Origin of the sequence: Streptomyces radiopugnans (assembly GCF_900110735.1) — a bacterium.
Taxonomy (GTDB): Bacteria; Actinomycetota; Actinomycetes; order Streptomycetales; family Streptomycetaceae; genus Streptomyces; species Streptomyces radiopugnans.
The window spans coordinates 115,344-169,390 of the sequence record NZ_FOET01000004.1 but is presented as its reverse complement, the minus strand read 5'-3'; the positions used below and the strand labels follow the sequence as shown (position 1 = coordinate 169,390).

Here is a 54,047-nt window from a genome sequence, read left to right as displayed (position 1 = left end):
GCCCCTGGCAGGGGCTGGACGCGGCGACGGGGGAGCGGCTGCGCCGGCTGCTCACCCCTGTGGCCCGCGCCGCCGCCGCGGCGCTGCGGTTCCCCAACCCGATGGGGCTGCCGGCGCCGGCAGGGCGGAAATGAGAGGCGCCGCCGACCCCGAAGCGCCTCGAAGCATCAAGAAGTACTCCGAAATACCCTGAAGCGCCCGAAAACGGTCAGAACGCGTAGCGCACGCGCAGCCAGGGCGCGTGCGCCGCGATCAGCTCGCGCAGGCGGTCCACGGCCGCCCCCTTGGCGCCGCTGCGGTAGCGGACGTTCCGGCTGCCGCCCTCCGAGACCTTGGTCTCCTGGAGTTCCGGCCGCCACAGCACCTCCTCGGCCCGCGGGTGCCAGCCCAGGTTCACCTCGTGCAGACCCCGGTTGTGGGTCAGCATGATCACCTCGGCCGCGGCCTGTGCCTTGACCGCCGGCGGCAGGACGTCGTCGAGCTCCCGCAGCAGACCGGCCCACGCCTCCTCCCAGCCCGGGCGTACGACGACCGGCGAGAGGTTGAAGTGCACCTCGTATCCCGCCTCCAGGAAGTCGCCCGCGGCGGAGATCCGCTCGGCGACCGGGCTGGTGCGGATGTCCAGCAGCCGCGAGTCCTCGGTCGGCATCAGGGAGAGGCGGATCCTGGTGCGGCCGCGCGGGTCGTACGCGAGCAGGTCCGGGTTGACGAACTTGGTCGCGAAGGAGGCCTTGGCCGTCGGCCACCGCCGGAAGGCGGCGACCAGGTCGGCTGTGCTGTCGCAGACCAGCGCGTCCACCGAGCAGTCGCCGTTCTCGCCGATGTCGTACACCCACGCGTCGGGGTCGCACTGGTTGGGGGCGGGTTTGCGGCCCTGGGCGGCGACGTGCCGGCCGAGCCGGTCGATGATCCGGTCGGTGTTGGTGAAGACCGTGATCGGGTTGGCGTAGCCCTTGCGGCGGGGGACGTAGCAGTACGCGCAGGCCATGGCGCAGCCGTTGGAGGGCCCCGGGGCGATCCAGTCGGCCGACCGGCCGTTGGGGCGCACGGTGAAGGTCTTGCGGACCCCCAGGACCAGCGTCTCGGTCTTCACCCGCACCCACCGGGCCGCGCTGCCCCGGTCGCCGTGCAGCCCGGGGATACGCCAGTGCGAGGGGACCTCGACCACCCGGGCGCGGGGGAAGCGGGCGATGATCTCCCGCCCCCGGGCCGACGCGGCGGCCTCCGGCTCCGCGTGGATCTCCCGTACGTCGAGCATACGGGCGGCCGCCGGGGAGTCCCGGAACGAGGCGGTGTCCGCCGAGAGGCGGTCCGTCTCCGGTGGCAGCAGGTCCTCCAGGGGGAACAGGCCGTCCGGCCGGCCGGGATGGTGCTGCACGGGGGGCTCCGGATGGTTCGCGGTGGCACGGATGACGCACCGCCGATCCTAGGGGAGGGCACCGACAACGGGCCGTCGCCCGGTACGCCCCGCGGCCGCCGGCGCTCCGGGACGGCCACGCATGGAACCGGCCCGGTGAAGCATCCGTACGGCATGGAGTGCGTGGTTTACCGGGAAGAGGACGGAACGGCCCGGCGGGTCGGCCGCGAGCGGCCCGAGGAGGCGGGGCGGACGGTGCTCAAGCACCTGCGGGAGCTGGGCGAGGGGGAGTTCGGCTGGGTGCGCCTGGACTCTCCCGCCGAGCGCGAGGTGGCCGACCTGACGGCCGGGCTGGGACTGCACCCGCTGGCGGTGGAGGACGCCGTCCACGCGCGCCAGCGTCCCAAGCGCGAGCGGTACGGCGACGTGCTGGCGGTGGCGCTGAGGACGCTGTGGTACGTCGAGGAGGACTCGGAGGTGGAGACGGGGGAGGTGATGGTCTTCCTCGGGCCCCGCTTCGTGATGACCGTCCGGCACGGGCCGGCCGACCCGGCCGCCGAGGCCGCCCGCCGGCTGGCCGCCGATCCGGCGACGCTGCGCTTCGGCCCGGTCTCGGTCCTGCACGCCGTCCTGGACGTGGTGGTGGACGCCTACAGCGACGCCGCGGGCAAGGTGCGCGCCGATCTGACCCGGCTGGAGCGCTGCGTCTTCTCCCCCTCCCGCGACGACCTCACCGAGGAGATCTACTCGCTCAAGCGGGAGGTCCTGGAGTTCCGCGACGCCGTCGGGCCCCTGGTCCCGGTGGTGCGGGAGTTCGCCGCCGGGCCGCGGTCGCAGTGGCCGCAGGGGGTGCTTCCGTACTTCCGCGACGTGGCCGACCACCTGCACCGCACCGACACCGAGGTCCGGTCCCTGGACGAGTTGCTCAACTCCGCGCTCGACGCCCATCTGGCCAGGGTGGGCACCTGGCAGAACGACGACATGCGCCGCATATCGGCATGGGCGGCGATCCTCGCGATCCCCACCATGGTCGCCGGCCTGTACGGCATGAACTTCGAGCACATGCCGGAACTGGGCTGGGAGTTCGGCTATCCGCTGGCCGTGGGCGTGATGGCCGCCGCCGCGGGACTGCTGTACCGGGCCTTCCGCCGCAACGGATGGCTGTGACGGCGGGCGGCGGATCACCCGAACACCCCGAAGGGGGCGTTTCGGGGGTTTCCGCCCGGTGAGGGAGGCAACGCGGAACAGAGGCAAGTCCTTCCCCCTCAAAGGAGTTCCCGTGGCTGTCACAGCCTTCGTCATACCCCCTCTGCTGCTGTGCGTGATGCTCGCCCTCGGGCGGTACGAGGAACGCATGCTGGGCGAGGCCGACCCGGAGCCCGCGGCCGAACCGGCCCGCGAACGCCATCTGCGGGCCGTACCGGACCTCCCGGCGCACAAGCCGGAGCGCTCCACCGCCCCGCGGGAGGACCGGCACGCAGCATGAGATCCGGCCACCGCAGGAGCGGAGCCCCGCCGGGCCCGCCCCGCGTCCCGGTACGAGCCGGCCGGCCCGACCGCCGGACGATCCGTGCCGGAACAAGGCCGCCGCTTCCCGCGAAGCGGCGGCCTTGTTCCGTGCCGCGGCCAGGGTTCCGGGCGAGCCGGACGCACGGGCACGAAGGTGCCTCCGGGAGGACCCCGGACGTTTGCGGGCGCATGCGACGATTCACCCCGGGCACGCGATCCGTCATGGGAACACTGAGCCGATGGGAACGCAAGGTCGAGAGCTGGGAGCACTCGCTGCTGGCGAGGATGCTCCGCAGGGAACCGGTCGAGATCCTCGACGCCCTGCGGAGCGAGTGCGACGCGCACACCGTCGTGTGCAGCCACAGCCGTGTGGTGGTCCCCAACGCCTACGAGGTCGAACTCTCCACCGCCGTGTACGAGAAGCTGGCGCGGCGCGGCGGGCAGATAGGCCAGCTGCTGGCGGACAGCCTGGCGCGCCACGGGGAGAAGAAGGGGTACGAGTGGGCCGGCCCGCTCACCGTCCGCGTCACCGTCTCCGACGACGTGCCCAACGGCCGCTACCGGGTGACCGGCAGCCCCACCCCCAACGTCCGCGCCGACGCGTTCACCGGCCACGGGGACCCGGTCACCGCCCCGGTGCGGTGACCGCTCACGGAGCGCCGGGTGTGACCAGCAGGAAGGGGGTACGGCGGGCCCCCCAGTACAGCAGCGCCTCCCAGCCGCACCCGGCCAGGTGCTCCGCGCACGTCCTCAGTTCCCGTTCGGCGCGCTCGCGGCCGGCGGAGGCGGCGGGGCCCCGCCACTCCACGCGGACCGCGCCCGGCTCGCCGGAGCCGAGGACGCGGTACCCCGCCCGGGTGCGGCGCCCGCCCTCGTCGACCGCCGACGGCGGTACGCCCGCGGCCTCCAGGGCCAGGGAGACCGCCCAGACCATCCGCGTCCGTTCCCAGGGCGCCGGGACGCCCGGACCGGGCCCGGCGGAACCGTCGGTGACGCGGCGTATCTCCAGCACACCGGCCCAGGCGCGGGCCACGGCGGCGGCGCGCCGCCCGGGGTCCTCCACTGCCGGCGGCCCGTCCCCGGTCGCCGCGGCGAACGCCCCGGAACCGGCCGGCCCGGCGGCTCCGGTCCGCCCGGCCCGATCGGGCGCCGGCTCCGGCTCCGGCACGCCGGGATCCGGCCCCCCGCGCGGCTCCTCGCGCAACCCCTCGCGCACCGCCCGCCCCGCCTCGGTCAGGTAGTACCTGCCCGCCCGGCCGTACGCCACCGCCAGGCCCCTGTCCCGCAGGGCGGCACCCGTCGCCGGACTCCCCGTCAGCTCTCCCGTCGCGGGATCGGACGTCATGACCGCCCGCCGCTGCGCGGGGGTGAGGGACTTCGCCGTCGCACGCCGTGACACCGCACCACCTCCTGGCCGACGGCTCCTCCCGCCCGGTGCGGGAGGAGCCGTACGGACCAGTATCCGGGCGGACGCCGCGGCACCCCCGCCGGCCGCGCGGCCGGTCCGCCGGGGTCAGCAGCAGCGGCTCTGCGGGTGCTCCTCCCGGTGCCGGGCGCGCTGCCGTTCGTAGTCGCGCCAGGAGGGGACCGGCTCACCCGGGTGCTCGCGCAGGTGCCTGAGGCGGAAGCGCTCGTAGTCCGCCTCACCGGAGAACTCGCGCAGGTACCAGCGCACCCCCCGCAGCAGCCGGGCCGCCCTGTCGAGCAGTGCGCCCGTCATCGCTCGCCCGCTCCCACCGGCTCCTTCTCCCCCTCCTTCGCCCTGCCCGGCGACCACGAGGCCGGGACCTCGATCCGGGACTCGACGTAGGGCGCCTCGGTGGTCGGCAGCGGCTCCGCGGACCGCACGGCGCGTACGCACACCACGGCCGCGTTGACGATCACCGTGGCGACCAGCACCAGGAACAGGGCCATGATCACGCCGTCGACGGTCTGGTTGAGCACCACCGTGTGCATCTCGTCCATGTTCTTGGCCGGAGCCAGCACCTGGCCGGCGTCGATGGCCTCGGAGAAGCGCTCGCGGTTGGCGAAGAAGCCCACCTTCGGGTCGTCGGAGAAGATCTTCTGCCAGCCCGCGGTGAAGGTGACCGCCACGTCCCACGCCAGCGGCAAGCCGGTCACCCAGGCCCAGCGCAGTTTCCCGGCCTTGATCAGCAAGGTGGTGGCGAGGGTGAGGGCGATCGCGGCGAGCAGCTGGTTGGCGATGCCGAACAGCGGGAAGAGCTGGTTGATCCCGCCGAGCGGGTCGGTGACACCGACGTAGAGGAAGTAGCCCCAGGCGCCGACGACGAGGGCGCTGGTGATCCAGATGCCCGGCTTCCAGGTGACCCGGCCGATGGGCTTCCAGACGTTGCCCAGCATGTCCTGGAGCATGAAGCGGCCGACCCGGGTGCCCGCGTCCACCGTGGTGAGGATGAACAGCGCCTCGAACATGATCGCGAAGTGGTACCAGAACGCCTTCATCCCGGCGCCGCCGAACACCTGGGAGAAGATCTCCGCCATACCGACGGCCAGGGTGGGCGCGCCGCCGGTGCGCGCGATCAGGGTCTCCTCCTCGACGGCCTTGGCCGCCGCGGCCAGCTGGTCGGGGGTGATGCTGAAGCCCAGGTTCGCCACCGCCTGGGAGGCGCTCTCCACGGTGGTGCCCAGCATCCCCGCCGGGGCGTTCATCGCGTAGTACAGGCCCGGGTCGATGACGCAGGCGGCGACCAGCGCCATGACGGCCACGAAGGACTCCATCAGCATGGAGCCGTAGCCGATCATCCGGACCTGCGACTCCTTCTGGATCAGCTTCGGCGTGGTGCCGGAGGCCACCAGGGCGTGGAAGCCGGAGAGGGCGCCGCAGGCGATGGTGATGAACAGGAAGGGGAACAGCGACCCGGCGAAGACCGGGCCGTCGCCCGAGGAGGCGAAGGGGGTCACCGCGTCGGTCTTCAGCGTCGGCGCGGCGACCAGCACGCCGACCGCCAGCAGCACGATGGTGCCCACCTTCATGAAGGTGGACAGGTAGTCACGGGGCGCCAGCAGCATCCACACCGGCAGCACCGAGGCGACGAAACCGTAGGCGACCAGGCAGAACACCAGGGTCGTGGGGCTCCAGGTGAAGGTGTCGGCCAGCGACGAGTCCTGGATCCAGCCGCCGCCGAGGATCGCCAGCAGCAGCAGGGCCACCCCGATGGCACTGGTCTCCACGACCCGGCCCGGCCGCAGGTAGCGCAGGTAGAAGCCCATGAACAGGGCGATGGGGACGGTCATGGCGACCGAGAAGGTGCCCCACGGGGAGTGGGCCAGGGCGTTGACCACGACCAGCGCGAGCACGCTCAGCAGGATGATCATGATGGCGAAGACGCCTATGAGCGCCGCGGCGCCGCCCACCCTGCCGATCTCGTCGCGCGCCATCTGGCCCAGGCTCTTGCCGTCCCGGCGCATGGAGAGGAACAGCACCACCATGTCCTGGACCGCCCCGGCGAAGATCACGCCGACGACGATCCAGATGGTGCTCGGCAGATAACCCATCTGGGCCGCCAGCACCGGGCCGACCAGCGGTCCGGCCCCCGCGATGGCGGCGAAGTGGTGGCCGAACAGCACACGGCGGTCGGTGGGGTGGTAGTCGACGCCGTCCTCGAGCCGCTCGGCCGGGGTGGCACGGCTGTCGTCGGGCTGGAGGACGCGCCGGGCGATGAAGCGGGAGTAGAAGCGGTAGGCGATGGCGTACGAGCCCAGGGCGGCGACCACCAGCCAGATCGCGGAGATCTCCTCGCCCCGGGCCAGGGCCATCATGCCCCAGCCGACCGCGCCGAGGAGGGCGACGGCGGTCCACAGCAGGATCGATCTCGGCCCGGTCCTCGGCCCGGTCCTTGGTTCGGTCGGCACGGCGGGTGATGGCATGGCGGCTCCTTGCCTGACTGGTCGCCCCGGTGGACAGCGGTACGAGGCCACGGGCCGCGGGGTCGGCCGGCTCCTGTGGTCTGTGCAAGAGTTGCCGGTCACCGCGATCGGGTTGACAACGGGTTTACGGCGGATTTCCCTGGTCTCCCTGTCGATGGAAGACACGTGCCGGGCAACCGGTGAGCGAGGGACCCGCGCACCCCAAGGACGGTGATCGATGGCCGATGGCGCCATGGCCACGGCGTTCCTCGCCGTCATCGGCGGAGCGTCGCTCCTGGCGGCCACCGCCCGCCGTCTCCACGCCGACGACCGCCTGCCGTCGCTGGAGGGCTGGGCACTGGCGGACCGGAGCCTGGACACCGTGTGGACCTGGCTGCTGCTGGGCGGCACGGTCTTCACCGCCTACACCTTCACCGCCGTCCCCGCACTGGCCTACGGCAACGGGGCCACCGCCTTCTTCGCGCTCCCCTACACCGTGATCGTCTGCCCGCTGGCGTTCGTCCTGCTGCCCCGGCTGTGGTCCGTGGCCCGCCGCCACGGTTACGTCACCGTCGCCGACTTCGTCCGCGGGCGCTACGGTTCGCCGCCGCTGGCCCTGGCGGTCGCCCTCACCGGCATCCTTGCGACCATGCCCTACCTCGCCCTCCAACTGCTGGGGATCCGCGCGGTGCTCACCGCGGGCGGCCTGTACCCGGACGCGGTCACCGGGGACCTGGCGATGGCCGCGCTGTTCGCGGGGCTGGCGGTGGCCACCTACCGGCACGGCCTGAGAGCGCCCACCGTCATATCCGCCCTCAAGGGCGTGGCCGTCTTCGGCTCGGTCCTGGCCACCTTCTGGCTGGTCCTGGACCACCTGGGCGGCCCCGGTGCCATGTTCGACGCGGCCGGACGCACCCTCACCGAGCGGGGCGCGGAGGGCGCCCCGCTCGTCCTCGCCCCCGGGCAGCAGTCGGCCTTCGCCACTCTCGCGCTGGGCTCGGCACTGGCCCTGCTGATGTACCCGCACGTGCTCACCGCGGGCTTCGCGGCCTCCGGCACCGGCGTGCTGCGCCGGGTCTCCTCCGCCCTGCCGCTGTGGACGGCGGTGCTCGGCCTGTTCGGGCTGCTGGGCATCGCCGCCCTGGCCTACGGGGTGCGCACCCCGCGCGGGGGCGCGGAGGCCGCGGTCCCCATGCTGGTCGACCGGCTGATGCCGGGACCGCTGGCCGGACTGGTCTTCGGGGCGCTGGTGGTGGGGGCGATGGTGCCCGCCGCCGTGATGTCGATCGCGGCCGCGACCTCCTTCGTGCGCAACGTGTACGTCGAGTACTTCCACCCCACGGCCACCCCCAAGCACCAGGTCAGAGTCGCCAGGGTGGTCTCGCTCACCGCCAAGGCCGGGGCGGTCGCCTTCGTGCTCGGCCTGCGCGACCAGGACGCGGTGAACCTGCAACTGCTCGGCGGCGTGTGGATCCTGCAGATCTTCCCCGCGGTGGTGGCCGGACTCTTCACCCGCCGCCTGCACCACCGTGCGCTGCTCGCGGGCTGGGCCACCGGGATGGCGGCCGGCACCTTCATGGTCGTACGGGAGGGCTTCTCCCCGGTGGCGCCCTTCGGGCCGGCCGGCCTGGAGGTCTACGCAGGACTCGCCGCCCTGCTGCCGAACCTGGCCGTCGCGGTGGCCGCCACCCTCGTCCTGGACCGTGCCGGGGTCCCCCGCGGCCCGGACACCACCACACTCCCGCCCCGCATGGCCCTCAGACACCGTCCCGAGACGGGAGCGAGCACCTCATGAGACCCATCCGCGACCGGTTCGGCCGGGACGCCCGCGCCGCCGTTCTGCCGCCCGCCCCGGTGGTCCCCCCGCCGCGAGCGGCCGCCGAGGGGCTGGAGCCGGAGCGCGAGGCGGAGGTGGCCCGCCTCTTCAGCCTGCACTACACGCCGATGCTGCGGCTGGCCACGCTGCTGGGCGCCGACGACCCCGAGAACATCGTGGCCGAGGCCTACTACCAGATCTACCGGAAGTGGAGGAAGCTCCGCGAGCCCGGTTCCGCGGAGGCCTACCTGCGGTCGGTGGTCTGCAATCTGACCCGGATGCGCATACGCCACCTCCAGGTGGCCCGCAGGCACATGGAGCCGCCGCCGTCCGAGCCGGTCGCCTCCGCGGAGAACTCGGCGCTCCTCCGCGACGACCAGCGGGTGCTGATCGACGCGCTCCAGCGGCTTCCCGCCCGGCAGCGCGAGGCCCTCGTCCTGCGCCACTGGCTGGGACTGAAGGAGAGCGAGATCGCCGCGGCCATGGGGATCTCGGCCGGTTCGGTCAAGACCCACACCTCGCGCGGCATCGCGGCCCTGACCCAGGCGATGGAGGCCCGCAGATGAACGCACCCCGCACACCCGGCACCCCGGGCGCCCCCGGCACGGAGGAAAGGCTTCGGGAGGCGCTGGAGACCCTGGCGGGCGGCGTCCACGCGGCCCCCGACGCCTACCGCGCCGCCCGCGGCGGCTGGCTCCGCAGGGAGCGCAGGCGCCGGCTGGTCCTGGCGGCCCTGGTGACCGTCGTCTTCGTGCTGGCCGTCCTGGCCGGCCTGTGGGTCCTCAACCAGGCCCCCACCGAACGCGGGGCGGTCTTCGACGACGTCCACGGCGGGGGACGGCCGGCGGCCGCCGGGCCCGTGACCGCCGAGACGTGACCGCCGGCCCCGTGCCGGCGGTCACGGTCCGGGTGGACGCCGAAGTCGGCGGCGATCTGTTCCAGCGTGACGCCGGGCTCGCGGTTGCGCGCGACCCGCACGACGTCCTCGCGGAACTCCTTCGGATACGGCTTGGGCACTGCAACATCCTTCCAGGCCGCTTCTCAGCAAGCCAGGTCAGGTGTCACCTGTTCGTGCAGCAGTCCCGGCCAGGGAGTGGGCGACCAGCAGGGCGGCGAACTCGCCCAGCGCACCGGCCCGGTCGGCCTCGGCGTTGCGCATCGTGCGGAAGAGGTCCTCCATCCTGCGGTGGTCGCGCAGGATCAGTTCGACGACGTCGGAGGTTGCGGGCGGCATACGGGCTCCTCGAAGGACACGGAACGGACAGGACGTGAAAAGTGGTCGACCGGTCCGCCGGATACCCCGTCGCCTGCGGCGGACACCCCGGCGGGCGCCCCTGTGATCTTCCGCGTTCCCCCGGCCGCGGCCGGGGGCGGCGGCCGCAGTGGTGGGCGTGGTACTGCCGTCGGGCCGGGGGAGATACGGTGGGGGCCTCGAACAGGCTTGTGCGGACGCGGCGATCAGACGGCCCGGGAGCGGAGCGGATGTCCTTGACGGGTGTCGGCCCGAAGCCGTCCCCCGAGTGGGAGCGGCACGTGTGCTGCGCCTACGCGGGGGAGAGGCAGTGGGCGCGCAGCGCGGCGGAGTTCGTCCGCGAGGGCCTGGCCGCCGGGCGGCGGGTGGTGTACTTCGCCGACACCGCGGCACCGGCGGCCGTGGTGGAACGGCTCGGTCGCAACGGCGTCGACGCGGTGGCGGCGGTCGAACGCGGCGGGCTCGTCGTCCGCCGGGCCGAGGACTCCTACCTGCGGCGGCCGCCGTTCGACCCGGACCGCATGGCGCGGGCCTGGGAGCAGGAGTGCGCCACCGCGATCCGGGAGGGGTACGCGGGCCTGTACGCGGTCGGCGAGATGGCCTGGTGCGCGCGGGGCGTGCCGGGGGCGGACCGTCTGCTGGAGTACGAACTGCGGCTGAACCGCGAGGTGTTCGCGCGGCTGCCGCTGACCGCGCTGTGCCTGTACGACCGTGCCGTGGTGCCCGAGGGCACCACGGCACTGCTGACCGCCGCCCACATCCGGCGGCTCTTCCCCGTCGGCCGCTCCGGGGCCCGCACCGAGCCGCCGCTGGGCGTCACACCCCTGGCCGACCGGACGGGTTTCGGGCTGCGCGGTGGAGCCGACGCCGACACCCGGGCCGTCCTGGAGACGGCGCTGGCGGCCCTGGCGCGTCTGCCCGGGCCGATGGTGCACCTGGACCTGTCCGGCGCCGACTTCCTGGACACCGCGGCCGTCGCGGCGCTGGCCGCGGCCGCCGGCGCCGAGCGCGGGCGGGGCCGGCGGCTGGTCCTGCACCGCCCGCCGCACTCCCTGCGGCGCGTGGCCGCGATGTTCCCCGAGGAGTGCGGCGGGCTGGAGATCGCCCCCTGACGGCCGCCGCCCCGGCCAGCCCTCCCCTCCCCGGTCCTTCCGCACCGGGCCGTTCGCCCACCCGGCCCCGTCACGGCGGGGACGGACCGGTACGCGGCGGAGGCGGCTCGCCCGCCGGCCTCCGCCGCGTTCCTCACCGCCCCCGGTCGGCCCGCAACGGGCGGCGGCACCGGGCCGTCACGCCCCGGCGGCGCGGGCCGGCCCGTCTCCGGGGACGGTGCATTCGAAGGCGTGCAGATACGGGTTGACCGGGCGGACGGAACCGATGGCCAGACCGGCCCCGGTCAGCCGCTCGGCCATGCTGCGCCCGGTGTGCTTGGCGCCTCCGACGTTGAGGAGGAGCAGCAGGTCCATCGCGGTGGTGAACCGCATCGAGGGGGTGTCGTCGACGAGGTTCTCGATGACCACGACCCGGGCTCCGGGCCGCGCCGCGGCGATGATGTTCCGCAGTGTCCTGCGGGTGCTGTCGTCGTCCCACTCCAGGATGTTCTTGACGATGTACACATCCGCGCCGGCCGGGACGGCGGTGCGGCAGTCGCCGGGCACGATGCGCACCCGGTCCGCGAGCGCCCCGCCCTCCCGCAGCCGCGGGTCGGCGTTGGCCACCACCGGCGGCAGGTCGAGCAGGGCGCCCCGCATCCCGGGGTAGCGTTCCAGCAGGCTCGCCAGCACATGCCCCTGGCCGCCCCCGACGTCGACGACGGACTCCGCCTCCGACAGGTCGAGGAAGGCCGCGACGTCCCGGGCGGACTGCTCGCTGGAACGCGTCATGGCCCGGTTGAAGACATGGGCGGACTCGGGCGCGTCCTGGTGCAGATAGGCGAAGAAGTCCTTGCCGTACAGATCCGGGACGACGCTGCGGCCGGAGCGCACCGCCTCGTCGAGCAGCGGCCACGCGTCCCAGGTCCAGGGCTCGGTGCACCACAGCACCACGTCCCGCATGCTGTTCGGGTCGTCCTCGCGCAGCAGCCGCGACACGCCGGTGTGCGCGAACCTCCCGTCCCCGTCCTCGGCGAAGACGCCGTGGCAGGACAGGGCGCGCAGCAGCCGCCGCAGGGGGCGCGGCTCCGCCTTCACCTCCTTCGCCAACTCCTCGGCGCTCATGGGGTCCTCCCCCAGCGCGTCGGCCACGCCCAGCCGGGCGGCCGCGCGTACGGCGGCTGCGCACGCCGCCCCGAACGCGAGCTCCCGCAGCCGCATGGGCGGCGGGGGAGCGGTTCCAACGGTTGTCACGGTTGTCATGCACCGCCTCGATTCTTGTGGTGGGGAGGGCCCGTCAGCGCGGCGGCAGGGGTGCGCCCTCGCGCTCCCAGCGGTAGAAGCACCGCGCCATGGCGTCCTTCGGACCGCGCCAGGTCCGAGGGTCGTACGGCCGGACGTACGCCGTCAGCCGTTCGCTGACGGCGCGGAACTCCGGGTGGTCCACGGCCCGGGCGATGGCCGGTCCGGGATCCCGCTCGCTCTCGATGAGGTGCATGTACACGTCGCCGAACTGGAAGAGGCTGCGCCGGGCGACGCCGACCAGGTGCGGCAGCTCGCCGCGGTCGGACTCGGCGAACACCTTCGCGATGTCCGGCGCCGCCCCCGGTTCCATCCGGGCGACGATCAGGGTGTGGTGCACGGAGAGGTCCCTTCTCAGTCGGCCATCGCCGCAGGCGCGCCGGCCTGCCGGGCGCGCTGCTCGATCCGGTCCCGGATGAGCGCCATCTGGACGCGGGAGTTGCGGTTGATGTTCCGCGTCATCCACGTGTCGTCGACCGGGGCGTCGGGCTTCATCGCGAAGTCCTGCGTCCAGCGCATCCGCACGCCCTCGGGGAGCTGCGCGTACTCCCAGCGGATGTCCATGTACTGGAAGGGGCCCGTCTCCACGCGGCGGGCCCGCACGGTGAGGGCGTCGCGGTCGGCGGTCCGCTCCGACACCCAGCTCCACACCGTGCCGTTCTCGTCCGGGTGCATGGTCAGGCGGAAGGTGGTGGTGTCGCCGTCGCGCGAGAGGATCTCGACGGAGGCGTACTCGCTGAACAGCCGCGGCCAGTTCTCGATGTCGTTGGTCATGTCCCAGACCAGGTCCAGGGGCGCGGCGATGACGATCTCGTTCTCGGTGTGCCCGGCCATCTCACGCCTCCGCCGTCAGGACGCCGTTGACGAAGTCGAGGAACTCGCGGGGAGTCCTGCACTGCTCGGCCCGCTCCGGCATGTCCCTGCCGTAGCGCTTCTCCAGCTCGCCCACGACGCCCAGCAGCCCGAGCGAGTCGAGGCCGAAGGCGTCGAAACCGGAACCGGCCCGCTGCCGCAGGTCGTCGGGGTCCACGGCGACGCCCGCCGTCTGCTTCATCAGCGCGGCCAGTTCCTCGACGGTCACCTGGCCCGTCATCTGGTCGGTCATGCGGATGCACTCCTTCGGTCGGTGGGGTGTCCGGCGCCGCGCCGCAGCACGAGCGCCGCGTTCGAGCCCATCAGGCCCCGGCTGAGGACCAGGGCGGTGCGCAGCTCCGCGGAGCGCGCCCGCCCGGTCACCAGGTCCAGGTCGTGGCAGACGTCGAAGACGTTGGGGGTGGGGGGCACCAGGCCGTGCTCCATGGCGAGCACGGCCGCCGCGGCGTCCAGCACAGGAGCCCCGCAGTAGGCGCGGCCGGTGCCCGCCTTCGGCGCGGTGACGGGTACGCGCCGGCCGTGCGGGCCCAGGGCGTCGGTGATCGCCAGGGCCTCGGCCCGGTCCGCCTCGGGCGTGCCGAGGGCGTCGGCGAACACGACGTCCACCTCCCCGGGCGCGCAGCCGGCCTCGGCCAGCGCGGCGCCGATCGCCCGGGCCAGCCCCTCGCGGGACTCCTCCCGGCGGGACGCCCCGGTGAAGGTGGCCGCGTGGCCGGCCACCGTCGCCCGGGGCTCGGCCCCGCGGTCGAGGGCCGCGCACTCCTCCTCCAGCACGAGCATCGCCCCGCCCTCGGCGGGCACGAAGCCGCGGGCGCCGGCGGTGAAGGGGCGGTAGGCGCGCTCGGGGTCGCCTTCGGTGCTGAGCTCGGGGTAGCCCAGCTGGCAGACCATCGAGTACGGGGCAAGCGGCGCCTCGGCCGCACCGGCGACGACGGTGCCGGTGCCGCGCGCCACGGCGCGGGCGGCGTGCGCCAGGGCGTCCAGACCGCCCGGTTCGTCGGCGGCCACCACGCCGCAGGGCCCCTTGAAGCCGCCGCGGATGGAGATCTGGCCGGTGCTGGCCGCGTAGAACCAGGCGATGGACTGGTACGGGCCGACGTGGCGGGATCCCCGCCCCCACAGCTTCTGCAGCTCGCGCTGGCCGAACTCGCCGCCGCCGGAACCGGCGGCGGTGACCACGCCGACCGAGTACGGTGAGCCGACGTCGGCGCGGCCGAGCCGGGCGTCCTCCAGGGCGAGCGAGGCGGCGGCCATCGCGAAGTGGGTGAACCGGTCGGTCTGGACGAGGTGGTTGCCCTCGATCAATGCGGCCGGATCGAAGCCGCGGACCTCGCCCGCGACCTTCAGCGGCAGATGACCGCAGCCCTCCCGGGTGACGCGGTCCAGGAGGGTGTGGCCCTCGGCGGCCGACTTCCAGAAGGCCTCCGCGCCGATCCCGCCCGGCGCCACGACTCCGATGCCGGTGACGACCGCGCGCCGGGTGCCTGGCGGGTTCATGGTGTCCTCCCGCCCGGCCCGCTCAGCACCACCGCGGACTGGAAGCCGCCGAAGCCGCTGCCCACCGACAGCACGTTCCGCAGCCTCCGCTCACGTGCCGCGCGCGGCACGTAGTCCAGGTCGCACTCGGGGTCCGGGGTCTCGTAGTTCGCGGTGGGCGGCACCACCTGGCGGTCCAGGGCCAGGACGCAGGCGGCGACCTCGATGGAGCCGATGGCGCCGAGGGAGTGGCCCACCATGGACTTGATCGAGCTCATGGGCGTGCCGTAGGCGTGGGAGCCCAGGGACCGTTTGACCGCCGCGGTCTCGTGGCGGTCGTTCTGCCGGGTGCCCGAGCCGTGCGCGTTGACGTAGTCGACGTCCGTGCCGTCCAGGCGGGCGTGGTCCAGGGCGGTGTCGATGGCCCGCGCCATCTCCAGGCCCTCACCGGTCAGCCCGGTCATGTGGTAGGCGTTGCCGTAGGTGGCGTAGCCGGTGACCTCGCAGTACACGCGCGCGCCGCGGGCCCGGGCGTGCTCCAGTCCCTCCAGCACCAGCACCGCGCCACCCTCTCCCATGACGAAGCCGTCGCGGTCGGCGTCGAACGGCCGGGACGCGTGCGCGGGGTCGTCGTTGTTCGGGGAGGTGGCCTTGATGGCGTCGAAGCAGGCCATGCTGATCGGCGAGATCGGGGAGTCCGCCGCGCCGGCGAGGCAGACGTCCATGCGGCCCTCCCCGATGGCGTGGAAGGCGTACCCGACGGCGTCCAGCCCGGAGGTGCAGCCGGTGGAGACGGTCTGCACCGGGCCGCGGGCGCCGAACTCCTCGGCGACCGTCGAGGCGAGCGTGCTGGGCGAGAACGCGCGGTGCAGATGCGGGCCGGCCCGCCGGTGGTCGACGTCCCAGCGCGAACCGCGCTCGCTGACCAGGACGTAGTCGTGCTCCAGGCGGGTGGTGCCGCCGACCGCGGTGCCCAGGCTCACGCCCAGGCGCCAGGGGTCCTCCCGCTCCGTCTCCAGCCCGGCGTCGCGGACCGCCTCCACCGCGGCGACCAGCGCGAACTGCACGTAGCGGTCGCAGCGTTCGGTCTGCTCCACCGTCAGGCCGTGCGCGAGGGGGTCGAAGTCGCACTCCGCGGCGATCCGCGAGCGCAGGCCCGCGGGATCGAAGAGGGTGATGCCCCGGGTCGCGGTGCGGCCGTTCGCCAGGAGGTCCCAGAAGGCCTCCGCACCGATCCCGCCCGGCGCCACCACGCCCAGGCCGGTGACGGCCACGCGTCGCGTCACGAGGACGCTCCGGTGGGCTGCGCCGCCCGGTCGCCGGCCGCCCGGGCGGGGGAGGTCTCCTCGGTGTCGACGTGGCCGAGTTCGGGCCGGGGGGCCAGCGGCCCGAGGTGGAAGACGAGGCGGGCCTCGGTGTCCCCGACGTTGCGGAACCGGTGGCGCATGTACGCGGGGATCATCAGCCCCTGGTCGGGGGAGAGCGGATGGGGCTCCCCGTCCAGGTCCACTTCGAGGGAGCCGCTGACGACGTACACGAACTCCTCGGAGTACGGGTGGTAGTGCTCGCCGATGCGGTCGCCGGGCTGCACGATGGCCAGCCCCATGAAACCGCTGGTGGAGCCCACGGTCGCGGGCGTGAGCATGGCGCGCAGATCGCCTCCGCGCCTGCGGTTGGGCTCGATCTCGCCGAGGTCGACGATGCGTGGGAACTGCTTGGTCATGGTCGGTCACTCCGTGGAGGGGGCGGTGTTGCGCGGGTGTACCGGCCGGCGGAGCGGCCGACGGGGTCAGGAGCCCGGTGCGGTGCGGTCGGTGACCAGCCGCATCCCGGTGTGCGACAGCAGGCGCAGGAGGTCGCGCTCGCCGGCCGGGGGGCCGTCGAGTCCGAGCGCCTCGGTGTCGAGCAGAGGGGCGGCCTCGGCGGCGCTCCCGGGTTCCTCCAGGCCGAGGACCCGGGCGGGGGCGGCGTCCGGCTCGCCCTCCACCTCGACCAGCCGGACGACGACGTCGTCGCGCTGGAAGACGGTGGCGGCGCGGACCGGGCCGTGCGGGTCGCCCGCGGCGATCTCGTCCTGCCGGGAGAGCAGCCGCGCCAGGTCCATGCCGCGGCCCGGCCTGGCCGGGTAGTACAGCGCGTGCCGCCGCACCCGCGGCGACCGCGGCCCGCAGGACGCCACGTGGTGTACGGCGGGCAGCGCGGCCCGGGTGAAGAACGCCCGCGCGGACTGCGGGTCGTCGAGGTCGCGGTCCTGCTCCAGATGGGGGTTGAGGGCTTCCTCCACCGCGCGCACCTCGGGCTGGCGGGCGACGTGGCGCAGCGCGGCGAGCAGGTCGCCGCGCACCTCGATGGCGCGTACGACCCGGTTGCCGTGCATGAACAGGGAGGTGCGGCACAGCCGGGTGGTGTCGTCCACCCGTGCCTCGGGGGATTCGTAGCCGGCGAGGATCTCGGCGACCTTGGACTCGCTGCCGGGCCTGACCGTGAAGGTCAGGGCGTGGCGCACCACGCCGTCACCCAGCCGGGGAGCGCTCTGCAGTCCGTTCCCGGCCGGGGCGGCCGCCCCGGCGCCGCCGCCGAAGGTCTCCCGCAGGACGCTGAAGCGCAGCGACCGGGTGTCCCGGACACAGCTGTGCAGCGGTCTGACCGTCTCCAGGTGCTCCTCGCTGTTGACCCAGGCGAGGAAGGGCGGTGCGCTCTCCCACTCGCTGGTGATGAGCCACTGGGACGGGTTCTCGATGGACTGGCAGAGCTGGTCGCTGAGGTGGCCGGGTACGGACGCCACCTGGTTGCGCATGTGCTCGTAGGCGTCGAGGAACTCCTGCTGGGCTCCGTCGTGGATGTCGAGCAGCAGGATGACCCGGAGTCTGGAGCCGTCGAAGGCCGACTGGGAGACACGGCCGGAGGCCTGGGTTGTGGGGGCCGGGGCCGTCATCCGACATACCTCTTCTTCGGCATACCTCTCCCTGGGGAGTTCTCGTACGGGGGGAACGAGGGGGACGGGAAACGGGGGGAACGGAGAGCGCTCGCGATGCGCCGTGACCGGGCGTCAGCCGCCGCGCATACCGATCATGTGACGAGTCATCCGATACCGCAAGCAATGATGATCAACCGGGTGAAGTGTGGGCGTCGCCTACCGGACCGGGGCATTGATCTCCAGCCCGGCCGCACAGGCGCGCGCCGGCGGACACGATGAGCTGGAGGAGAGTGATGAGCCGAGAAGCCGACCTCAGGGTCCCGGTCCTCATCGTCGGCGGTTCCCTGACGGGTCTGTCCGCCTCGCTGTTCCTGGGCCGCCTCGGGGTGCGGCACACCCTGGTGGAACGGCACGCGGGAACCTCGATCCACCCGCGCGGACGCGGCAACAACGTACGGACGATGGAGTTGTTCCGGGTCGCGGGCGCCGAACCGGCGATCAGGCGGGCGGCGTCGGTCCTGGCCGGCAACCACGGGATCCTGCAGACGCCCACCCTGGTCGGCGAGGCGGGCGAGTGGCTGTTCCGGGAGATCGACCCGGGCGGCGGGCTGGCCCGGTTCAGCCCCAGCTCATGGTGTCTGTGCAGCCAGAACGACCTGGAGCCGGTCCTGCTGGAGCGCGCCCGGGAACTCGGCGGCGACCTGCGCTTCTCCACCGAGCTGACGTCGTTCGACCCCGACCCGGACGGGGTCACGGCCGTGGTCGTGAACCGGGAGACCGGGGAGCGCACCACGGTCCGCGCCGACTACCTGGTGGCGGCGGACGGCCCGCGCAGCCCGGTGCGCGAAAGCCTCGGCATCGGTCACAGCGGACCCGGCGACCTGTTCCACAACGTCAGTGTCACCTTCCGCTCCCGCCGGCTCGCCGAGGTGGTGGGCGAGCGCCGCTTCATCGTCTGCTACCTGACCACCCCGGGCGCCGACGGGGCCCTGCTGCCGGTCGACAACCGGGAGCGGTGGGTCTTCCACGCCCCCTGGCACCCCGAACGGGGCGAGACGCTCGAGGAGTTCACCGACGAGCGGTGCGCGCAGCACATCCGCCGCGCGGTCGGCGTCGCGGACCTCGACGTGGAGATCACAGGCAGGGCTCCGTGGCACGCGGCGGAACGGGTCGCGCGGCGGTACGCGGCCGGCCGGGTCCTCCTGGCCGGCGACTCGGCCCACGAGATGCCCCCCACGGGCGCGTTCGGCTCCAACACCGGCATCCAGGACGCGCACAACCTGGCCTGGAAGCTGGCCGCCGTACTCGGCGGCTGGGCGGGCCCGGGCCTGCTGGAGACGTACGACACCGAGCGCCGCCCCGTGGCGCGGGCCACCAGCGCACGCGCCTCGGCGCGCTCCGTGGAGCACAGCCACCCCGGCTACGTGCCCGTGCCCGGGGCGGGCGGCGGACGCGCAGGCGGCATCCTCGGCGTGGTCCTGGGCTACCGCTATCCGCGCGGCGCCGTCGTGGGCACCGATCCCGAGGCGCCGCCCGTCCCCCAGGAGCTGCGGCTGACGGGCGAACCGGGCAGCCGGGCGCCCCACATGTGGCTGCGCCGCGCGGGGGAGCGGATCTCCACCCTGGACCTGTACGAGCGCTCCCCGGTCCTCCTGGCCGGAGCCGGCGCGGCGGCCGGATGGCACGAGGCGGCCGGCCGGGTCGCCGAGAAGCTGTCCGTGCCGCTGGTGGCTTACCGGGTCGGCGCCGGGGCGGAAGCCGATCTCGTAGCCGAGGACGGCGCGGACTGGGCGCGGGTCCACGGCACGGAACCCGGCGGCGCGGTGCTGGTGCGCCCCGACGGGTTCGTGGCGTGGCGTTCGGCCGGTCCGGTCCCGGAGCCGGAGGCGGCGCTGCGCCGGGCCGTCTCGGCGGTGCTGGCGCTGGACTGACGGTTCCCGTCCGCGGGGCCCGCAGGGTTCGCGGTACTCACCCGGCGGGCCGCCCGGACGGGCGGAAGCAGGCGGTGACGGTCTTGCCGTCCGTGCAGGGGCGGGCCTCCCACTCGTCGGCCAGGGCGTCGACCAGGAACATGCCGCGTCCCGACGTCCGCTCGGTGCTGGGGGAGCGGGGCGAGGGGAGGTCGGCGGAGGAGTCGTGCACGCTGACGTGCAGGCACCGCTTGTCCCACGTCAGCACCAACTGGGCGGCGCTGTGCGCGTGCACGTGCGCGTTGGTCACCAGCTCCGAGACGGTCAGCAGCACCGCGTCCACCGTCTCCGGGGCGGACTCCGTCCACCCCAGCGACTCCAGATGACCGCGCGCCCACTCCCGTGCGGCCTTCACCCCGCTGGAAACCGGCAGTGACCGCGCCCATCCCACGGCCCGCAGCGACGACTCGCACACGACGGCCCACCTCCCTGTTCACAGCCGGACTTCTACCCCCGGTGGGCCGGTGCAATGGCGCGGCCCCGCGGCACCGGCGGGAGATGGCCGGTCTGTGCCCGTGCCCGGGAGGCGATGGCATGCCGCGCGGCGCCGGGGGGCACGAGCCCTCCATGCGTTTGGCGGTTGTGGACGTGGGATCCAAGACGGTGCGGCTGGTGGTGGCCGACTGCGGCGGTGACATACCGCTGCCGGTGCACACGGCGAAGCGGCGCCTGAGGCTGGCCGAGTACGTGGAGCCGGACGGACGGCTCGGCGAGCGGGCGGTGGACGCCGTGGTGGCCGCGGTCGCCGAGGTGAGGGAGGAGTCCGCCCGCTGGGGGGTGGAGCAGCCCTTCGCCTTCGCCACCGCGGTCATCCGGGACGCGCCCAACCGCCACCAGGTCCTGGAGGCCGTACACAGCGGGACAGGGGTGCCCCTGTACGTCATGTCGGGTGTGACGGAAGGGGAGTTGTCGTTCCTGGCGGCCCGGCAGTGGATGGGCTGGCAGGCCGGCCCGATGGTGCTGCTGGACATCGGCGGCGGCTCGCTGGAGGTGGCCTTCGGCCGGGACAGGACGCCCGGCTTCGTGGCCTCGCTTCCGCTGGGCGCGGGGCGGATGACGCGCGAGTACTTCGGGGAGGCGGACCCTCCGCCGGCCGGCGCGATCAGGGAGCTGAGACGCCGTGTACGCCACGAACTGCGGGACGTGGCCGTCCGGATCCACTGGGAGCGCCCCCGTACCGCCGTGGCCGTCTCGCGCACCTTCCAGCAACTGGCCCGGCTGTGCGGGGCCCCTCCCGGGAAGCTGGGACCCTTCGTCACGCGCCGCATCGAGCGCGGGGACCTCAAGGCGGCCGTGGAGCGGCTGGCCTCCCTGCCCGCGGCCGCCCGCGCGGAACTGCCCGGCATCTCCGCCGCCCGCGCCCGGCAGTCCCTGGCCGGAGCCGTGATAGCGCACACGGCCATGCGGTGCATGGAGATCGAGACCGTCACGCTCTCCCCGTGGGGGCTGCGCGAGGGGGTGATGCTCAGGCAGATCCGGGAGCAGGCCCCGCTGTGGCACGAGGCCTCGGCGGACATGCGCCGCAGGGACCCGTCCGGCGCGGTGCCGGCGCCCTGACCCGGCCCCGCACGACCGCCGCGGCCCGGCGTACGGACGGTCAGGGGCGTTGCGGGCGGGGAAGGCCGGAGGTCCGGTGTCCGGCCGGTTCCACGGGGCAGACGGTTGACACCACACGGACAAGGGAGGCCTCATGCTCGGCATAGTGGCGGCGGTGCTGTTCTTCCTCGCATTCCTGGTCAACGTCGCGGAGTTGGCGACGAACGAACTCTTCTCGTCGACCAACCTCATGCTCCTGGGACTGGGCTCGCTGGCTCTCCACGTGGCGGGGATCGGCGGCGGACGATCCTTCCGCCGGAACCGCTGACGCGGGCACGGCCGTACCGGCGGCGCCGGCGGCGTGCGCCGCCGCGCTCCCGGCGGACGCGTGGACCGAGGGCCGGTACCTCCCGCGGGGGTACCGGCCCTCGGCCGTGGACCGCGGCGGCCTCAGAGCGCGTCGATCTCGGCGATCAGGGACTCGATCCGGGTGCGGATCTCGTCTCGGATGGGGCGCACGGCCTCCACGCCCTGCCCGGCCGGGTCCTCCAGCTTCCAGTCCAGGTACTTCTTGCCGGGGAAGACCGGGCAGGTGTCGCCGCAGCCCATGGTGATGACGTAGTCGGACGCCCGGACGGCCTCGACGGTCAGCACCTTGGGCACCTCGGCCGACATGTCGATGCCGGCCTCCCGCATGGCCTCGACCGCGGCCGGGTTGACCTCGTCGGCCGGTGCGGACCCGGCGGAGCGGACCTCGATCCGGTCGCCTGCCAGGTGAGTCAGCCAGGCGGCGGCCATCTGGGAGCGGCCGGCGTTGTGGACGCAGACGAACAGCACGGACGGCTTGTCGGGCATGAGGGGTCTCTCTTCGACTCGTCGGGGGACCGGGTGGCATCACCCCCGGCTGATGTGACAGTATCAGTCCATGCTGACGTCAGTCGATACTGACCTGATCCGGGTGCTCGCCGATCCGCTCAGGATGCGCATCGTGACCCTGCTGGCCACCGAGACCCTCTGCACCACCCACCTGGTCGCCGAGACCGGGGCCAAGCAGACCAACCTCTCCAACCACCTGCGCGTCCTGCGCGAGGCCGGGGTCGTGGAGACCGAACCGTGCGGCCGGTACACCTACTACCGGCTGCGCCCGGACGTCATCGAGCACCTGGGCCGCTCCTTCACGGAGCTGGCCCGCACCGCCCGCACCACCCGCGCCGCCGAGACGAGAAGGGCCTGCCCGTGACCACCGCCGAAGAGACCACCAGACCGGCCGGCCCTCCCGAAGGCGGCGGCATCGTCGCCCGCCTCTCCACCCTGGACCGGTTCCTGGCGGTGTGGATCCTGCTCGCCATGGCCGTCGGCCTGGGCCTGGGACGGCTGATCCCCGGCCTGAACGGCATCCTGAGCAAGGTCGAGGTGGGCGGCATCTCGCTGCCCATCGCCCTGGGCCTGCTGATCATGATGTACCCGGTGCTGGCCAAGGTCCGCTACGACCGGCTCGACGCCGTCACCGGCGACCGCAGGCTCATGGCCTCCTCCCTGGTGATCAACTGGATCGTCGGCCCGGCCGTGATGTTCGCCCTGGCCTGGATCTTCCTGCCCGACCTGCCCGAGTACCGCACCGGACTGATCATCGTCGGGCTCGCCCGCTGCATCGCCATGGTCATCATCTGGAACGACCTGGCCTGCGGCGACCGCGAGGCCGCCGCCGTCCTGGTCGCGCTGAACTCCGTCTTCCAGGTCCTGGCCTTCGGCCTGCTCGGCTGGTTCTACCTCGATCTGCTGCCCGGCTGGCTCGGCCTGGGCGACGGAGCGGCCCTGGACATCTCCATGTGGGAGATCGCCGCCAACGTCGTCATCTTCCTCGGCATCCCGCTGGCCGCCGGCTACCTCACCCGCCGCCTGGGCGAGCGGAAGATGGGCCGCACGGCCTACGAGCAGAAGTTCCTGCCGCGCATCGGCCCCTGGGCGCTGTACGGGCTGCTGTTCACCATCGTCGTCCTCTTCGCCCTCCAGGGGAAGACGATCACCTCCCAGCCGTGGGACGTCGCCCGCATCGCCCTGCCGCTGCTGGTGTACTTCGCCCTGATGTGGTTCGGCACCTTCGCCCTGGGCAAGGCCATCGGCCTGGCCTACGACCGCACCGCCACCCTGGCGTTCACCGCCGCGGGCAACAACTTCGAACTGGCCATCGCGGTCGCCATCGCCACCTTCGGCGTCACCTCCGGCCAGGCCCTGTCCGGCGTCGTCGGCCCGCTGATCGAGGTCCCGGTCCTCGTCGCGCTGGTCTACGTCTCCCTCGCCTGGCGCAGGAAGTTCACCGCGGCACAGCCGGGGTCATGACGCGGCGCACGGACGTGGTGGTGGTCGGCGGCGGCCAGGCCGGGCTCGCCGCCGGCTACCACCTGCGCCGCCAGGGCCTGGACTTCACCATCCTCGACGCCCAGGACGCGCCGGGCGGCGCCTGGCGCCGCATGTGGGAATCCCTGCGCCTGTTCTCCCCGGCCGCCCACTCCTCGCTGCCCGGATGGCCCATGCCCGCGCAGCCCGGCGAGACCTACCCGGACGCCGCCCACGTCGTCGGCTACCTCGCCGACTACGAGAAGCGCTACGACCTGCCCGTACGGCGCCCGGTCCGCGTCCACGGCGTGCACCGCGACGAGGAGCGGCTGCGTGTGGAGACCGACTCCGGCGCCTGGTCGGCGCGGGCCGTGGTCTCGGCCACCGGTACCTGGTGGCGTCCCTTCCTCCCGGCCGTCCCCGGGCGGGAAGTGTTCCGGGGCGGGCAACCGCACACCACCGGCTACCGGAACCCCGGACAGTTCGCCGGCCGGCGCGTCGTCGTGGTCGGGGGCGGCAACTCCGGCGCGCAGATCGCCGCCGATCTCGCACTGGCCGACGTGGACTTGACGTGGGTGACGGCTCGTCCGCCGAGGTTCCTGCCCGACCACATCGACGGCCGCGCCCTGTTCGATGTGGCCACCGCCCGCCGCCGGGCCCTGGAGGCGGGGCTCGACGACACCGGCGGAGTGGCCTCGCTCGGCGACATCGTCGCCGTGCCGCCCGTGCGCGAGGCCAGGGACGCCGGTCTGCTCAAGGCGTCGCCGATGTTCGCCCGCCTCACCGCCGACGGTGTCGCCTGGGCCGACGGCACGACCGCCGGTGCGGACGCCGTCATCTGGTGCACCGGCTTCCGCCCCGCCCTGTCCCACCTCGCACCGCTGCGGCTGCGCACCGCCCGCGGCCACATCCGCACCGAGGGCACCCGGGCCCTGGACGAGGCGCGCCTGCACCTGCTCGGCTACGGCGACTGGACCGGGCCCGCCTCCGCCACCCTCATCGGCACCGGCCGCCCCGCCCGCGACGCCGCTGCCGAGATCGCCGCTCTGGTCCGGTGATGCGCGCCCCGGCCGACGCCGCGCGGCCGGGAGCGGCGGGAAGTGGTGAGAGGCTGGAGGGAGAGGAAGAAAACGAGCGCGCAACCACCGCCGGCCGACACACGGAGGAGGTCGCCGTGGCATCCGAGCCGCAACCCACCGCACGGGCACGCCGTCCGACCTTGTCGATCACCGAGGCGGGGCGCCGCCGCGCCGTACTCGCCTTCTCCGGCCGGCTGGACGCCGGAGCACTCGGCGAGCTGGAGGAGCGGCTCGTGGACCCGCGGCTGCTCGACGCCCAGGAGGTGGTGCTGGAGATGGGCGACCTCGACCACATCGACCTGGCATGCGCCTACGCCCTGATCCGCGCGGCCACCGGACGGCCGCAGAGCGCCGCGCTGACCGTCCGCGGAGCCGACCGGACCGTCCGGCGGACCCTGCACGCCGTCGGCCTGGACGCGGTCGCGGTGATCGAGGAGTGACGGCGGGTGCCCGTCCGGAGGCATCCGGCACCCGGCACCGGCGCCCCGGCGAGGACGCGCGCGGGGAGCCGAGGCGGACGAGGCGGACGGAGCGAGCGAGGCCGGCCCCTTCTCCCTCGTGTCCCCCGTGTTTCCCCTCGTGCTCTCCCCTCGTGCGGGCGGGGCCGCCGATCTTTACGGGGCGGCGGGCCGGACGCTACCGTCGGCCTCGCCGTTGTCCCCCGAGGCCGCCCGCTGGAGTCCCTCATGCGCCGAACCGTGCTCGCAGCGGTTCTGATGTCCTTATCCCTGCCCCTCACCGGGTGCGGTGTGGGCGGTGAGCCGGCCCCGTCGGCCGCCCCCGACCCCTCCGCCTCGGCAACCTCGCGCCCCTCCGGAGCGCCGTCCGCCGGGCCGTCGGCGGTACCGACCGGGGAGACCTTCGCCTGGCCGGACGGGCTGGAGGCGACGGCGGCGGTACTGGGACGGCTGCGTCCGGCGGACCGTACGGACGTCCGGAGCGGCACGGTGGACGGGAAGCGGCTGGCAGGGGCCCGCGAGAAGCTGCTGGGCCGCGACAGCGAGCCGCTGGGGCTGCGCGTGAGGCTCACCAACAACGGCGACGCCCCCCTCGACCTTGACGCCGTGGAGGTCCAGTGGGTGGGGACCGAGGTCGGCGGCATGGCCCAGAAGGCCGCCGACGACGGCGGATTCGAGGGCGAACTGGCGCCCGGCGAGAGCGCGACGGAACTGAGCGCCTGGGCCGTGCCCGACCTCGTGGCCGTCGGCTACCAGGTGCTCGTGTGGCCCGAGGGGGCCAGGAACGGCGCGGCCGGGCAGTTCTCCGGCGTCGTGCCGGGCGCCTCCCTGCGCCCGCCGGAGGGCGGGGACCACGACCACTCGGGCCACTAGGTCCGCCGGGCCCCGCCGTACGCCGTACACCGGCCGTCGGCTGCCGGCGGGGACGGTGACGGCGTACGGCCGGACCGGAAGGCGGCGGGGCTGTGGTCGGTGGTCCGTGTCCGCGGGCGGATCAGCCGCCCAGGAGTTCGGCGAAGCGCTGCGCACCGATGTTGCCACCGGAGAGGATGACGCCGATGCGGGACGGCAGGGGGTCCGGAAGCCCGGCGAGCACGGCCGCCAGGGCGGCGGCGCCGCTGGGCTCGACGACCGTTTTCAGCCGTTCGAAGGCCAGCCGCATCGCCTCGCGGATCCCGTCGTCGCCGACCAGGACGATCTCGTCGACCAGTCGGCGGTTGACGGAGAAGGTCAGCTCCCCGGGCGTCTCCGCGGCCAGACCGTCGGCGACGGTGCGCGGCACGGGGATCGAGACGCGCCCGCCCGCCTCCAGCGACCGCCTGGTGTCGTCCCCGGCCTCCGGCTCGACTCCGATCACCCGGATCCCGGGCAGCAGGCCCTTGGCGGCCGTGGCGCTGCCGGCGATCAGCCCGCCGCCGCCGACCGGGGCCACCAGGGCGTCGAGCTCGCCCGCCTCCTCAATCAGCTCCAGGGCGGCGGTGCCCTGGCCGGCCATGATGTGCGGATGCTCGTAGGGCGGGATCAGCGTCAGCCCGCGCTCGGCCGCCAGTGCCCCGCCGAGGGCGACCCGGTCGCCGGTGTAGCGGTCGTAGGTGAGGATCTCCGCGCCGTACCCGGCGGTGGCCTCCAGCTTGGAGCGCGGGGTGTCCTCGGGCATCAGGATCACCGCGGCGGTGCCCAGCTCCCGCGCGGCCAGGGCGACGGCCTGTGCGTGGTTGCCCGAGGAGTAGGTGGCGATGCCGCGGGCCAGCTGCTCGGGCGACAGGCGCGAGGCCGCGTTGTAGGCGCCGCGGAACTTGAAGGCCCCGGCACGCTGGAGGTTCTCGCACTTGAGGAGGACCTCGGCGCCGACGAGGGAGTCCAGGGTGCGCGAGCGCAGTACGGGGGTGCGGTGGACGGCGCCCTCGATCTGCGCGGCGGCGTCGCGGACGTCCTCCAGCGTGACCGGAGGTGTGCTCGTCATGTCGGTGCTCCATGAGGTGTCGGGTGTGTGCCGGGCCGTCGCCGGACGCGGCGGAACCGGCCCCGGCCCGGGCGGGACGTCTACGGGGGGGGACGGCCCCGGCGGACGCGGGTGCGCGGCCGCCGGCGCGGCTACTCGAACCGCGAGGTGTCGCCCGCTCCCCGGCGTACGATCTCCGCCTCGCCCCCCGAGAAGTCGATGACCGTGGTCGGCTCGGTGCCGCAGTCGCCCGAGTCCAGCACGGCGTCGACCACGTGGTCGAGCCGCTCCTTGATCTCCCAGCCCTGCGTCAGTGGTTCGTCCTCGCCGGGCAGGAGCAGGGTGCTGGACAGCAGGGGTTCGCCGAGTTCGTCCAGCAGGGCCCGGGTGACGACGTGGTCGGGGATCCGGACCCCGACCGTCTTCTTCTTCGGGTGCATGAGCTGGCGCGGCACCTCCTTCGTCGCGGGAAGGATGAAGGTGTAGCTGCCGGGCGTCGCCGCCTTGACCGCGCGGAACACGTCGTTGTCGATGCGCACGAACTGGCTCATCTGCGCGAAGTCCCGGCACACCAGGGTGAAGTGGTGCCGGTCGTCGAGGTTCCTGATCGACCTGATCCGGGCGATGCCGTCACGGTTGCCCAGCCGGCACCCCAGCGCGAAGCAGGAGTCCGTGGGATACGCGATGAGCGCGCCGGAGCGGATGTCCTCCACCACGGTGCCGATGGTGCGCTGCTGGGGGTTGTCGGGGTGCACGTCGAAATACCTCGCCATCCAGCCGACCCTACGCGATCAGGCCACCGCGGCGAATGTCAGTGGCGTGCGTCACAGTTGTCCATAGGGTCGTTCCGGGCCGGGGCCGGAGGCGGCACCCGAGCGCGACCTCGGTTCGAGGAGGCGAGTCCCATGGCACGCGCGTACGCGATCCAGGCGGAGGGTCTGGCCAAACGCTTCAAGGACACCCTGGCGCTGGACGGCGTGGACCTGGCGGCCCGCACCGGGACGGTGCTGGGGCTGCTCGGGCCGAACGGGGCGGGCAAGACCACCGCCGTGCGGATCTTCGCCACCCTGCTCCAGCCGGACGCGGGACGGGCCGAGGTCGCCGGCCACGACGTGGTGCGGGAGGCGGGGGTCGTGCGCTCCCTGGTCGGCCTGACCGGCCAGTACGCGGCGGTCGACGAGAACCTCACCGGCACGGAGAACCTGCTGCTGATCGGACGGCTGCTGGGGACACCGAGGCGTGAGGCGAAGGCGCGGGCGGCCGAACTGCTGGAGCGCTTCGGGCTGACGGACGCCTCGGGGCGCGCGGTGAAGACGTTCTCGGGAGGCATGAGGCGCAGGCTGGACCTGGCGGCGAGCCTGGTGGGCCGGCCCAGCATCCTCTTCCTGGACGAGCCGACGACCGGGCTCGACCCGCGCAGCCGGGGGGAGCTGTGGGACATGCTGCGCGGCCTGGTCGCCGAGGGCGTGACCGCGCTGCTGACCACGCAGTACCTGAACGAGGCGGATCTGCTGGCCGACCGGATCGTGGTGATGGACAAGGGCCGGATCATCGCCGAGGGCACGTCCGACGAGCTGAAGTCGCAGGTGGGCGGGCAGGTGCTCCAGGTGCGGCCGGTGCGGGAGCGCGACCTGGCGGCCGCGCACTCCCTGGTGGCGCGGGCGGCCGGGCCGCAGACCAGGATCGAGGGGGACGCGGTCACGGCACCGGTCGGCGGACCGGAGCTGATGCCCGCGGTGGTCCGCGGTCTGGACGGAGCCGGTATCGCGGTCGGCGAGCTGACGCTGCGCCGCTCGTCGCTGGACGAGGTCTTCCTGGCGCTGACCGGCCACCGTGCCGGGCCGGCCGGAGGACGGCGGGAGGCGGCGAAGGCGTGGAGCGGCGAGCGGGACGAGGAGAGGACGGTGAGCGCGTCATGACCGCCACGGCAGCCCAGGCCCCCGTCACGGCCGGCGGCCGGGTACGCCCGGGCGCGGGACTGCGCCAGACCGCCACCATGGCGTGGCGGAGTCTCGTCGCGATCAAGCACAACCCGCTGGAGCTCGTCGACTACAGCATCACACCGATCATGTTCGTCTTCCTCTTCACCTATGTGCTCGGCGGCCAGATGGCCGGGTCGCCCGATGTCTACCTGACGTACGCGCTGCCGGGGATCATCGTCCAGAACACCCTGTTCATGACCACCTACACGGCGCTGGCCCTCAACACCGACCTCACCAAAGGCGTCTTCGACCGGCTGCGCAGCCTGCCGATAGCCCGTTCCGCCCCGCTGATCGGCCGGATCACCGCCGACCTGGCCAAGCACGTGTGGGCGATGCTCCTGATGATCGGCCTGGGCCTGGCGCTCGGCTTCCGCGTCACCGGCGGCTTCGGCGGCTTCCTGGCTGGCGCGCTGCTGCTCGTGGTCTTCGCGGCGGCGGTCTCCTGGGCCGCGGTGCTGATCGGCATGCTGGCGGGCGACGCGGAGAAGGTCCAGGCGTTCGGCTTCACCCTGATCTTCCCCATCACCTTCACCAGCAGCGCCTTCGTCGTCGTCGACACCATGCCCGGCTGGCTCCAGGCCTGGGCGGACGTCAATCCGGTCACCCATCTGTCGGACGCGTACCGCGGTCTGCTGCTGGGCGGTGAGGTGGGCCGGCCGCTGCTGTGGTCGCTGGTCTGGGCGGCTGGGATAGCGGCGGTCTTCTATCCGCTGGCGATGAGGGCGTACCGGGCGAAGGCCTGAGGAGGCGGGCCGGGCCCGCCCTTCCCGCCCGGCGCCGGTGCACGGCCGTCCTCGGCCGTGCACCGGCGCCGCGGGGACAGGGCGGGGGAGGGGACGGGAGGGGCTACTCGCCCCCGAGCGTGAACAGCAGGTAGAGGAAGAACGCGAAGAGGTGGCCCGCGACTATGTAGGCGAACAGACGGAGGACGAGCCCGCGGGGGAAGCGGCCGTCGCCGCGCTCGACGCCGGTGTCTTCACTCGGCATGGACGTCACCTTCCGGAGGCCGCGATGGGTCGGCGTGCCGCTGGGCACCTTGCCGGAGCGGCCGGTCCCCGCCGCCCAGGCACAGATCGCCGATGTGGCTCTGCAGCAGTGTGTGGACGAAGAGCAGGTCGGCCCCCTCCGGGGGGACGGCGGTGATCCGGTGGGGGGTCAGGCTGTCGTAGTGGGCCGAGTCGCCGGGACCGAGGACGTGCTCGCCCCCTCCCAGGACGAGGCGGAGGCGGCCGGTGAGGACGTACAGCCACTCCTCGCCGGCGTGGGTCCGGACCAGATCGTTCTGGGCGTCCGGGGGGATGCGCACGCGCAGCGCCTGCATGGCCCGCCGTGACCCGCCCGCCTGCCGGTAGACCCAGCCGCCGGCCTCGACCGGTTCCACCTGCCCGGCACGGACGACCGGGTCCCTGTCGGGGGGCGCCTCGCCAAGCAGGTCCGCGACCGTGGTCCCGTAGGTCCGGGCGAGGGCCAGGAGAAGCGGCAGCGACGGCTGGCGCTGCCCGGTCTCCAGGCGGGACAGGTGCGCGGGGGACAGGTCGAGCCGCTCGGCGGCGGCTTCCAGGGTGAGACCGCCCCGTCTGCGCAGAGCGCGCAGACGGGGCGCGACACCGGGCAGGTCCATGCCCGTGCCGGGAGTTCTTTGGCCCATGCACTCATTGAGCCACGGTTATGCCTGCGGGGCAAGTTTGTTGCCTGGGAGGCAAGCCCGAATGGGGAGGAAACTCGCTTTCCGTTCTGATCCCAGCGCGAAGGCGCGGATCACGCCACCCCGCGGCCCCGGGTAGCCGCACGGATCGACGCGGAACCGTACGCGGTCGCCCTGTCGCGTTCCGGCCCCCTCCCTCGCCGTGCCGGTCTGCCCCTCAGTGCGGCGCGTCGGGTCCGGAGGCGGTTCCGGGGTGGGAGGGCGCCGCTCCACCGCCGTCGGCCCTGATGGCGCGCGCTTCCGGAGCGGGCCGCCCGGAGGTGCGCTCGGACCTCATCGCTTTGGCCTCGCTCTTGAGGATGCGGGCGGACTGGCCCGCGGAGCGGGCCAGTCCGGGGAGTTTCTTGGCGCCGAGGACGACGACGGCGACGATGATGAGGATGGCGATCTCGCTGATCCCGAACATCCGTTGCTTCCTTTCCGGAGGCGGGGCGGGGTCCGCGTCCCGGTGGGGAGCGGCCGGCGGAGGACATTATGAATCTACATCAATGTAGAAGACCCGCGAGTGCCGATCCGGCCACCGCTCGCCTACGATGTACGGCCGGCCCTGCCGGGGTGACGGGGGCACGGCTGGAAGGAGACGGCAGGGTGGACCAGGAGAAGGCCGGGCAGTCCCGGCGGCCCCGTGCGCGCAGGCGCGGCCAGGGCGAGTTGGAGGTGCAGGTGCTGTCGGCGCTGCGCCAGGCGCCGGGGCCGGTGGACACCGCCTGGGTGCGCGAGCGGCTCGGCGGTGATCTGGCGTACACCACCGTGATCACCATCCTGACCCGGCTGCTGGCCAAGGGCGCGGTCGTACGGGAGAAGGCGGGACGCTCCTTCGTGTGGTCGCCGACGGCGGACGAGGCGGGGCTGGCGGCGCTGCGCATGCGGCGGGTGCTGGACGGGGAGAGTGACCGTCAGGCGGTGCTGGCGAGTTTCGTGACCTCGTTGCCGCCGGGGGACGAGCGGCTGCTGCGGGAGCTGCTGGAGCGGGCCGAAGAGCCGGGGGAATGAGGCGGTCGTGGGGGTCTTCGTCTTCCTGCCGCTGGTGTTGCCGCTGACGGCCTGGCCGATCGCGCGCCTGGCCGAGCAGCACCTGCACCCGCGCACCGCCACGGTGCTGCTGTCGGCGGCGGCCGGGGTGCTGGCGGTGTGCAGCACGGTGTGCCTGGCGCTGCTGATGGTGGTGGGCACCGCGCAGCTGCCGGGCAACCCGCTGCCGGACGGCTGGTCGGATCCGGAGGTGCGCGAGGCGGTCCCGTACGACGAGGTGGCGGGCCGGGCGGCCATCCCCGCACTGCTGGCGGTCGTCGTGGCCTGCGCGCGGACGCTGTGGGTGCACCGCCGGGTGCGGCGCCGGGCGGTGCGGGCGCTGGAGGGCGCGCGCGGCCGCTCGGTGGCGGTACTGCCCGACGGTGAGCCGTACGCGTACGCGCTGCCCGCAGGCCGGGGCCGGCGGGGCCGGGTGGTGGTGTCCACGGCGATGCTGTCGTGCCTGGAGGGCGGGGAGCGGCGGGCGCTGTTCGCGCACGAGCGTGCGCATCTGACGGGCCGGCACCACCGGTTCCTGCTGGCGGTGCACCTGGCCGCGCGGGCGAACCCCTTCCTGCGGCCGCTGCGCACGGCGGTGTCCTACACGGCGGAGCGGTGGGCGGACGAGGAGGCGGCGGACGCGGTCGGCAGCCGACGGGCGGTGGCGCGGGCGGTGGGCAAGGCCGCGCTGGTCTCCCGCGGCAGCCCCCCGGGTACGGTACCGGCCCACTTCGCCGCGGCCGGGCCGGTACCGCGACGGGTGGCGGCGCTGCTGGAACCGGCCCCGGCGGTGCGCAGCTGGCCGCCGGTGTTCACCACGGCGGGGCTGGCGGCCTGGACGGCCGCGGCGGGAACGACCGTCTCGGCGCTGTCGTCGGCGAACTCCGCCGTCACCCTGTTCCTCGTGCTGAAGGCGGCCACCCCGCTGTAGGGCCCGGGTACGGCGGCTTCGCCGACACCGCCAGCCCCGCGCCGCGGGGAGGAGTCCGGGCCGCGCAACCGCGGCCCGGACCGGGAGCGCGGGGGGTCAGCCCTCGTCCTCGCCGCCCTCGTCCTCGCCCTCGAAGGCGTCGCCGATCTCGTCGACGACCTCGGCCGCGACCATTCCGCCGGCGACGCCGACCGCGAGTCCGGCCGCGCCCGCCGCGACGGCGGTGCCCATGCCGGGGCCGGAGCGGTGGCCGTCATGGTGCTCACCGTGGCCGTGGCCGTGGCCATAGGGGTCGGCAGGACCGTACCCGCCGTGCGCGGAGTGCGCCCCGCGGTGCTCGACGAGCTGCCGGACCCAGCCGTCGACCTCGGCGCTCCAGTCGCGGACGTCCCGGTGGCCGACGGTGAAGCGGGTGAGGGCGTCATGCCCCCCGCCGAACAGGCCGCCGCGCTTGTCGGCCTCCAGCACCACCTCCATGCCGCCGGGGTGGGCCAGGAAGGTCACCTCGATCTCGGTCACCGCGTGCGCGTACTGCGGAGCGGGGGTGAGTTCGATCTCCTGGTAGAAGGGCAGGGTCTGGCCGGTGCCGTGGATGCGGCCGTACTCCAGGTCGGCGGATCTGAAACCGAACCCCAGCTGCCCGAAGGCCTCCAGGATCGCTTCCTGCGCGGGCAGCGGGCCGACGGTCAGCGGATCGAGGTCGCCCTTGTCCTTCGCGCCGGCCACGGCCAGTTCGGTGCGCACTCCCAGGACGACGCCCAGGGGCTGGCCGTACAGTTCGGTGACCGGGGTCTCCCACGGCAGCGTCACGGCGAACGGGACGGTGCGCTCCTCGCCCTCGGCCAGGCGGAAGCCGCCGGCGACGGTGAAGCGCTCGAAGACGATCCCGCCCTCGGACTCGCCCTCCCCGTGCTCGACCTCGACGCGGGCGATCAGTTCCAGGGTGATGTGCTCGATGTCGAAGTCGGCGCTGCCGCCCTTGAGATGGACCTGCCCGGACAGAGGACCGCCCGGCAGGGCCGCGCCCTGTTCCAGGACCGTGTCCACCGTGGGCCCGCCCACGCCGAGCGAGCCGAGCAGCCGTTTGAACACCATCGCGGCGTTCTCCTTTGCGTGTGCGTGTGCCTGTGCGGGTGAAGGCGCGTGGCGCCGCGGCGGGGGAGCGGGGGCTGCGCCGTACGCGGCGCCACGCGGTCTTCGGTGGTTACTTGGCGGTGGTGTCCAGCGCGGCCAGGGCCTGGGCCCAGCGGACGTACTTCAACCCGGCCAGGTCGGCCACGGTCTTCACGCCGAACGCCTGGTCCAGCAGCTCGCCGTCGCGGTCGGAGACACCCTTCAGGGCGGAGACGGGAGCCTGGAGTATCTCCGGCAGGGCCCTGTCCGCCCACGCCTTGTCCAGCACCTTGTCCAGGTCGATCGAAGCCACGTACGCCCTCCCAGGCTGACGGTGTGTGAGTGAGGTGCGGGAGCGGACCGCGGTGCGGGCGGAGCGCGCGCCACCGGGCGCGGGGCGCCGTGCCCCCGGCCGGAACCACACCGGCCGGCCCGCGCGTTGACCGACCGCCCCGTCGATCCGCTCCCATGGGCCATGACCCGCCGCGCAGCGCCCTCCCGCGGGATGCGCGGGCAGCGGGAAACGCATATGACCCCCTCGGGTTTTCTACATGACTGTAGAAGGATAGGGGGTGCCGGCCCCTGCTCGGGGCGCGCTGAGGCGACCGGAACGGGAAAGGCCGAAAACGGCCCCTGAACGGGCGTCATCCCGGCCTCCCCTCCACCCGGTGCCGCACATCGGGCCGGGTGCCGCCGCGCACCGATCGCCGCGGTTGTGCCTGTTCGCGGGAGCCGGGGCGGGGCATGCGGCAGAGGACCCCCGACGCGCGTGATGAGGAGAGCGGAGATGCCCGCAGTCTGGACCGGACCGTGGCCCCTGGGCTGGAGCATCGCGATCTTCCTGATCGCCGCGGCCGTCACCGCGGTGTGCAGCGTCCGGCTCGCGGCACTGGGCGACGCCCTCGCCGACCGGACGGGCTGGGGCGAGGCGCTGTTCGGCGCGGTCTTCTTCGGACTGATCACCTCCCTGTCGGGCATCGTGATGACGGCGGTCAGCGCGGCCGGCGGCCAGCCCGCCCTGGCGTACGGCAACGCGGTGGGCGGCATCGCCGCCCAGACCCTGGCGGTCGTGGTCGCCGACGCCTCCTACCGGCGGGTCAACCTCGAACACGCCGCGGCGTCCCTGCCCAACGTGCTGTTCGGCTGCCTGCTCATAGCACTGCTCGGACTGTCGCTGATGGCCTCCTTCGGCCCTGAGGCCACCCTGCTGGGGGTGCACCCGGCCTCGCTTGTGCTGGCCGCCTTCTACTGGGGCGGGATCCGGCTGATCCGCGACCAGGAGGAGCCGATGTGGCGGGCGGTCCGCACCCGCGAGACCGTCCTCGACACACCCGAGGAGGAGCGCTTCGCCGGGCGGGGCGGCCGCGGCCTGTGGGGGGAGTTCCTCGCGGTCGCGGCCCTGGTCGCGCTGGGCGGCTGGGCGGTGGCGCGGGCGGCCGGGAGCCTGCTGGAGGCGACCGGGCTGAACGCGGGCTTCGTCGGAGCGGTCCTGATGGGCGGGGTCAACGCGTTGCCGGAGGCGGTGACGGCGGTCGCCGCGGTGCGGCGCGGGGCGGTGACCCTGGCGGTGGCGGCCATCGTGGGCGGCAACTGCCTGGACGTGCTCAACCTCGCCATCGGCGACCTCTTCTTCCGCGGCGGCTCCCTCTACCACGCGGCCGGCTCCGACCAGCTCTTCCTCACCGGTGCCGCCCTGCTGATGACCACCGTGCTGCTGGGCGGCATGCTGGTGCGGCAGAAGCGCGGCTGGCTGCGGCTCGGGTTCGACGGCATCGTGCTGCTCGCCGTCTACCTGGGCAGCGTGACCGTCCTCGCCTTCTGACCGGGGCGTCCTCTCCCGGACGGAGCCGAGCGCCCACGCGGTCCCCGGGGGCCCGCGGCCCGGGCCCCGGCCGACTCGGCACGGGGCGGCGCGCCGGCGTATTGGACCGCGTGGCGGCGGAAGGCGAGAGTGGTCCCGTCACCCATGACCGTGCACCGGGGCGGGCCGTACCGCCCCGTCCCACCACGCGCCCCGCGTACGGGCGCCCAGGAGGTCCGGACCATGCGGCACACCCGTGCCCGGCGCGCCCTGCTCGGCGCGCTCACCGCGCTCGCTCTCACCCCGCTCGCCGCCTGCGGGCAGGGCGCCTCCCCGGCCACGCCGTCCCCGTCCGCCGCCGCCCCGGATCCGAGCACCGCCCCGGATCCGAGCAAGGCCCCGAAGCCGACCGCGGCCGCGGAACCGTACGTCCGTGATCTCAGGTCGCTGGAGCGCGAGTTCGACGCGCGGCTGGGCGTCTACGCCGTGGACACCGGCACCGGACGGGAGGTGGCCTACAACGACGACGAGCGATTCGCCTACGCCTCCACGTTCAAGGCGCTGGCCGCAGGCGCCGTGCTGCGGAAGTACTCCCCGAGCGGGATGGAGGAGGTGGTCGAGTACTCCGAGGACGACCTCGTCGCCCACTCCCCGGTGACCGGGAAGCACACCGGAACCGGGATGACCCTGCGTGAACTGTGCGAGGCCGCCGTCCGCTTCAGCGACAACACCGCGGCCAACCTGCTGTTCGACGCGGTGGGCGGGCCCAGGGGACTGGACACCGTGCTGGAGGAGATCGGTGACGACGTCACCCGGATGGAACGCCGTGAACCGGAACTGAGCCGGTGGGCCCCGGGCGAGACGCGGGACACGAGCACGCCGCGCGCTTTCGCCGGGAACCTGCGCGCGTTCGTCCTCGGGGACGTCCTCGGCGAGGGCGAACGCGCGCAGCTCGCGGAGTGGCTGCGCACCAACGTCACCGGATCCGGGCTCATCAGGGCCGGGATGCCCCGGGGCTGGGTGGTCGGCGACAAGACCGGGACCGGCAGCGGCTACGGGGTGCGCAACGACATCGCCGTGGTGTGGCCCCCCGCCGGCGCCGCTCCCATCGTCGTGGCGATCATGTCGAACCGCGACGAGGAGGACGCCGAGCACGACGACGAACTGATCGCTGAAGCGGCGTCGGTGGTCGCCGACACGCTGTCGTGACGGCAGGCGGACCAGGGGACCGGCGGGGCGACCGGGCGCCCCGCCGCCGTCATCCGGAACGCCCGCCCGCCTCGGCCAGGCGGGCGAGGTCGGCCGGCGCCATGCGCGCACCCGCCTCGTTGTCGGCGGCCGGCACGCCGTCGGGGTCTCCTTCGCGCACGATGAGGACATCGGTGCCGCCGGGCGCGTCGGTGAGGGGGGTCGTCATCGTCATCGTGCCGCGGAAGGCGGGACCGGAGGTCTCGGACTCGACCTCCTCACCGCCCCACCACGGGGACGCCGTCCGGGCGGCCGGCGAGGAGTGCCGCGATGTGGTCGGCGCAGCGCAGGGCCGCCTCTGCCATGGCGCCTTCGGTCATGCCGGCGACGTGCGGGGTGAGCAGGGCGCCGGGCAGGCCGAACAGGGGTGAGGTGAAGGCGGCGTGCTCGTGGGCGAAGGTGTCGACGGCGGCGGCCGGAGCACTCCAGCGGCCGCGGTGCGACGCCTCGTCGTACGCGGGCAGGTTGCGGACCAGGGCGAGCAGCTGGGCCAGCGCGAACTCCGCGACCGCGGTCGCGTTGGAGCCCGGGGTGTGGGTGACGGCGACGCCGTGGCGGGCGGCGGCGTCCAGGTCCACGTGGTCGGTGCCCGCCCCGGCCCGGCCGATCACCCTCAGCCGGTGGGCCAGTGCCGGACCGGTCGCCGCCGCCAGGAAGTCGGCGCGCAGCGGCACACCGGCGCGGGACTTGACCGCATGGTGGCCGAGTCCGCCGCGGACGGTCTCGGAGATCACGGCGGACTCGTCGAAGAGGTCGAAGTCGGTGAAGGCCACCCGGCCCGCCCAGGCCGCCCGCGCACCCGCCGGGTCGGTCACCCGCCGGAGGTTCAGCGTGATCTCCAGCCCGTGCCCGAGCAGGCGTTCCAGCTCGCGGTCGAGCAGCCTGCCGGGAGCCGCGTCCAGCAGCAGGATCCGCGTCCGCTCCATGTGCGGCGCCCTCTCCTCCGTGTTCCCGGTCCCCTCGTGCCCGAGGGGCCGGCGTGGCGGACACCGGTGAGGGCATCCCGGTGCTCCTCCGGTGCCCCTGCCCTCAGACCGCCGCGCAGGCGGTGCACGCGGCGGCCCGCAGGGGGTCGTAGCGGCGGCCGCACGCGCACCGGGGCCAGCCCAGGCAGGACGGGCACATGGTGTACGGGGCGGCGACGGGAACGCCGCAGGAGCCGTCGCGCCCCTCGCACTCGGGCATGGGCCGGTGGGTGACGGCTTCGGTCGGGGTGCGGTCCGCGGGCGTGGCGGCGGGCGCCTCCCGGCCGCCGCCCTCCTCGGCGGCGGGGCGGGGCCCGGCCCCACGCCGGCCGGCGCACAGAGGGCAGGGCAGGTCGGGATTGCCGGGCGTCCAGCCGTCGTCGCAGCGGGCCGGGCATCCGCCGGGCGCCAGCAGCCATACGGCGACGTGGTCGGGCCGGTGGCCGTCCTGGTGCTCGTCCGCGTCCCGGCTCAGGGGGCGGGAGGCCCAGCCACCCCACCAGCGGCGGTCGACGCGGGCGGCGAGCTGGGCGACGGTGTGGTACCGCAGTTCGGCGCGGATGGTGTCGACGACGGCGGGAGGGGCGGTGCCTCCGCAGGCGCGGATGACCTTGTCCGGCAGGGCGGCGAGGACGGCGCGGACCGGGTCGGCGGAATCGGGGGCGTTCCGGCAGGTGTCGCACTGGCCGTCCAGCCGGCTCCGGGGGAAGTAGACCCGTTCCCGCCGCGGGGCCCTCTCGCCGGGCCTGCCCGCGCCGTCCGGACTCCGCGTCCCGGACTCTCCGCGGACCGCTGCGTCCCCGGGGCGTGCTGGGAGCGGGGCGTGGCAGGTGCGGCACAGGCCGCGGCAGGCCCGGCACCGGCCGCCCTGGGCGGAGGGGGCGCCGCAGCCGGGGCACTCGCGGCGGCACACGTCGCACAGATGGTCTTCGGGGTGGGGGACGGGCAGGGGGCGGCTTCTGTCCTGGCAGCGCAGGCACTTTCCGGTGTCGATGTCGCAGGGGGTGGGCAGGAGGGGCATGCCGGGGCAGGTGCCGCAGCGTACGGCGACGTGCTCTTCGGTGCGGCGAAAGATCATGCCGTGCTCCCGCTCCCGTGGGCTGTGATCGGTCCGGTGCCAGAATGCCACGCCGCACCGGCACCGGGGCCGCCCCCGCGTCCGCCGCCGGTCGCCGGGGTCCTCGACCCTCGCAGGGCGGGCCGCCGCCGCGGGCGCGGGAGATCGACTTTCGCAACCGCGCCGGGTGAGCGACCCTGGAACAGGACGTTCGGGGGACGGGGCCGTACGAGCGCGGGTCCGATCGCCGTGGAGTCTCCGCCGGGCGTCCGCGGCGGTGCGGGCACCCGTGCCGAGCCCCTCGCCCGCGAGCCGAGGCGGCTCCCCCGCCCCGGGGCACGCGGCCGGGGCGGAGCGGAGGCGAGAGAGGAACTGCGATGCGACGCGGCGGACCTTCGGTGCTGGGAATCGTGCTGGCCGGCGGAGCGGGCAAGCGGCTGATGCCGCTCACGGCCGACCGGGCCAAGCCCGCGGTCGTCTTCGGCGGGACGTACCGCCTGGTCGACTTCGTGCTGTCCAACCTGGTCAACGGCGACATCCTGCGGATCTGCGTCCTGACCCAGTACAAGTCGCACTCGCTGGACCGGCACATCACCACCACCTGGCGGATGTCGAGCCTGCTGGGCAACTACGTCACGCCCGTGCCCGCCCAGCAGCGCCTCGGCCCCCACTGGTACCTGGGCAGCGCCGACGCCATCCTCCAGTCGCTGAACCTGGTCATGGACGAGCGCCCCGACCACATCGCGGTCTTCGGCGCCGACCACGTCTACCGCATGGACCCGCGGCAGATGCTGCGGCAGCACATCGACGGCGGCGCCGGGGTCACCGTCGCCGGCATCCGGGTGCCGCGCGCGGAGTCCTCCGCCTTCGGCGTCATCAAACCCGGCCCGGACGGCCGGACGGTCGAGGGCTTCCTGGAGAAGCCCACCGATCCGCCCGGTCTGGAGGACGATCCCGACTCCGTCCTCGCCTCCATGGGCAACTACGTCTTCTCCACCAGGGCGCTGGTGGAGTCCCTCTTCAAGGATGCCGAGGACGAGAACTCCGCGCACGACATGGGCGGCTCCATCCTGCCCATCCTCACCGAGAGCGGCGAGGCGCAGCTGTACGACTTCAGCACCAACCACGTGCCCGGCGAGACCGCCCGCGACCAGGGGTACTGGCGCGACGTGGGCACCCTCGACGCGTACTACGACGCCCACATGGACCTGATCGCCGAGCGCCCGGCCTTCAACCTGTACAACCGCGACTGGCCGGTCTACACCCACTCCAGCCAGCTGTCGCCTGCCCGGTTCAACGCCGGGGGCATCGCGGGCGAGTCCATCGTCAGCGCGGGCTGCCTGATCCGCGGCCAGGTGACCCGCTCGGTCCTCTCGCCCGGCGTGGTGGTGGAGGAGGGGGCGGTCGTGCAGGACTCCGTCCTCCACGACAACGTGCGTGTGGGGCGCGGCGCGATCGTCAGGGGCGCGATCCTGGACAAGCACATAGAGGTGCCCCCGGGTGCCGCGGTCGGGGTCAACGAGCAGCGCGACCGGGAGCTGTACTCCGTCTCGGAGAACGGCGTGGTTGCGCTGGGCAAGGGGCAGCGCGTCCTGTGAGTCGTGCGGCGCCCGGCCCCGGGCGGGCGGGCGCGAACCCGCCCGCCCGGGGCCGGTGACGGTCAGGCGGCGGTGCCGGTGACCGAGGTCCCGGACTTGGTGACGTGGTAGGTCACCTTCGCCCCGCTCCAGTAGTGGAAGGTGAGCGTCACGCGGGCGCCGTCCCTGACCTCGGCGAAGAAGTCGGACGTCAGGACGGTGGCACCGCCTGCGTAGTCGGGTGCGAACGCGCGGTCGAACTCCTTGTAGGACGTCCAGTCGTGGGGGCCGGCGTTGGTGCCGTCGGCGTACTTGGCCTCCATCGTGGCGAGCCTGTCGCCGCGGAAGTCGGTGGGAACGGCGAAGGAACCCGTCGTACCGGTCGCGTCGCGCAGGACGGGCGTGTCATGGGTGATCAGGTCGATCCGCCAGGGCACGCCGCGTGAGAACCGTGCGTGCAGCACCGCGTTGGTGCCGTAGGCCCGGGAGCCGCTCAGCCGGGTGATCGCGGCGGCGGTGATGGTGAGCCGGTCGCCCTGGACGGTGTAGTCCCTGCCGCGCACCAGGTCGGTGGAGCCGTGGCGCAGCCCGGTGAAGGAGGTGCCGTTGAGGTTCAGGGTGAGCGTCTTGCCGGTGACGGCCTCGCTGCGGGCGCTGAAGACCTGGTCGGAGGAGGCGGTGCCGGACCGGGTCGTCCAGCTGGACCTGATCTGGGCGAACAGCTCCGGGTCGTTCCAGCGGAATCCGGTGCGCTGGAAGTGCTGGCCGTTGTCCCACAGCATCGTGGTGATGTTTCTGGTGCGGGCGTGGTACCCGAGGAACTCGAAGAACTTCAGCTTCTCGCCCTGCTGGACGGTGCCGGTGTGCCGGTCGAAGCCCAGCAGGCCGTACTCACCCAGGATCACGGGGACACCCCGGGCCACGAAGGTGTCGTGGACGCGGTCGAACGCGTCGGTGAGGTCCTTCTGGGCGGTGGCGTCGAAGCGCGTACCGCCCGCGACGTTCACGCTGAAGGGCCAGTAGCCGTAGTAGTGCACGGTCGCGGCGACACGGGGATCGCCGAGGGCGTCGATGGTGTCGGCCAGTTCGTCCACCCGCGCCTGGTCGGCGGAGGTGTGCAGGGTCGGCAGGACGAGCAGGCGGTCGGTGTTGCCGCCGCCGGACTGGCGCACGATGCGGTGGAAGGAGGTGTTGAGCTCGTCCAGCAGCGCCGCGTTCCGGGCGTCGTCCAGGCCGCCGTTGAACTGCGGCTCGTTGACGCTTTCGAACACCAGCCTGGAGGGGTGGTCCCGGAAGGTGTCGGCCAGCTGCTCCCAGATGGCGTTGTAGCGGGCGAGCACACCGGCGCGGTCGGACGGCATGTCCGCGATCCACTGCCAGGAGTCGTGATGAATGTTGATCATGACATGGAAGCCGTCCGCCAGTGCCCAGTCGACGACCTCCTCGACGCGGTCGAGATATTCCGCGTCAAGGGCGTGATCCGGTGCCGGACCCTGGTGCCGGCCCCATGTCACGGGAATGCGAATGCTCTTGAAGCCCTGTGCCCTGACGTTGTCGAGCAGCGCCTCGGTGATACGGGGATTTCCCCACGATGTCTCGTCGCTGCCGGTGGCGTCGAGGGAGTTGCCGAGATTCCATCCGGGCTGCATCGCGGCGACCTGGGACATCGCGGCACTCGAGGCGCGTTTGTGGTGTCCGGCGTCGGCCACCGCTTCGGGACTGCCGGCGGCCAGCACGCTCAGCCCGGCGAGCAGCGTGACGACGCCGCTCGTCAGCAGGCCGGCCCACCGGCGGGTCTTCCCCGTTCTGTCACGTAAACCGGACATCGCACTCCTCGTGGTCACATCGCGCGGTGATAAGGAAATGGAGCCGAATGCGGGCGCGTTCGGCCGCGGCGGCCCGCCGGGAATACCGCTCCGCCGCGATGTTCGCAGCGGCGGATCAGCGGCGCAAGGGCCGATGCGCGGGCCCGGTGGAAAGGCCCGTCCAGCAATATGGACTTCCGGGCAGGAACCGAGACGTTCGACCACCGGCGTTCGACACGTGATGGATCGTCGAATGGAATTCGACGGCCGGGGCCGGAAAACGAACCGGCCGGAACCACGGCCGATGCGAATCCCCGCGGCCCGGCGGTCCGGCGGGGCCCGCCGGCGCTTCACGCCCCGTCCGGCAGCGGCCCCTGGCGTCCCTCCGGGCGCGGACGGGCGGGCGGGGCGACATCGTCGCGGACGAACCGCGCCAGTTCGGCGGCCAGTCGCTCGGGCCGGTCCTCGGGAACGAGGGTGTAGCTGTCGTCGATCTCCACCAGGCGCGAGCGCGGGAAGAGCGCGGCGAGCCGGGGGCCGTGCTCGCGCGGCATCAGCCTGTCCTCGGTCGCCCACACCACGAGGGTCGGACGGCCGAAGCCGCGCAGGCGGCCGGGAAGGGCACGCAGCTCGGACACCGGGGGGGTGGAGAGGGCGAACGTGCGCAGGTCGCGCCGTACGCCGGGATCGGTCAGGGCCGGGCGGAACCAGGCGTCCATCACCTCGGTGGGGACCGGGCGCTTGCTCATCCAGCCCCAGGCGCCGGGCGCGCGCCGGAACCACCCGAATCGCTGCAGCTGCATCGCGAGCCACAGGAGCGCGGGGAACCGCGCGCTGCGGGCCACGGCCTTGCCGGGCCTGCCCGGAGGGAAGTTGTCGAACGCCTCGCACGCGACGAGGACCAGGCCGGCGATCCGGTCCGTGGGCCCGTCCGCGATCAGGAACTGGGCGCCGCCCCAGTCGTTGAGCACCAGTACGGCGTCATGGAGGTCGAGCGCCTCGAGCAGCTCGCCGACCATCGAGGCGACGCCGTGGTGTGTGACGAGGTCGGGGCGTGCCATCGGCCGCCGGTGGCTTCCCAGGGGCAGGGTGGGGCAGACGCAGCGGTATCCGGGGCCGAGCTCGGCCACGACCTTCCGCCACAGGGTGCCGTCCATGTTCACCCCGTGGAGCAGGACCAGGACGGGCCCGTCTCCCCCGGTGTCGGTGTAGTCGACGGTGCCCGCGGTCAGCGTCACTCGGGGCATGGCCACCTCCTCGGCGTGCACCGCACGGTACACACCGAGGAGGTGCTTCGCCGGTCCTCCCGGCCCGTCCGCGTCCCCCGGTCCCGGATCCCTCCGCGCGGGCGGCTTCCGGGGACGGGACGGGCCCGGCACCCGAAGCGGGGTGCCGGGCCCGTGGCGGTGCCGGGGTCAGGCCGGGCGGATGTTCTCCGCCTGCGGGCCCTTCTGGCCCTGGGTGACGTCGAACTCGACCTTCTGGCCCTCGTGCAGCTCGCGGTAACCCTGGGCCGCGATGTTGGAGTAGTGGGCGAAGACGTCGGGGCCGCCGCCCTCCTGCTCGATGAAACCGAAGCCCTTCTCACTGTTGAACCACTTCACGGTGCCCTTGGCCATGACCGTCTCCTTCTCCTTGGGACCGGACCCGTCCTGTGGGCCCGGGAGGTGATCGCCCTGGTCCGGAGATGAGCTGAACAGCGAGAACGCCCGTGATCGTGACCACGGGCGAACGAGACTTCGGAACCACGACTGCTGTTCACGACGCTACACCGCACAGTCGGCAGCCGCTACCGACACGGCCGGGCGTGTCCTGACGGGCCTGCGGGCCCGGCCCGCCCGGCGGTACTCCCGCGGCCGTCCGGGTGGGGAACCGTGTGCGGCACCTTGACGGGACACGAACAGGGCGAGAAGCATGGGAGCGCTCCCAAAATCCATCAGGAACCCACGTCGGTTTCCGTTCCCTTCCGGAGTCGCGGTGAGAAGAACAAGAGCGCTGGTCGCCCTGTTAGCCGGGCTGGCCACCTTCCTCGGCACGGGCGCCACGGGCCCGGCCGCCCACGCCGAACCGGCCGGCGCATCGGCGGCCGGCCTCCACATCGAGGACGGCCGCCTGCTCGAGGCCAACGGCAACGACTTCGTCATGCGCGGCGTCAACCACGCCCACACCTGGTACCCGGGCGAGACGCAGTCGCTCGCCGACATCAAGGAGACGGGCGCCAACACCGTCCGCGTCGTCCTCGCGAGCGGTCACCGCTGGAGCGAGAACAGCCCGCAGGACGTGGCCGCCGTCGTCGGCCAGTGCAAGGAGAACCGGCTGATCTGCGTACTGGAGGTGCACGACACCACCGGCTACGGCGAGGAGGCCGCCGCCGCCTCGCTGGACCAGGCGGCCGACTACTGGATCGGCCTGCGGGACGTGCTCGCGGGCGAAGAGGAATACGTCATCGTCAACATCGGCAACGAGCCCTGGGGCAACACCGACCCCGCCGGCTGGACCCGGCCGACCATCGACGCCGTCCAGAAGCTGCGCGACGCCGGCTTCGAGCACACGATCATGGTGGACGCGCCCAACTGGGGCCAGGACTGGCAGGGGGTCATGCGCGCCAACGCGCGAACGGTCTACGACGCGGACCCCACCGGCAACCTGATCTTCTCGATCCACATGTACAGCGTCTACGACACCGCCGAGAAGGTCTCCGACTACCTCAACGCCTTCGTCGACGCCAGACTGCCCGTCCTCATCGGCGAGTTCGGCGGGCCCGCCGACCAGTGGGGCGACCCGAACGAGGACGCCATGATGGCCACCGCCGAGCAGCTCGGCCTCGGCTACCTTGCCTGGTCCTGGAGCGGCAACACCGATCCGATCCTCGACCTGGTCATCGACTTCGACCCCGGCCGGCTCAGCCCCTGGGGCCAGCGCGTCTTCCACGGGGAGAACGGCATCGCGCAGACCTCCCGCGAGGCCACCGTCTTCGGCGGGAACTCCGGCGACACCGAAGCCCCCACCGCCCCCGGCGCCCCCACCGCCTCGGAGGTGTCCGCCACCTCCGCGACCCTGAGCTGGGCGGCCTCCACCGACAACGTGGGCGTCACCGGCTACGACATCGTCCGCGTCGACGGCGGCACCGAGACCCGGATCGCCGGCTCGGCGACCGAGAAGGTCACCCTGAGCGGTCTGACGGCCGAGACCGACTACACCTTCGCGGTCTACGCCAGGGACGCGGCCGGCAACCGCTCCGCCCGCTCGGGCACCGTCACCGTCACCACCGCCGAGGGCGGCACCGCGGGCACCTGCTCCGTCGGCTACAGGGTCGTGGGGGAGTGGGGCAGCGGCTTCCAGGGCGAGATCGTGATCCGCAACACCGGCGCCGCCGCCGTAGACGGCTGGACCCTGGCCTTCACCCTCGACGACGGCCAGGTCATCAGCACCATGTGGGGCGGTACGCCCACGCAGGAGGGGGAGTCGGTGAGCGTGACCCCGGCCTCCTACACGAGCACCATTCCGGCGGGCGGCTCCGTCACCCTGGGCTTCCTCGCCGCCGTCGACGGCCCGAGCACCGCGCCGACCGCGTTCACGCTCAGCGGCAGCGCCTGCGCCGTCGCCTGACCCGGCCGTACCTCACCGGCGGGCGCCGCTCACCCGCGGCCGGCCCGCCGGTGAGCGGTCGCCCGGCTCCCGTGGCGGCCGTGCTGCCGGGCGCCGCCGCGGCACCCCCGGTCAGGGCGGTACCACCCGGGTGATCAGAATAGGGGGTGGTTAACATATGAGCACCGCCTAGCTCGAAAGATGAACCTGTGACTACCACCGTGGACTCGTTCACCAACTGGAAGAACCGCGAGGAGATCGCGGAGTCGATGATCCCGATCATCGGGAAGCTGCACCGGGAGCGGGACGTCACGATCCTGCTCCACAGCCGCTCCCTGGTGAACAAGTCGGTGGTCAGCATCCTCAAGACCCACCGGTTCGCCCGGCAGATCGCCGGCGAGGAACTCTCGGTCACCGAGACGCTGCCGTTCCTGCAGGCCCTCACCACGCTGGACCTCGGCCCCTCCCAGATCGACATCGGCATGCTCGCCGCGACGTACCGGGCCGACGACCGCGGGCTGACGGTGGAGGAGTTCACCGCCGAAGCCGTCGCCGGCGCCACCGGCGACAACAAGATCAAGTGCCGCGAGCCGCGCGATGTGGTCCTCTACGGCTTCGGCCGCATCGGCCGCCTCCTCGCCCGCCTGCTCATCGAGAAGACCGGCTCCGGCAACGGCCTGCGGCTGCGCGCCATCGTCGTCCGCAAGGCCGCCGGCCCGGACCTCGTCAAGCGCGCCTCGCTGCTGCGCCGCGACTCCATCCACGGCCAGTTCCAGGGCACGATCACCGTCGACGAGGCGAACAACAAGATCATCGCCAACGGCAACGAGATCCAGGTGATCTACTCCGACGACCCGACGGCGGTGGACTACACGGCGTACGGCATCAAGAACGCCATCCTCATCGACAACACCGGCAGGTGGCGCGACCGGGAGGGCCTGTCCAAGCACCTGCGCCCCGGTGTCGACAAGGTCGTCCTGACCGCGCCGGGCAAGGGCGACGTCCCCAACATCGTCCACGGCGTCAACCACGAGACGATCAAGCCGGACGAGCGGATCCTGTCCTGCGCCTCCTGCACCACCAACGCGATCGTGCCCCCGCTGAAGGCGATGGCCGACGAGTACGGCGTCCTGCGCGGCCACGTTGAGACCGTCCATTCGTTCACCAACGACCAGAACCTGCTGGACAACTACCACAAGTCCGACCGCCGCGGCCGCTCGGCGCCGCTCAACATGGTCATCACCGAGACCGGTGCCGCCTCCGCCGTCGCCAAGGCCCTGCCCGACCTCAAGGCGAAGATCACCGGAAGCTCCATCCGCGTCCCCGTGCCGGACGTCTCGATCGCGATCCTCAATCTGCAACTGGCCCGCGAGACCACCCGCGAGGAGGTCCTCGACTACCTCCGCAACGTGTCGCTGACCTCACCGCTCAAGCGCCAGATCGACTTCATCAGCGCCCCCGACGCGGTCTCCAGCGACTTCATCGGCTCGCGCAACGCCTCGATCGTCGACGCGGGCGCCACCAAGGTCGAGGGCGACAACGCGATCCTCTACCTGTGGTACGACAACGAGTTCGGCTACTCCTGCCAGGTCGTCCGCGTCGTCCAGCACGTCTCCGGCGTCGAGTACCCCACCTACCCCGCCCCGGCGGTCTGACCCCGGCGGCCCGGTTTCCGCGCCCCGCCCGGTCCGGTGACACGGGCGGGCGGGGCGCGTGATCCCGGCGGGTGGGTCCGGTTCTGAGCAACCGCTTGTCGAACATCTTCTCCTCGGTCCCTTCTATTGACGTGCCTGGACTGCCCTCTTAGCTTGGCAAGCGCTTTCCATCCTTCATGTCGAAAGCCACACCGCCATGCCTGCCGTGCAGGCACCCCCCACAGAAGGGCGATGTCCCGATGAGGCCGAGAACCCCGCTGTCCTTACTGGCCTGCGCCACCCTGGCGGCCGGCGTCGCCGTGGCGTTGCCCGGCGCCACGGCGACGGCCGCGCCGGTCCGCTACGAGGCCGAGCGCGCTCCCGCCACCTGCGACGGCGCCATCGAGTCCGAACACGCCGGCTACTCCGGAACGGGCTTCTGCAACGGCCGCAACGCCGTGGGCGCGGCCGCCCGGTTCACGGTGGACGCCCCGCAGGCCGGCACCGCGACGCTGTCGGTCCGCTTCGCCAACGGAACCGCCGCCGCACGGCCCGCGGACATCACGGTGAACGGCTCGGCGGTCGCGTCGGCGTCGTTCGAGACCACCGGCGTGTGGGACGGATGGACGACGAAGACGCTCACGGTGCCGGTGAGGCAGGGCGGCAACACCGTCCGGCTCAGTCCCACCGGTACGGGTGGTCTGCCCAACATCGACCACCTCGACGCCGAGGTGGCCGGCGACGGCACCACGCCGCCGCCCTCGGGCTCCGCGCTGTACGTGGCGCCGAACGGCAGTGCCGGCGCTTCCGGGACGGAGTCCGATCCGACGACGCTCACCTCGGCGATCAGCCGGGTCGCCCCCGGCGGGACGATCCTTCTGCGCGGCGGCACCTACCGCTTCTCGCAGACGGTCACCATCCCGCAGGGCAACGACGGCACACCGGGCGACCGCACGGAACTGTCCGCCTACCCGGGTGAGACGCCGGTGCTGGACTTCTCGGCGCAGAGCGAGAGTTCGTCCAACCGCGGACTCGCCGTCAACGGGTCGTACTGGCACGTCAAGGGCATCGTCGTCGAGCGGGCCGGCGACAACGGGATCTTCGTCGGCGGCAGCGACAACGTCATCGAGCGCACGGTGACGCGCTTCAACCGCGACACGGGACTGCAGCTTTCGCGGATGTCCTCCTCCACCCCCCGCGACCAGTGGCCCTCCCGCAACCTCATCCTGAGCGCGGAGTCGCACGACAACGCCGACTCCGACGGCGAGGACGCCGACGGCTTCGCCGCGAAGCTCACCTCCGGACCCGGGAACGTCTTCCGCCACACGGTGGCCCACAACAACATCGACGACGGCTGGGACCTCTACACCAAGGACGAGACCGGGCCCATCGGCGCGGTGACCATCGAGGACTCCCTCGCCTACGAGAACGGCACCCTCAGCGACGGCACCCAGAACTCCAGCGGCGACCGCAACGGCTACAAGCTCGGCGGCGAGGACATCGGGGTCGACCACGTCATCCGGCGCAGCATCGCCTACGACAACGGCAAGCACGGGTTCACCTACAACAGGAACCCCGGCAGGATGACGGTGTCGGGCAACGTCAGCATCGACAACGCCCAGCGCAACTACTCCTTCGACGCCGGCACCTCGGTGTTCCGGGACAATGTCTCGTGCCGCAGCGGCAGCGGGTCCAACGACAAGACCGTCGGCGACGCCGACGGCTCGAACCAGTTCTGGTCCGGCTCGAACGGCTCCCGGTGCTCCTCGTACGCCGGTGCCATGAGCTGGTCCTTCGCCTCCGACGGGCGCCTGGTCGTGTCCTTCGGCGGCAGGACGGTGACGCCGTGACCGCTGCCCGCCCGGTCTGCCGGCCGGGCGGGCAGCGGGCGTAGGCCCCACCGGCGGAGCCCCGCGGCCGGCCGTCCGCGCACGGCCGGCCGCGGGGCTCCGCCTCTCCGGGCGGACGGCGCCCGCCGCCGGACCGGGTCCTCAGCCGTCCGCGGCGGCCGCCAGCCGCAGATGGGGACGGGCCTCCTCGTCGCGGCCCTGGCGTTCCAGAGCGCGTCCGTACAGCCTCCGTACGCACAGGTCGCCCGGGAACTCCCCGACCAGCGACTCCAGGGCGGCCCGGGCCCGGTTCAGCTGGGCGGAGGCGAAGCAGGCCCGGGCGGCCAGCAGCCGGACCCCGCGGTCCTCGCCGAACTCCTCCAGCAGCGGACGCAGCATCACCAGGGCGCCCAGCGGGTCGCGCTGGTCCATGAGCGACTCGGCCCACCGCATCCGCTCGACCTCGGCGGGAACGGGGCGCTCGCGCTCGCCGCCGCGCAGGAAGTCCGCGATGGCCTCCGGCGGCTGGGCGCCCGCCAGCGCCCGGCCGCCCACGACGATGGTGGGCGAGGTGCGCACCCCCCGGGCCTTGCCCCGCAGCAGCAGTTCGCGCACGAGGACCTCGCCCGCCTCGCCGTCCAGCAGCTCCGCGCCGAGGGGGAAGCCGGCCGCCGCGGCCACCTCGCCGAGGACCGCCCGGTCGCCGATGTCCAGGCCCTCGACGAAGTTCGCGCGCATCACGCCTTCGGCCACGGCGCCCTGCACGGACGGGCCGCCGTGCTCGTAGGCCAGGGCGATGAGCCGGTGGGCGCCGTGGCTGCTGACGCGCCACCTGGAGCCCCAGGGCGGCCCCAGGCCCTCGCGGGCGGCCACCCGCGAGATCCGCGCCCGATTCCGCGCCGGTGACAGCCCCGGCGCGCAGGCGCGCAGTGCCTCGTCCATGAGGGGGTCGCGCAGTGCTTCCTCCAGCGGAACGGCCCGGGCCGGGGCGGTCGGGTCGATCCGGAAGGGCCGCCAGACGACCTCCGTACCGCTTCGGCCGGGCAGCGCCCGCTCCAGGCGCCGTTTGCCGATGTACGCCCACGCGCAGACGACGTCCGCCCAGATCTCGATTCGCATGCCGAAAGACTAAACGACGCAAGTTGTCTAAGCAACGTGTGTTGTTTAGTGAGCTCCGGCCGTCCGGAGCCGCCGTCCGGTTCCGAACCCGGCCACTGAGCGACACACGTCGCATAGGCACCGCTTGTCGTCCGGTGGATATGCTGGCGGACGTGCCGAAGCAGAGGACACTGCCCGCCGACCGTGTGGATCCTCGTGTACTGCGGACCCGCGCCCTGCTCCGGGAGGCGGCGCTGGCGATCGCCGCGGAACGGGACGTCGACTCCATGACCATCGCCGACATCGCGGAACGCGCCACGGTCAACCGCGCGACCGTCTACCAGCACTACCGCGACCGGGACGCCCTGCTCCTGGACGCCATGGAGGAGGAAGTCGGCCGGCTCGCCCGCGCGGCCGCCCGGTGCCCGCTGACGCACCCCGCACGGAGCGCCCCGGGCGAACTGGCGGAGCTGTTCCGCCACGTGGAGGCGAACGCGACACTGTACCGGCGGATGCTCGGGCCCGGGGGGTCCGCGCGCTTCGTCAACCGGCTCAGGGAACTGCTGGCCGAGGAGGTGGCGGCCCAGCTGGGGGCGGCCGACGGCGGAGACGGGAGCGGAGCCGCTCCGCTCCTGGAACTGCGCGCCCACTACCTCGCCGGGGCGTTCGTCGGGGTGTTCACCCGGTGGGTCGCCATGCCCGGCAGGCCCGCGGCGGAGCAGGCCGCCGAGGAGGTGTGGAGGCTCCTTCGCGGGGCGCCCTCCGACCGCGGGGCCCCGGACCCGCCGTAGGCGGGGCCGGGGGCGGCACCGCCGAGGGGCGTTCGGCGACCGGTCAGTCCGAAGCCGTGACGGACGGAGCGGACAAGCCGGCGGCGGCTGTCTCCTCCCCGGTGAGGGGAGGCCCGCCGAGCTGCGGACGGCGGGGCCCGCGGAGCGCGGCGAGGGGCAGGCGGGGGTCGCCCAGCACGGACACCGGGCGTTCCAGGGAGGTGACGTCGGTGACGCGGCGGGCCACCCAGCCGTTGCCGGTCGCGGTGTGGAGCAGCCGGTCGACGTAGGCGGCCGCGGCCCTGTCGCGGAGGGTGGGGCCGTGCTCGGTGGCGCCCGGGTACAGCACGTCCTGGCCGACGGCCAGGACCCACGCGGTGTCCACCGGCCCGGCCACGGCCCGCTGGACGCGCCGGGCCAGCCCCGGGCTCCCCCAGCCGCGGCGCCTGACCGTGTCCCGCAGGGCGACGGCGCTCTGGGCCGCGGTGGACATCCCGTGCCCGTAACTGGGGTTGTAGGCCGCCAGGGCGTCGCCGAGGACGGCGAACCCCTCCGGCCAGCGTCGCATCCGCTCGTAGTAGCGGCGGTAGTTGGCGGTGGAACGGGTGAGGGTGACCTCGGTGAGGGGCTCGGCGTGCGCGATGAGCCGGCCGACGATCGGGTGCCGGGGCGCTTCCAGGGCGAAGCCGGTGAAGGCGTCGGCGTCCCCGTCCGGTTCGCCTCCGCGGGTCCCGAACAGGGTGACGATCCAGCGCCCGTCCTCGATCATGACGAGCGAGGCGCCCCGCCCGGGGGCCTGCCGGGGGTCGGCCTGGACGATGACGGTGGGGAAGCGTCCCAGCGCGCGTACGGCGGCGGGGGCCCGGAAGACACGGCTGGCGTAGACGAGGCCCGGGTCGATCCTCCGCTCGGCCGGAGCGGGCAGGCCCAGGTCCCGCAGCCAGGAGGAGGCGCGGGAGGCGCGGCCGGTGGCGTCGACGACCATGTCCGCGGTGAGCGTGTCCTCGGTGCCGTCCGCCCGGCGGACGCGGACACCGGTGACCGCGTCCGCGCCGCCGAGGAGACCGTCGGCGGTGGTGTTCTCCAGGGCGGTGACGCGCTCGTGGCCGAGGACCTGCCGGCGTACGGCCCAGTCGAGCAGCTCACGGCTGCACAGGAGCGTGTGGTGCGACTCCTCCCAGCGGCGGAACCACCCCCGCGGGCTGAGGACGACCATGTCGGTGGGCACCGGCACGTAGTGCGCTCCGCGCCCACGGAGCAGGTCCGCAGTGCCGGGCAGCAACTCCTCGACGGCCCTCGCGCCGCCGGACCACAGCACATGGGTGTGCCGTGCCTGGGGCAGTCCCCTGCGGGGCCCGGGACCGTCGGGGAGGGCGTCGCGCTCCACGACGGTGACGGTCGCGAAGTCGGCCAGGGCGCGGGCCGCGAGCATGCCGGCCAGGCTGCCGCCGAGGACTATGGCGGATCTCATGGTGCGGGGGTGTCGTTCCATGCCGTGGGGGTGCTCTCCGGCCTGGCGGCCACGTTGCGGTGGACCGTTTCGACGGTATCGGGACGGCGCAGTGCCCTGGAGACGGCTTCGACGTCGCGGAGCAGGTTGTCGGGGCTCCTCCACTCGGCGCCCCTGCCCGGGTCCTCCGCCCGGGCGGCGATGGCGGCGACGAGGGCCACGGCGCCGGCGACCCCCTCGGCCTCCCGGGGTGCGAACCGCCGGCCGAGCGCCTCCCCGAGCACGGGATCGGGGTCGAGGACCGCCCGGCGGGCCCGGCGGTGCAACTCGTGGTCCAGGTACGGGGCCAGGATGTAGAGGCTGTCCCGTATCTCCTTCTCCCGGATCGTCAGGGACGTGTGGATGTCCGGTTTGCCGACGAGCGTGGAAGGACCGGCCGGAACGTGCTGCTTCAGCAACCGGTACAGGGGCAGGAGCCTGCGGTGGCGCAGCCCGGCCCGCCAGAACTCGTGGGCGGCCTGGCCCGCGTGGGGTATCAGGAAGCCCGCGCCGATGACGATGGAACCGGCGGCGCCGAGCAGCGGGGCGGCCTGGGTGCTGAGCCAGTCCAGATCGTGGCCGCTCCACCGGCCGACGACCGCGGCGAGCTTGAGCCCGTTGAAGCCGAGGGTGGTGATGTAACCGGCGCCCATGAGCAGCAGCCCGGCGCGGAGCCAGGCGTCGACGTGGCGCACCCGGTGCTCCCAGGACCGCAGCAGCACGAAGTTCACGATGTCGGCGACGGTGTGGGCCACGATGTAGAGCATGATCATTTCGCGCAGGTACGGCTCGTTGGCGTAGTACGTGTCGAAGTCGCGCAGTCGCTCGACATCGGGATCGCCGAGCGCGAAGAGCACCCACAGCGCGACGATGACCAGTGAGTACACGACGATGACCGACCGCATCGCGCGGCTGGCCGCCGGGCTGATCCCGTCCCGCCACGCGATGAGCATCAGCAGGCAGCAGGCGCTGAACGCGGTGAGCAGGCTGTAGACCCAGGGCGCCGCGATGTTGGCCACGCCCGTGGTCCGGTTGATCAGGGCGATGCTCTGGGGGGCCGCGGAGGCGAGGACGAGAAAGGCCATGATCAGCAGAAGGCTCACCACGCGGAGCAGCGACTCGTGCCGCGCGCGGATGATCGACCGCATCTTGAGGAACAGGGGCAGCAGCGCCACGGCCGCCGCGAGGTAGTAGATGTGGGGGATGACGTCTTCGGAGGCGTCCACGGGGTCCGGTCGCCTCACCGGGGGCCGAGGGTCGTCCGCAGCCGGGTGACGACCGCGTCGGTACGGGCGGGACGGGGGGCCAGCGGATCGTCCACGAGCCATCTGCGGAAATCCCGGTACAGGCGCACGCCGAACGCCTCGGCCTCCCCTTCCTCCCGCGCGTCGCAGTGGCTGCGGGCCGCGGCGCACAGCACCGCGCCGTCACCGAGGCGGTCCGCGGGGGACAGCATGCGGGCGGCGGCACCGCCCTCCACGTGGCTCAGGTAGCTGCTGTGACCCTGGTGCAGGTGCCACAGTTCGTGGCCCACGATGATCGGCTTCTGCGGGGCCTCCACCCGGCGTTCGACGAGGATCACGTCCCGCTCCTCCAGGGACAGCATCAGGCCGGTGATGCCGCCCACCTCGCGCGGCAGTTCCTCGACCCTCAGTTCGAGAG

At 73.4% G+C, this 54,047-nt stretch carries 58 protein-coding genes and 1 pseudogene (2 of these 59 cut by a window edge); 27 read left to right on the top strand and 32 right to left on the bottom strand.

The features are described 5' to 3' along the window. Positions 1 to 134, top strand: partial view of an SCO6745 family protein gene (locus tag BMY40_RS10935; RefSeq protein WP_093658127.1) — the 3' portion only. It extends 727 nt beyond the left edge of the window; 134 of the gene's 861 nt are visible here — the last part of the coding sequence; its start codon lies off the left edge, out of view; it ends in the stop codon at positions 132 to 134. A 74-nt stretch (positions 135 to 208) separates the two neighbouring features. Here BMY40_RS10935 and BMY40_RS10930 read toward each other — a convergent pair whose 3' ends face one another. Continuing rightward, positions 209 to 1,330, bottom strand: a complete 1,122-nt coding sequence (locus BMY40_RS10930) for a spore photoproduct lyase family protein (protein ID WP_245770030.1) — start codon at positions 1,328 to 1,330, stop codon at positions 209 to 211. A 183-nt stretch (positions 1,331 to 1,513) separates the two neighbouring features. On the opposite strand from BMY40_RS10930, the gene BMY40_RS10925 reads away from it, so the two are divergent. The 3 genes from BMY40_RS10925 (at position 1,514) to BMY40_RS10915 (ending at position 3,511) form a co-directional block, all read left to right on the top strand. Continuing rightward, positions 1,514 to 2,524 (top strand): magnesium and cobalt transport protein CorA, encoded by a 1,011-nt coding sequence (locus BMY40_RS10925; protein WP_245770002.1) that lies wholly within the window; start codon positions 1,514 to 1,516, stop codon positions 2,522 to 2,524. A gap of 112 nt (positions 2,525 to 2,636) precedes the next feature. Next, positions 2,637 to 2,843, top strand: coding sequence for a hypothetical protein (locus BMY40_RS10920; RefSeq protein WP_093658125.1), 207 nt, complete (start codon positions 2,637 to 2,639; stop codon positions 2,841 to 2,843). 245 nt (positions 2,844 to 3,088) lie between these two features. Continuing rightward, positions 3,089 to 3,511 carry a DUF3662 domain-containing protein gene (locus BMY40_RS10915; RefSeq protein ID WP_093658123.1) on the top strand — a complete coding sequence of 141 codons (423 nt, stop codon included), beginning with the start codon at positions 3,089 to 3,091 and terminating at the stop codon, positions 3,509 to 3,511. A 4-nt stretch (positions 3,512 to 3,515) separates the two neighbouring features. Here BMY40_RS10915 and BMY40_RS29055 read toward each other — a convergent pair whose 3' ends face one another. The 3 genes from BMY40_RS29055 to BMY40_RS10900 form a co-directional block, all read right to left on the bottom strand. Next, positions 3,516 to 4,265, bottom strand: a complete 750-nt coding sequence (locus BMY40_RS29055) for a hypothetical protein (protein ID WP_342745070.1) — start codon at positions 4,263 to 4,265, stop codon at positions 3,516 to 3,518. A gap of 114 nt (positions 4,266 to 4,379) precedes the next feature. Further along, positions 4,380 to 4,586: a YbdD/YjiX family protein gene (locus BMY40_RS10905; RefSeq protein ID WP_093658121.1), complete on the bottom strand. Its 207-nt coding sequence runs from the start codon at positions 4,584 to 4,586 to the stop codon at positions 4,380 to 4,382. Continuing rightward, a complete protein-coding gene (locus BMY40_RS10900) occupies positions 4,583 to 6,754 on the bottom strand; it encodes a carbon starvation CstA family protein (RefSeq protein ID WP_093658119.1) in 2,172 nt (723 codons plus the stop codon). The genes BMY40_RS10905 and BMY40_RS10900 overlap by 4 nt, the downstream gene beginning before the upstream one ends. Positions 6,755 to 6,971: 217 nt before the next feature. Here BMY40_RS10900 and BMY40_RS10895 point away from each other — a divergent pair, with 217 nt between their 5' ends. From BMY40_RS10895 to BMY40_RS10885, 3 genes are read left to right on the top strand one after another with little or no spacing between them, the layout of a single operon-like run. Further along, the gene (locus BMY40_RS10895) at positions 6,972 to 8,528 is read left to right on the top strand and encodes a sodium:solute symporter family protein (RefSeq protein WP_093658117.1); all 1,557 of its coding nucleotides are present in this window, start codon (positions 6,972 to 6,974) and stop codon (positions 8,526 to 8,528) included. Then, entirely contained in the window at positions 8,525 to 9,115 is a 591-nt protein-coding gene (locus BMY40_RS10890) for a SigE family RNA polymerase sigma factor (protein WP_093658115.1), read from the top strand. Before BMY40_RS10895 ends, BMY40_RS10890 begins: the two co-directional genes overlap by 4 nt. Continuing rightward, entirely contained in the window at positions 9,112 to 9,426 is a 315-nt protein-coding gene (locus BMY40_RS10885; protein WP_093658113.1) for a hypothetical protein, read from the top strand. Before BMY40_RS10890 ends, BMY40_RS10885 begins: the two co-directional genes overlap by 4 nt. A gap of 207 nt (positions 9,427 to 9,633) precedes the next feature. On the opposite strand, the pseudogene BMY40_RS10875 reads toward BMY40_RS10885, so the two are convergent. After that, positions 9,634 to 9,783 (bottom strand): annotated as a pseudogene (locus tag BMY40_RS10875) (hemerythrin domain-containing protein); the annotation flags it as partial. A 248-nt stretch (positions 9,784 to 10,031) separates the two neighbouring features. Between BMY40_RS10875 and BMY40_RS10870 the strand changes: the two are divergent. Then, the gene (locus tag BMY40_RS10870) at positions 10,032 to 10,913 is read left to right on the top strand and encodes an MEDS domain-containing protein (RefSeq protein WP_093658111.1); all 882 of its coding nucleotides are present in this window, start codon (positions 10,032 to 10,034) and stop codon (positions 10,911 to 10,913) included. Positions 10,914 to 11,090: 177 nt separating this feature from the next. Here the strand turns inward: BMY40_RS10870 and BMY40_RS10865 are convergent, their stop codons facing one another. From BMY40_RS10865 to BMY40_RS10830, 8 genes are all read right to left on the bottom strand, one after another. Beyond that, positions 11,091 to 12,146 carry a methyltransferase gene (locus BMY40_RS10865; RefSeq protein WP_093658109.1) on the bottom strand — a complete coding sequence of 352 codons (1,056 nt, stop codon included), beginning with the start codon at positions 12,144 to 12,146 and terminating at the stop codon, positions 11,091 to 11,093. A gap of 43 nt (positions 12,147 to 12,189) precedes the next feature. Beyond that, positions 12,190 to 12,534, bottom strand: a complete 345-nt coding sequence (locus BMY40_RS10860) for a TcmI family type II polyketide cyclase (protein WP_093658107.1) — start codon at positions 12,532 to 12,534, stop codon at positions 12,190 to 12,192. A 14-nt stretch (positions 12,535 to 12,548) separates the two neighbouring features. Then, positions 12,549 to 13,028, bottom strand: coding sequence for an SRPBCC family protein (locus BMY40_RS10855; RefSeq protein ID WP_093658106.1), 480 nt, complete (start codon positions 13,026 to 13,028; stop codon positions 12,549 to 12,551). A gap of 1 nt (position 13,029) precedes the next feature. Next, positions 13,030 to 13,299: an acyl carrier protein gene (locus tag BMY40_RS10850; protein WP_093658104.1), complete on the bottom strand. Its 270-nt coding sequence runs from the start codon at positions 13,297 to 13,299 to the stop codon at positions 13,030 to 13,032. Then, complete coding sequence (locus BMY40_RS10845) at positions 13,296 to 14,564, bottom strand: beta-ketoacyl synthase N-terminal-like domain-containing protein (protein ID WP_093658102.1); 1,269 nt, start codon at positions 14,562 to 14,564, stop codon at positions 13,296 to 13,298. Before BMY40_RS10845 ends, BMY40_RS10850 begins: the two co-directional genes overlap by 4 nt. Continuing rightward, positions 14,561 to 15,829 carry a beta-ketoacyl-[acyl-carrier-protein] synthase family protein gene (locus tag BMY40_RS10840; protein WP_093658100.1) on the bottom strand — a complete coding sequence of 423 codons (1,269 nt, stop codon included), beginning with the start codon at positions 15,827 to 15,829 and terminating at the stop codon, positions 14,561 to 14,563. Before BMY40_RS10840 ends, BMY40_RS10845 begins: the two co-directional genes overlap by 4 nt. Further along, a complete protein-coding gene (locus BMY40_RS10835; RefSeq protein ID WP_093658098.1) occupies positions 15,826 to 16,266 on the bottom strand; it encodes a cupin domain-containing protein in 441 nt (146 codons plus the stop codon). Before BMY40_RS10835 ends, BMY40_RS10840 begins: the two co-directional genes overlap by 4 nt. Before the next feature lie 66 nt (positions 16,267 to 16,332). Further along, the gene (locus BMY40_RS10830) at positions 16,333 to 17,478 is read right to left on the bottom strand and encodes a SchA/CurD-like domain-containing protein (RefSeq protein ID WP_093658096.1); all 1,146 of its coding nucleotides are present in this window, start codon (positions 17,476 to 17,478) and stop codon (positions 16,333 to 16,335) included. Positions 17,479 to 17,753: 275 nt separating this feature from the next. On the opposite strand from BMY40_RS10830, the gene BMY40_RS10825 reads away from it, so the two are divergent. Next, on the top strand, positions 17,754 to 19,391 hold the full coding sequence (locus BMY40_RS10825) for an FAD-dependent oxidoreductase (RefSeq protein WP_093658094.1): 1,638 nt from the start codon (positions 17,754 to 17,756) through the stop codon (positions 19,389 to 19,391). Between the two features lie 37 nt (positions 19,392 to 19,428). Here BMY40_RS10825 and BMY40_RS10820 read toward each other — a convergent pair whose 3' ends face one another. After that, positions 19,429 to 19,845, bottom strand: a complete 417-nt coding sequence (locus BMY40_RS10820; protein WP_093658092.1) for an ATP-binding protein — start codon at positions 19,843 to 19,845, stop codon at positions 19,429 to 19,431. 152 nt (positions 19,846 to 19,997) lie between these two features. Here BMY40_RS10820 and BMY40_RS10815 point away from each other — a divergent pair, with 152 nt between their 5' ends. Together BMY40_RS10815 and BMY40_RS28015 are read left to right on the top strand one after the other, a co-directional pair. Continuing rightward, positions 19,998 to 20,987: a Ppx/GppA family phosphatase gene (locus tag BMY40_RS10815; protein ID WP_093658572.1), complete on the top strand. Its 990-nt coding sequence runs from the start codon at positions 19,998 to 20,000 to the stop codon at positions 20,985 to 20,987. 133 nt (positions 20,988 to 21,120) lie between these two features. Then, positions 21,121 to 21,294 (top strand): hypothetical protein, encoded by a 174-nt coding sequence (locus BMY40_RS28015; protein WP_093658090.1) that lies wholly within the window; start codon positions 21,121 to 21,123, stop codon positions 21,292 to 21,294. Between the two features lie 122 nt (positions 21,295 to 21,416). On the opposite strand, the gene BMY40_RS10805 is transcribed toward BMY40_RS28015, so the two are convergent. After that, positions 21,417 to 21,821: an arsenate reductase ArsC gene (locus BMY40_RS10805; protein ID WP_093658088.1), complete on the bottom strand. Its 405-nt coding sequence runs from the start codon at positions 21,819 to 21,821 to the stop codon at positions 21,417 to 21,419. Between the two features lie 70 nt (positions 21,822 to 21,891). Here BMY40_RS10805 and BMY40_RS10800 point away from each other — a divergent pair, with 70 nt between their 5' ends. From BMY40_RS10800 to BMY40_RS10780, 5 genes are all read left to right on the top strand, one after another. Further along, positions 21,892 to 22,206 carry an ArsR/SmtB family transcription factor gene (locus BMY40_RS10800; protein ID WP_093658086.1) on the top strand — a complete coding sequence of 105 codons (315 nt, stop codon included), beginning with the start codon at positions 21,892 to 21,894 and terminating at the stop codon, positions 22,204 to 22,206. Next, complete coding sequence (gene arsB / locus BMY40_RS10795; protein ID WP_281250760.1) at positions 22,203 to 23,306, top strand: ACR3 family arsenite efflux transporter; 1,104 nt, start codon at positions 22,203 to 22,205, stop codon at positions 23,304 to 23,306. The genes BMY40_RS10800 and arsB overlap by 4 nt, the downstream gene beginning before the upstream one ends. Then, positions 23,303 to 24,361 carry an ArsO family NAD(P)H-dependent flavin-containing monooxygenase gene (locus BMY40_RS10790; protein WP_093658085.1) on the top strand — a complete coding sequence of 353 codons (1,059 nt, stop codon included), beginning with the start codon at positions 23,303 to 23,305 and terminating at the stop codon, positions 24,359 to 24,361. The genes arsB and BMY40_RS10790 overlap by 4 nt, the downstream gene beginning before the upstream one ends. A gap of 116 nt (positions 24,362 to 24,477) precedes the next feature. After that, on the top strand, positions 24,478 to 24,822 hold the full coding sequence (locus BMY40_RS10785) for an STAS domain-containing protein (protein ID WP_093658083.1): 345 nt from the start codon (positions 24,478 to 24,480) through the stop codon (positions 24,820 to 24,822). A 246-nt stretch (positions 24,823 to 25,068) separates the two neighbouring features. Beyond that, the gene (locus BMY40_RS10780) at positions 25,069 to 25,713 is read left to right on the top strand and encodes a hypothetical protein (protein ID WP_143071763.1); all 645 of its coding nucleotides are present in this window, start codon (positions 25,069 to 25,071) and stop codon (positions 25,711 to 25,713) included. A gap of 121 nt (positions 25,714 to 25,834) precedes the next feature. Here the strand turns inward: BMY40_RS10780 and BMY40_RS10775 are convergent, their stop codons facing one another. Then, a complete protein-coding gene (locus tag BMY40_RS10775) occupies positions 25,835 to 26,803 on the bottom strand; it encodes a pyridoxal-phosphate dependent enzyme (protein ID WP_093658079.1) in 969 nt (322 codons plus the stop codon). 131 nt (positions 26,804 to 26,934) lie between these two features. Next, on the bottom strand, positions 26,935 to 27,555 hold the full coding sequence (locus BMY40_RS10770) for an L-threonylcarbamoyladenylate synthase (RefSeq protein WP_093658077.1): 621 nt from the start codon (positions 27,553 to 27,555) through the stop codon (positions 26,935 to 26,937). Between the two features lie 132 nt (positions 27,556 to 27,687). On the opposite strand from BMY40_RS10770, the gene BMY40_RS10765 reads away from it, so the two are divergent. Next, positions 27,688 to 28,701 (top strand): ATP-binding cassette domain-containing protein, encoded by a 1,014-nt coding sequence (locus tag BMY40_RS10765; RefSeq protein WP_093658075.1) that lies wholly within the window; start codon positions 27,688 to 27,690, stop codon positions 28,699 to 28,701. Beyond that, positions 28,698 to 29,507, top strand: coding sequence for an ABC transporter permease (locus BMY40_RS10760; RefSeq protein ID WP_093658073.1), 810 nt, complete (start codon positions 28,698 to 28,700; stop codon positions 29,505 to 29,507). The genes BMY40_RS10765 and BMY40_RS10760 overlap by 4 nt, the downstream gene beginning before the upstream one ends. Before the next feature lie 103 nt (positions 29,508 to 29,610). Here the strand turns inward: BMY40_RS10760 and BMY40_RS28010 are convergent, their stop codons facing one another. From BMY40_RS28010 to BMY40_RS10750, 3 genes are all read right to left on the bottom strand, one after another. After that, complete coding sequence (locus tag BMY40_RS28010; protein ID WP_177213957.1) at positions 29,611 to 29,751, bottom strand: DUF6126 family protein; 141 nt, start codon at positions 29,749 to 29,751, stop codon at positions 29,611 to 29,613. Next, on the bottom strand, positions 29,741 to 30,412 hold the full coding sequence (locus BMY40_RS10755; protein ID WP_093658071.1) for a helix-turn-helix domain-containing protein: 672 nt from the start codon (positions 30,410 to 30,412) through the stop codon (positions 29,741 to 29,743). The genes BMY40_RS28010 and BMY40_RS10755 overlap by 11 nt, the downstream gene beginning before the upstream one ends. 214 nt (positions 30,413 to 30,626) lie before the next feature. Further along, entirely contained in the window at positions 30,627 to 30,875 is a 249-nt protein-coding gene (locus BMY40_RS10750; protein ID WP_093658069.1) for a twin-arginine translocase TatA/TatE family subunit, read from the bottom strand. A gap of 182 nt (positions 30,876 to 31,057) precedes the next feature. On the opposite strand from BMY40_RS10750, the gene BMY40_RS10745 reads away from it, so the two are divergent. After that, positions 31,058 to 31,462 (top strand): BlaI/MecI/CopY family transcriptional regulator, encoded by a 405-nt coding sequence (locus BMY40_RS10745; RefSeq protein ID WP_245770001.1) that lies wholly within the window; start codon positions 31,058 to 31,060, stop codon positions 31,460 to 31,462. A 7-nt stretch (positions 31,463 to 31,469) separates the two neighbouring features. Then, positions 31,470 to 32,411, top strand: coding sequence for a M56 family metallopeptidase (locus BMY40_RS10740; RefSeq protein ID WP_093658065.1), 942 nt, complete (start codon positions 31,470 to 31,472; stop codon positions 32,409 to 32,411). Between the two features lie 96 nt (positions 32,412 to 32,507). Here BMY40_RS10740 and BMY40_RS10735 read toward each other — a convergent pair whose 3' ends face one another. Both BMY40_RS10735 and BMY40_RS10730 read right to left on the bottom strand, forming a co-directional pair. Next, entirely contained in the window at positions 32,508 to 33,506 is a 999-nt protein-coding gene (locus tag BMY40_RS10735) for a sporulation protein (protein WP_093658063.1), read from the bottom strand. A gap of 109 nt (positions 33,507 to 33,615) precedes the next feature. After that, positions 33,616 to 33,837 carry a hypothetical protein gene (locus BMY40_RS10730; protein WP_093658061.1) on the bottom strand — a complete coding sequence of 74 codons (222 nt, stop codon included), beginning with the start codon at positions 33,835 to 33,837 and terminating at the stop codon, positions 33,616 to 33,618. A gap of 474 nt (positions 33,838 to 34,311) precedes the next feature. Here BMY40_RS10730 and BMY40_RS10725 point away from each other — a divergent pair, with 474 nt between their 5' ends. Together BMY40_RS10725 and bla are read left to right on the top strand one after the other, a co-directional pair. Continuing rightward, positions 34,312 to 35,346, top strand: coding sequence for a sodium:calcium antiporter (locus BMY40_RS10725; protein WP_093658059.1), 1,035 nt, complete (start codon positions 34,312 to 34,314; stop codon positions 35,344 to 35,346). 222 nt (positions 35,347 to 35,568) lie between these two features. Continuing rightward, on the top strand, positions 35,569 to 36,534 hold the full coding sequence (gene bla / locus BMY40_RS10720) for a class A beta-lactamase (RefSeq protein ID WP_093658057.1): 966 nt from the start codon (positions 35,569 to 35,571) through the stop codon (positions 36,532 to 36,534). A 49-nt stretch (positions 36,535 to 36,583) separates the two neighbouring features. On the opposite strand, the gene BMY40_RS10715 is transcribed toward bla, so the two are convergent. The 3 genes from BMY40_RS10715 to BMY40_RS10705 all read right to left on the bottom strand — a co-directional run bounded on the left by BMY40_RS10715 (position 36,584) and on the right by BMY40_RS10705 (position 38,616). Then, entirely contained in the window at positions 36,584 to 36,748 is a 165-nt protein-coding gene (locus BMY40_RS10715; protein WP_425443097.1) for an SRPBCC family protein, read from the bottom strand. Between the two features lie 43 nt (positions 36,749 to 36,791). Beyond that, a complete protein-coding gene (locus BMY40_RS10710; protein ID WP_093658055.1) occupies positions 36,792 to 37,499 on the bottom strand; it encodes a Rossmann-fold NAD(P)-binding domain-containing protein in 708 nt (235 codons plus the stop codon). Positions 37,500 to 37,602: 103 nt separating this feature from the next. Then, entirely contained in the window at positions 37,603 to 38,616 is a 1,014-nt protein-coding gene (locus BMY40_RS10705; RefSeq protein WP_245770000.1) for a hypothetical protein, read from the bottom strand. Between the two features lie 356 nt (positions 38,617 to 38,972). Between BMY40_RS10705 and glgC the strand changes: the two genes are divergently transcribed. Continuing rightward, positions 38,973 to 40,193 (top strand): glucose-1-phosphate adenylyltransferase, encoded by a 1,221-nt coding sequence (gene glgC / locus BMY40_RS10700; protein ID WP_093658053.1) that lies wholly within the window; start codon positions 38,973 to 38,975, stop codon positions 40,191 to 40,193. A 62-nt stretch (positions 40,194 to 40,255) separates the two neighbouring features. Here glgC and BMY40_RS10695 read toward each other — a convergent pair whose 3' ends face one another. The 3 genes from BMY40_RS10695 to BMY40_RS10685 all read right to left on the bottom strand — a co-directional run bounded on the left by BMY40_RS10695 (position 40,256) and on the right by BMY40_RS10685 (position 43,596). After that, on the bottom strand, positions 40,256 to 41,998 hold the full coding sequence (locus BMY40_RS10695) for a cellulase family glycosylhydrolase (protein WP_093658051.1): 1,743 nt from the start codon (positions 41,996 to 41,998) through the stop codon (positions 40,256 to 40,258). 329 nt (positions 41,999 to 42,327) lie between these two features. Continuing rightward, positions 42,328 to 43,224 (bottom strand): alpha/beta fold hydrolase, encoded by an 897-nt coding sequence (locus BMY40_RS10690; protein WP_177213956.1) that lies wholly within the window; start codon positions 43,222 to 43,224, stop codon positions 42,328 to 42,330. A gap of 168 nt (positions 43,225 to 43,392) precedes the next feature. Further along, positions 43,393 to 43,596 carry a cold-shock protein gene (locus BMY40_RS10685; RefSeq protein WP_093658049.1) on the bottom strand — a complete coding sequence of 68 codons (204 nt, stop codon included), beginning with the start codon at positions 43,594 to 43,596 and terminating at the stop codon, positions 43,393 to 43,395. 358 nt (positions 43,597 to 43,954) lie between these two features. Between BMY40_RS10685 and BMY40_RS10680 the strand changes: the two genes are divergently transcribed. The 3 genes from BMY40_RS10680 (at position 43,955) to BMY40_RS10670 (ending at position 49,049) form a co-directional block, all read left to right on the top strand. Further along, positions 43,955 to 45,586 (top strand): cellulase family glycosylhydrolase, encoded by a 1,632-nt coding sequence (locus BMY40_RS10680; protein WP_245769999.1) that lies wholly within the window; start codon positions 43,955 to 43,957, stop codon positions 45,584 to 45,586. A 188-nt stretch (positions 45,587 to 45,774) separates the two neighbouring features. Further along, positions 45,775 to 47,220, top strand: a complete 1,446-nt coding sequence (locus BMY40_RS10675; RefSeq protein WP_093658045.1) for a glyceraldehyde-3-phosphate dehydrogenase — start codon at positions 45,775 to 45,777, stop codon at positions 47,218 to 47,220. A 239-nt stretch (positions 47,221 to 47,459) separates the two neighbouring features. Beyond that, entirely contained in the window at positions 47,460 to 49,049 is a 1,590-nt protein-coding gene (locus BMY40_RS10670) for a carbohydrate-binding protein (protein WP_245769998.1), read from the top strand. Between the two features lie 141 nt (positions 49,050 to 49,190). Here BMY40_RS10670 and BMY40_RS10665 read toward each other — a convergent pair whose 3' ends face one another. After that, entirely contained in the window at positions 49,191 to 50,147 is a 957-nt protein-coding gene (locus tag BMY40_RS10665) for a DsbA family oxidoreductase (RefSeq protein WP_093658041.1), read from the bottom strand. A 152-nt stretch (positions 50,148 to 50,299) separates the two neighbouring features. Here BMY40_RS10665 and BMY40_RS10660 point away from each other — a divergent pair, with 152 nt between their 5' ends. Beyond that, complete coding sequence (locus BMY40_RS10660) at positions 50,300 to 50,917, top strand: TetR/AcrR family transcriptional regulator (RefSeq protein WP_245769997.1); 618 nt, start codon at positions 50,300 to 50,302, stop codon at positions 50,915 to 50,917. A 43-nt stretch (positions 50,918 to 50,960) separates the two neighbouring features. Here BMY40_RS10660 and BMY40_RS10655 read toward each other — a convergent pair whose 3' ends face one another. The 3 genes in view from BMY40_RS10655 to BMY40_RS10645 are tightly spaced (at most 14 nt apart) and all read right to left on the bottom strand, a layout consistent with a single transcriptional unit that may run on beyond the window. After that, on the bottom strand, positions 50,961 to 52,367 hold the full coding sequence (locus BMY40_RS10655) for an FAD-dependent oxidoreductase (RefSeq protein ID WP_177213955.1): 1,407 nt from the start codon (positions 52,365 to 52,367) through the stop codon (positions 50,961 to 50,963). Then, the gene (locus tag BMY40_RS10650; RefSeq protein WP_093658037.1) at positions 52,364 to 53,611 is read right to left on the bottom strand and encodes an MAB_1171c family putative transporter; all 1,248 of its coding nucleotides are present in this window, start codon (positions 53,609 to 53,611) and stop codon (positions 52,364 to 52,366) included. The genes BMY40_RS10655 and BMY40_RS10650 overlap by 4 nt, the downstream gene beginning before the upstream one ends. Before the next feature lie 14 nt (positions 53,612 to 53,625). After that, positions 53,626 to 54,047 carry the 3' portion of a hypothetical protein gene (locus tag BMY40_RS10645; protein WP_093658035.1) on the bottom strand. It continues 124 nt past the right edge of the window, so the window shows 422 of its 546 coding nt (coding positions 125–546); its start codon lies off the right edge, out of view; it ends in the stop codon at positions 53,626 to 53,628.

Excerpts from the sequence above, each read along its gene's own strand:
- BMY40_RS10790 (WP_093658085.1), top strand. The coding sequence starts at position 23,303 with ATGACGCGGCGCACGGACGTGGTGGTGGTCGGCGGCGGCCAGGCCGGG.
- BMY40_RS10835 (WP_093658098.1), bottom strand. The coding sequence starts at position 16,266 with ATGACCAAGCAGTTCCCACGCATCGTCGACCTCGGCGAGATCGAGCCC.
- bla (WP_093658057.1), top strand. The coding sequence starts at position 35,569 with ATGCGGCACACCCGTGCCCGGCGCGCCCTGCTCGGCGCGCTCACCGCG.
- BMY40_RS28015 (WP_093658090.1), top strand. The coding sequence starts at position 21,121 with ATGCTCGGCATAGTGGCGGCGGTGCTGTTCTTCCTCGCATTCCTGGTC.
- BMY40_RS10655 (WP_177213955.1), bottom strand. The coding sequence starts at position 52,367 with ATGAGATCCGCCATAGTCCTCGGCGGCAGCCTGGCCGGCATGCTCGCG.
- BMY40_RS10870 (WP_093658111.1), top strand. The coding sequence starts at position 10,032 with ATGTCCTTGACGGGTGTCGGCCCGAAGCCGTCCCCCGAGTGGGAGCGG.
- BMY40_RS10855 (WP_093658106.1), bottom strand. The coding sequence starts at position 13,028 with ATGGCCGGGCACACCGAGAACGAGATCGTCATCGCCGCGCCCCTGGAC.
- BMY40_RS10770 (WP_093658077.1), bottom strand. The coding sequence starts at position 27,555 with ATGGCGAGGTATTTCGACGTGCACCCCGACAACCCCCAGCAGCGCACC.
- BMY40_RS28010 (WP_177213957.1), bottom strand. The coding sequence starts at position 29,751 with ATGCCGAGTGAAGACACCGGCGTCGAGCGCGGCGACGGCCGCTTCCCC.
- BMY40_RS10750 (WP_093658069.1), bottom strand. The coding sequence starts at position 30,875 with ATGTTCGGGATCAGCGAGATCGCCATCCTCATCATCGTCGCCGTCGTC.
- BMY40_RS10780 (WP_143071763.1), top strand. The coding sequence starts at position 25,069 with ATGCGCCGAACCGTGCTCGCAGCGGTTCTGATGTCCTTATCCCTGCCC.
- BMY40_RS10760 (WP_093658073.1), top strand. The coding sequence starts at position 28,698 with ATGACCGCCACGGCAGCCCAGGCCCCCGTCACGGCCGGCGGCCGGGTA.
- BMY40_RS10845 (WP_093658102.1), bottom strand. The coding sequence starts at position 14,564 with ATGAACCCGCCAGGCACCCGGCGCGCGGTCGTCACCGGCATCGGAGTC.
- BMY40_RS10705 (WP_245770000.1), bottom strand. The coding sequence starts at position 38,616 with ATGATCTTTCGCCGCACCGAAGAGCACGTCGCCGTACGCTGCGGCACC.
- glgC (WP_093658053.1), top strand. The coding sequence starts at position 38,973 with ATGCGACGCGGCGGACCTTCGGTGCTGGGAATCGTGCTGGCCGGCGGA.
- BMY40_RS10885 (WP_093658113.1), top strand. The coding sequence starts at position 9,112 with ATGAACGCACCCCGCACACCCGGCACCCCGGGCGCCCCCGGCACGGAG.
- BMY40_RS10800 (WP_093658086.1), top strand. The coding sequence starts at position 21,892 with ATGCTGACGTCAGTCGATACTGACCTGATCCGGGTGCTCGCCGATCCG.
- BMY40_RS10805 (WP_093658088.1), bottom strand. The coding sequence starts at position 21,821 with ATGCCCGACAAGCCGTCCGTGCTGTTCGTCTGCGTCCACAACGCCGGC.
- BMY40_RS10695 (WP_093658051.1), bottom strand. The coding sequence starts at position 41,998 with ATGTCCGGTTTACGTGACAGAACGGGGAAGACCCGCCGGTGGGCCGGC.
- BMY40_RS10815 (WP_093658572.1), top strand. The coding sequence starts at position 19,998 with ATGCGTTTGGCGGTTGTGGACGTGGGATCCAAGACGGTGCGGCTGGTG.
- BMY40_RS10825 (WP_093658094.1), top strand. The coding sequence starts at position 17,754 with ATGAGCCGAGAAGCCGACCTCAGGGTCCCGGTCCTCATCGTCGGCGGT.
- BMY40_RS10710 (WP_093658055.1), bottom strand. The coding sequence starts at position 37,499 with ATGGAGCGGACGCGGATCCTGCTGCTGGACGCGGCTCCCGGCAGGCTG.
- BMY40_RS10890 (WP_093658115.1), top strand. The coding sequence starts at position 8,525 with ATGAGACCCATCCGCGACCGGTTCGGCCGGGACGCCCGCGCCGCCGTT.
- BMY40_RS10905 (WP_093658121.1), bottom strand. The coding sequence starts at position 4,586 with ATGACGGGCGCACTGCTCGACAGGGCGGCCCGGCTGCTGCGGGGGGTG.
- BMY40_RS10765 (WP_093658075.1), top strand. The coding sequence starts at position 27,688 with ATGGCACGCGCGTACGCGATCCAGGCGGAGGGTCTGGCCAAACGCTTC.
- BMY40_RS10915 (WP_093658123.1), top strand. The coding sequence starts at position 3,089 with ATGGGAACACTGAGCCGATGGGAACGCAAGGTCGAGAGCTGGGAGCAC.
- BMY40_RS10685 (WP_093658049.1), bottom strand. The coding sequence starts at position 43,596 with ATGGCCAAGGGCACCGTGAAGTGGTTCAACAGTGAGAAGGGCTTCGGT.
- BMY40_RS10725 (WP_093658059.1), top strand. The coding sequence starts at position 34,312 with ATGCCCGCAGTCTGGACCGGACCGTGGCCCCTGGGCTGGAGCATCGCG.
- BMY40_RS10690 (WP_177213956.1), bottom strand. The coding sequence starts at position 43,224 with ATGCCCCGAGTGACGCTGACCGCGGGCACCGTCGACTACACCGACACC.
- BMY40_RS10830 (WP_093658096.1), bottom strand. The coding sequence starts at position 17,478 with ATGACGGCCCCGGCCCCCACAACCCAGGCCTCCGGCCGTGTCTCCCAG.
- BMY40_RS10775 (WP_093658079.1), bottom strand. The coding sequence starts at position 26,803 with ATGACGAGCACACCTCCGGTCACGCTGGAGGACGTCCGCGACGCCGCC.
- BMY40_RS10735 (WP_093658063.1), bottom strand. The coding sequence starts at position 33,506 with ATGGTGTTCAAACGGCTGCTCGGCTCGCTCGGCGTGGGCGGGCCCACG.
- BMY40_RS10895 (WP_093658117.1), top strand. The coding sequence starts at position 6,972 with ATGGCCGATGGCGCCATGGCCACGGCGTTCCTCGCCGTCATCGGCGGA.
- BMY40_RS10850 (WP_093658104.1), bottom strand. The coding sequence starts at position 13,299 with ATGACCGACCAGATGACGGGCCAGGTGACCGTCGAGGAACTGGCCGCG.
- BMY40_RS10715 (WP_425443097.1), bottom strand. The coding sequence starts at position 36,748 with ATGACGATGACGACCCCCCTCACCGACGCGCCCGGCGGCACCGATGTC.
- BMY40_RS10755 (WP_093658071.1), bottom strand. The coding sequence starts at position 30,412 with ATGGGCCAAAGAACTCCCGGCACGGGCATGGACCTGCCCGGTGTCGCG.
- BMY40_RS10900 (WP_093658119.1), bottom strand. The coding sequence starts at position 6,754 with ATGCCATCACCCGCCGTGCCGACCGAACCAAGGACCGGGCCGAGGACC.
- BMY40_RS10665 (WP_093658041.1), bottom strand. The coding sequence starts at position 50,147 with ATGCGAATCGAGATCTGGGCGGACGTCGTCTGCGCGTGGGCGTACATC.
- BMY40_RS10670 (WP_245769998.1), top strand. The coding sequence starts at position 47,460 with ATGAGGCCGAGAACCCCGCTGTCCTTACTGGCCTGCGCCACCCTGGCG.